Annotated in this window: 39 protein-coding genes (2 of these 39 running past the window's edge); 21 read left to right on the plus strand and 18 right to left on the minus strand. The window is 64.7% G+C overall.

The genetic code is table 11. The annotated features are described in order from the left end of the window. Together ASD42_RS14645 and ASD42_RS14650 are read left to right on the plus strand one after the other, a co-directional pair. Positions 1–371: the 3' portion of a MarR family winged helix-turn-helix transcriptional regulator gene (locus ASD42_RS14645; RefSeq protein WP_056816650.1), read on the plus strand. Its footprint begins 97 nt before the window's first position; only the last 371 of its 468 coding nucleotides appear in the window; its start codon lies off the left edge, out of view; its stop codon occupies positions 369–371. Between the two features lie 128 nt (positions 372–499). Further along, the gene (locus ASD42_RS14650) at positions 500–1963 is read left to right on the plus strand and encodes an MFS transporter (protein WP_056816651.1); all 1464 of its coding nucleotides are present in this window, start codon (positions 500–502) and stop codon (positions 1961–1963) included. On the opposite strand, the gene ASD42_RS14655 is transcribed toward ASD42_RS14650, so the two are convergent. The 6 genes from ASD42_RS14655 to ASD42_RS14680 all read right to left on the minus strand — a co-directional run bounded on the left by ASD42_RS14655 (position 1960) and on the right by ASD42_RS14680 (position 9179). Beyond that, positions 1960–2334, minus strand: a complete 375-nt coding sequence (locus ASD42_RS14655; protein ID WP_056816654.1) for a DUF742 domain-containing protein — start codon at positions 2332–2334, stop codon at positions 1960–1962. The two genes, ASD42_RS14650 and ASD42_RS14655, sit on opposite strands and share 4 nt — an antisense overlap. Continuing rightward, on the minus strand, positions 2331–4310 hold the full coding sequence (locus ASD42_RS14660; RefSeq protein ID WP_235569532.1) for a sensor histidine kinase: 1980 nt from the start codon (positions 4308–4310) through the stop codon (positions 2331–2333). Before ASD42_RS14660 ends, ASD42_RS14655 begins: the two co-directional genes overlap by 4 nt. Positions 4311–4529: 219 nt before the next feature. Beyond that, a complete protein-coding gene (locus ASD42_RS14665) occupies positions 4530–5837 on the minus strand; it encodes an AAA domain-containing protein (RefSeq protein ID WP_131817244.1) in 1308 nt (435 codons plus the stop codon). Further along, a complete protein-coding gene (locus tag ASD42_RS14670) occupies positions 5834–7315 on the minus strand; it encodes a hypothetical protein (RefSeq protein ID WP_056816664.1) in 1482 nt (493 codons plus the stop codon). Before ASD42_RS14670 ends, ASD42_RS14665 begins: the two co-directional genes overlap by 4 nt. Then, positions 7312–8397, minus strand: coding sequence for a hypothetical protein (locus ASD42_RS14675; protein ID WP_056816666.1), 1086 nt, complete (start codon positions 8395–8397; stop codon positions 7312–7314). The genes ASD42_RS14670 and ASD42_RS14675 overlap by 4 nt, the downstream gene beginning before the upstream one ends. Then, on the minus strand, positions 8394–9179 hold the full coding sequence (locus ASD42_RS14680; protein WP_056816669.1) for a hypothetical protein: 786 nt from the start codon (positions 9177–9179) through the stop codon (positions 8394–8396). Before ASD42_RS14680 ends, ASD42_RS14675 begins: the two co-directional genes overlap by 4 nt. Positions 9180–9316: 137 nt before the next feature. Here ASD42_RS14680 and ASD42_RS14685 point away from each other — a divergent pair, with 137 nt between their 5' ends. Further along, entirely contained in the window at positions 9317–10825 is a 1509-nt protein-coding gene (locus ASD42_RS14685; protein ID WP_056816672.1) for a leucyl aminopeptidase, read from the plus strand. Here ASD42_RS14685 and ASD42_RS14690 read toward each other — a convergent pair whose 3' ends face one another. Then, a complete protein-coding gene (locus ASD42_RS14690; RefSeq protein WP_056816674.1) occupies positions 10826–11176 on the minus strand; it encodes a hypothetical protein in 351 nt (116 codons plus the stop codon). A 232-nt stretch (positions 11177–11408) separates the two neighbouring features. On the opposite strand from ASD42_RS14690, the gene sucB reads away from it, so the two are divergent. Genes sucB through ppnP form a run of 6 tightly spaced genes read left to right on the plus strand, consistent with a single transcriptional unit; the run spans position 11409 to position 16729 of the window. Next, entirely contained in the window at positions 11409–13148 is a 1740-nt protein-coding gene (gene sucB, locus ASD42_RS14695) for a 2-oxoglutarate dehydrogenase, E2 component, dihydrolipoamide succinyltransferase (RefSeq protein ID WP_056816677.1), read from the plus strand. Between the two features lie 12 nt (positions 13149–13160). Next, entirely contained in the window at positions 13161–14054 is an 894-nt protein-coding gene (locus ASD42_RS14700) for a TIGR01777 family oxidoreductase (protein WP_056816678.1), read from the plus strand. A gap of 8 nt (positions 14055–14062) precedes the next feature. After that, positions 14063–14566 carry a GNAT family N-acetyltransferase gene (locus tag ASD42_RS14705; RefSeq protein WP_056816681.1) on the plus strand — a complete coding sequence of 168 codons (504 nt, stop codon included), beginning with the start codon at positions 14063–14065 and terminating at the stop codon, positions 14564–14566. A gap of 44 nt (positions 14567–14610) precedes the next feature. Next, a complete protein-coding gene (gene lipB / locus ASD42_RS14710; RefSeq protein WP_056816878.1) occupies positions 14611–15360 on the plus strand; it encodes a lipoyl(octanoyl) transferase LipB in 750 nt (249 codons plus the stop codon). Beyond that, complete coding sequence (gene lipA, locus ASD42_RS14715; protein WP_056816683.1) at positions 15357–16379, plus strand: lipoyl synthase; 1023 nt, start codon at positions 15357–15359, stop codon at positions 16377–16379. The genes lipB and lipA overlap by 4 nt, the downstream gene beginning before the upstream one ends. Positions 16380–16417: 38 nt before the next feature. After that, positions 16418–16729 carry a pyrimidine/purine nucleoside phosphorylase gene (gene ppnP / locus ASD42_RS14720; protein ID WP_056816685.1) on the plus strand — a complete coding sequence of 104 codons (312 nt, stop codon included), beginning with the start codon at positions 16418–16420 and terminating at the stop codon, positions 16727–16729. 48 nt (positions 16730–16777) lie between these two features. On the opposite strand, the gene ASD42_RS14725 is transcribed toward ppnP, so the two are convergent. The 3 genes from ASD42_RS14725 to ASD42_RS35705 all read right to left on the minus strand — a co-directional run bounded on the left by ASD42_RS14725 (position 16778) and on the right by ASD42_RS35705 (position 18898). After that, positions 16778–17311 carry a hypothetical protein gene (locus tag ASD42_RS14725; RefSeq protein ID WP_062991977.1) on the minus strand — a complete coding sequence of 178 codons (534 nt, stop codon included), beginning with the start codon at positions 17309–17311 and terminating at the stop codon, positions 16778–16780. Positions 17312–17391: 80 nt separating this feature from the next. Next, entirely contained in the window at positions 17392–18132 is a 741-nt protein-coding gene (locus ASD42_RS14730; RefSeq protein WP_056816690.1) for a glucose 1-dehydrogenase, read from the minus strand. A 136-nt stretch (positions 18133–18268) separates the two neighbouring features. Next, positions 18269–18898 carry a hypothetical protein gene (locus ASD42_RS35705; protein WP_327152902.1) on the minus strand — a complete coding sequence of 210 codons (630 nt, stop codon included), beginning with the start codon at positions 18896–18898 and terminating at the stop codon, positions 18269–18271. Positions 18899–19376: 478 nt separating this feature from the next. On the opposite strand from ASD42_RS35705, the gene ASD42_RS14740 reads away from it, so the two are divergent. Beyond that, positions 19377–20795, plus strand: coding sequence for a WGR domain-containing protein (locus ASD42_RS14740; protein ID WP_056816693.1), 1419 nt, complete (start codon positions 19377–19379; stop codon positions 20793–20795). Between the two features lie 295 nt (positions 20796–21090). Here the strand turns inward: ASD42_RS14740 and ASD42_RS14750 are convergent, their stop codons facing one another. Then, the gene (locus ASD42_RS14750; protein WP_063893641.1) at positions 21091–21762 is read right to left on the minus strand and encodes a TetR/AcrR family transcriptional regulator; all 672 of its coding nucleotides are present in this window, start codon (positions 21760–21762) and stop codon (positions 21091–21093) included. Positions 21763–21912: 150 nt separating this feature from the next. Here ASD42_RS14750 and ASD42_RS14755 point away from each other — a divergent pair, with 150 nt between their 5' ends. The 3 genes from ASD42_RS14755 to ASD42_RS14765 all read left to right on the plus strand — a co-directional run bounded on the left by ASD42_RS14755 (position 21913) and on the right by ASD42_RS14765 (position 25103). After that, complete coding sequence (locus ASD42_RS14755; RefSeq protein ID WP_056816701.1) at positions 21913–22128, plus strand: hypothetical protein; 216 nt, start codon at positions 21913–21915, stop codon at positions 22126–22128. After that, complete coding sequence (locus ASD42_RS14760; RefSeq protein WP_056816705.1) at positions 22125–23636, plus strand: hypothetical protein; 1512 nt, start codon at positions 22125–22127, stop codon at positions 23634–23636. Before ASD42_RS14755 ends, ASD42_RS14760 begins: the two co-directional genes overlap by 4 nt. A gap of 105 nt (positions 23637–23741) precedes the next feature. After that, on the plus strand, positions 23742–25103 hold the full coding sequence (locus ASD42_RS14765; RefSeq protein ID WP_156677470.1) for a hypothetical protein: 1362 nt from the start codon (positions 23742–23744) through the stop codon (positions 25101–25103). A 52-nt stretch (positions 25104–25155) separates the two neighbouring features. Here the strand turns inward: ASD42_RS14765 and ASD42_RS33470 are convergent, their stop codons facing one another. Further along, on the minus strand, positions 25156–26415 hold the full coding sequence (locus ASD42_RS33470) for a RelA/SpoT domain-containing protein (protein WP_063893642.1): 1260 nt from the start codon (positions 26413–26415) through the stop codon (positions 25156–25158). A gap of 221 nt (positions 26416–26636) precedes the next feature. After that, entirely contained in the window at positions 26637–28037 is a 1401-nt protein-coding gene (locus ASD42_RS14780) for a serine/threonine-protein kinase (protein ID WP_056816717.1), read from the minus strand. Between the two features lie 406 nt (positions 28038–28443). Here ASD42_RS14780 and pglW point away from each other — a divergent pair, with 406 nt between their 5' ends. The 8 genes from pglW (at position 28444) to ASD42_RS14825 (ending at position 50149) form a co-directional block, all read left to right on the plus strand. Beyond that, positions 28444–32919, plus strand: a complete 4476-nt coding sequence (gene pglW / locus ASD42_RS14785; RefSeq protein WP_056816720.1) for a BREX system serine/threonine kinase PglW — start codon at positions 28444–28446, stop codon at positions 32917–32919. Further along, positions 32916–36548 (plus strand): BREX-2 system adenine-specific DNA-methyltransferase PglX, encoded by a 3633-nt coding sequence (gene pglX / locus ASD42_RS14790; protein WP_056816722.1) that lies wholly within the window; start codon positions 32916–32918, stop codon positions 36546–36548. Before pglW ends, pglX begins: the two co-directional genes overlap by 4 nt. Further along, positions 36548–40429, plus strand: coding sequence for a BREX-2 system ATPase PglY (gene pglY, locus ASD42_RS14795; protein ID WP_056816725.1), 3882 nt, complete (start codon positions 36548–36550; stop codon positions 40427–40429). The genes pglX and pglY overlap by 1 nt, the downstream gene beginning before the upstream one ends. Further along, on the plus strand, positions 40426–43245 hold the full coding sequence (pglZ, locus tag ASD42_RS14800; protein ID WP_056816728.1) for a BREX-2 system phosphatase PglZ: 2820 nt from the start codon (positions 40426–40428) through the stop codon (positions 43243–43245). Before pglY ends, pglZ begins: the two co-directional genes overlap by 4 nt. 429 nt (positions 43246–43674) lie before the next feature. Then, complete coding sequence (brxD, locus tag ASD42_RS14810; protein ID WP_200950452.1) at positions 43675–44988, plus strand: BREX system ATP-binding protein BrxD; 1314 nt, start codon at positions 43675–43677, stop codon at positions 44986–44988. Between the two features lie 125 nt (positions 44989–45113). Then, entirely contained in the window at positions 45114–46922 is a 1809-nt protein-coding gene (locus ASD42_RS14815) for a DUF262 domain-containing protein (RefSeq protein WP_056816737.1), read from the plus strand. Between the two features lie 52 nt (positions 46923–46974). Next, the gene (locus ASD42_RS14820; RefSeq protein WP_162256207.1) at positions 46975–47970 is read left to right on the plus strand and encodes a CBS domain-containing protein; all 996 of its coding nucleotides are present in this window, start codon (positions 46975–46977) and stop codon (positions 47968–47970) included. 46 nt (positions 47971–48016) lie between these two features. Then, positions 48017–50149 (plus strand): DEAD/DEAH box helicase, encoded by a 2133-nt coding sequence (locus ASD42_RS14825; RefSeq protein WP_235569538.1) that lies wholly within the window; start codon positions 48017–48019, stop codon positions 50147–50149. On the opposite strand, the gene ASD42_RS14830 is transcribed toward ASD42_RS14825, so the two are convergent. From ASD42_RS14830 to ASD42_RS14850, 5 genes are all read right to left on the minus strand, one after another. Next, positions 50150–52009: a DUF2075 domain-containing protein gene (locus ASD42_RS14830; RefSeq protein WP_056816885.1), complete on the minus strand. Its 1860-nt coding sequence runs from the start codon at positions 52007–52009 to the stop codon at positions 50150–50152. It lies immediately after the preceding gene. A 1055-nt stretch (positions 52010–53064) separates the two neighbouring features. After that, positions 53065–54831, minus strand: a complete 1767-nt coding sequence (argS, locus tag ASD42_RS14835; protein WP_056816744.1) for an arginine--tRNA ligase — start codon at positions 54829–54831, stop codon at positions 53065–53067. A gap of 47 nt (positions 54832–54878) precedes the next feature. Further along, the gene (locus ASD42_RS14840; RefSeq protein WP_056816746.1) at positions 54879–55604 is read right to left on the minus strand and encodes a hypothetical protein; all 726 of its coding nucleotides are present in this window, start codon (positions 55602–55604) and stop codon (positions 54879–54881) included. After that, entirely contained in the window at positions 55601–56518 is a 918-nt protein-coding gene (locus ASD42_RS14845; RefSeq protein ID WP_056816749.1) for a class I SAM-dependent methyltransferase, read from the minus strand. The genes ASD42_RS14840 and ASD42_RS14845 overlap by 4 nt, the downstream gene beginning before the upstream one ends. Then, positions 56515–57671 carry the 3' portion of a pyridoxal phosphate-dependent decarboxylase family protein gene (locus ASD42_RS14850; protein ID WP_063893643.1) on the minus strand. The gene runs 337 nt beyond the window's last position, so the window shows 1157 of its 1494 coding nt (coding positions 338–1494); its start codon lies beyond the right edge, outside the window; it ends in the stop codon at positions 56515–56517. The genes ASD42_RS14845 and ASD42_RS14850 overlap by 4 nt, the downstream gene beginning before the upstream one ends.

Genomic DNA, 57671 nt, shown 5'->3' on the forward strand with positions numbered 1-57671 from the left:
CCTATATCTTGCTGAGTCGGCTGCGGATGGGTGGACTGATGTCCATCGGACAGCTCAGTGACGCACTGGGTTTGGACGCCTCGACCCTCAATCGGCAGACCGCCGCCATGATGCGGGCCGGAGTGCTCGAGCGGATTCCGGATCCCGAGGGCGGGATGGCGCGGAAATTTCGGGTCACCTCGAAGGGCGAGCGCCGGTTGAACGCCGAACGGGCCTTGATCGTCGACGCTCTGGATTCGATCCTCGCCGACTGGCCCTCCGAGGATATCGCCGCGTTCGTCGGCTACCTGCGACGATTCAACACCGACATCGAACGCCGGTCGGGCGAGTACTGGCCACGGCCGCTCACGACCCTGCCCGCGGAGCACTAGCGGAACTGCGACCGACATCTCGATTCCTCGATCGAGTCCGCGCGCCCAGAGATGTGTAATATACACAACCAATGCAGTATGCATGCCTTGTGCTCTATACATAAATTGCTGGTCGACAGGAGCGGTACGTGGGGATTTCGGAGAAGACGGCCCGGCCCGGAGTGGTCGTGGGCGTGCTCGCCTTCGGCGGCACCGTCGCCGCGATTACGCAGACGGCGGTGGTGCCGATCATCGGGCAACTTCCGGGGCTGCTCCACACCAGCGCGGCGAACGCGTCCTGGGTGATCACGGTGACGCTGCTCGTCGGAGCGGTGTTCACCCCGGTCGCGGGCAAGCTCGGCGACCTGTACGGAAAACACCGCATGCTGCTGGTCTCCGGTGGATTCCTGATCGTGGGCGCCGCGGTCGCCGCCATGTCCTCCTCGCTGGTCCCCATGTTGATCGGACGCGGAATCCAGGGCATGGGGGTCGGCTTGATCCCGTTGGGCATCAGCCTGATGCGCGATGTGCTTCCTGCCGAGCGGCTCGGTTCCTCGATCGCGCTCATGAGCGCCTCGCTCGGCGTCGGCGGCGCGCTGGGTCTGCCGGTGTCGGCCGCGATCGCGCAGTACGCGAGCTGGCGGGTCCTGTTCTGGGCCGCGGCGGCACTGAGCGCCCTGATCGTGGTGCTCATCGCGACCCTGGTTCCGGCCGAGGCGAAGCGCGGTGACGCCGGTGGACGGTTCGACTTCGTCGGCGCGGTGGGACTCGGCGCGGGACTGGTATTCCTGCTCCTTCCGGTGTCGAAGGGCGCCGGATGGGGCTGGACCAGCGCCACGACGCTCGGACTGTTCGCCGCCTCGGTGGTGACCCTGGCCGCGTGGGGGTGGTGGGAACTGCGGACCTCCGACCCGCTCGTCGATCTACGCACCACGGCGCGACCGCAGGTGCTGCTGACCAATGCCGCATCCGTGCTGGTCGGCTTCGCCATGTACGGCCAGGCGCTGATCGTGCCGCAGTTGATGCAGTTGCCCTCGGCCACCGGCCACGGCATGGGACAAACCATGCTGGGTATGGGTCTGTGGATGGCGCCGGGCGGCTTGATGATGATGGCGCTGTCACCGGCGGGCGCGAAACTGTCGGCCGCGCGCGGACCCAAGGTCACCCTCGCGGTCGGGGCGCTGATCATCGCCCTCGGCTATGGCTCGTCGGCCGTGCTGATGGGGTCGACCTGGGGCCTGATGACGATGGTCTGCATCACCAATATCGGTGTCGGCCTGGCCTACGGCGCCATGCCCGCCCTGATCATGGGCGCGGTCCCGCTGTCGGAAACAGCCTCCGCCAACAGCATCAATACGCTGATGCGCTCGCTCGGTACGTCGGTCTCGGCCGCCGTCGTCGGTGTGGTGCTGGCCAATATGACGACCGACTTCGCCGGGCATGCGGTACCTTCGGCGGCCGGTTTCCATGTCGGCCTGCTGATCGGCGCCGCGGTAGCGCTCGGGGCGGCGGGTATCGCCCTGACCATTCCGCGCCGAGCGGGCGAGCCCACCGATCTCGATACCGAACTCGCGACACTGTCGACGCAGCCGGTGTCGGTGGCGAAAGCCTAGGACCGTTTGATCCCGGCGAGCACCGCCCGTAGGACGTCCATGTCCGGGGCGGTGTTCGGCTGGTTTCGGGGTGCCCGGGCGCGGAGTCGGCCCTCATCGATCAGGTCGCCGATGAGGATCTTCGTCGTGGTCAGCGGCAGATGCAGGTGAGCGGAGACCTCCGCGACCGACAGCGCGGTGCGGCACAACTCGACGATCGCGTCGTATTCGGGCGCGAGCAAGCGTGAGCGCACGCCCGAGCGGGCGTCGACGAGCAGGGTGGTGAGCTCGAGGTCCAGGCGCTGCGCCTTCGCGCGCCCGCCGGTGACGGCGTAGAGGCGAACCAGCGGGCTCGCCTCGTCCTCGTACCAGTGTTCGCGCTCGTCGCTCATGGTCTCGGCGAGACTGCGGGGAACTGACCCGAGATCGCCGACTCGGGATCGCTCGCTTCGGCCAGCGCCGTCGGGATCAGCACCACCACTCGCACGCCGCCGTACACCGATTCCGACATCCGCACCGAGATGCCGTGTCTGCCCGCCAGCGTGGCGACGACGAACAAGCCCAGCCGTGAAGTGCCGGCCAGCGTGCCGACACTGAAGGCGGGCGGATCGGCCAGCATCGCGTTGCGTTGCGCCAGATCGGCTTCCGGCATGCCGAGACCCTGATCGACGATCTCCACCGCGACACCGCGACCGACCACGATCCCCGACACCGAGACTTGGCTCTCGGGTGGGGAGAAGGCCGTCGCGTTGTCCATCAGCTCGGCGAGCAGGTGGATCACGTCGGCGACGGCATGCCCGGAGATCTTCACCTGCGGCATCTGCTTGGCCGCGATCCTGGTGTAGTCCAAGCTTTCCGCGATCGCGCCACGCACCAGATCGATCAGCGGGACCGGGTTGCGCCACCGACGACCCGGCTGTTCGCCGCCGAGGATGATGAGGTTCTCGGCGTTGCGCCGGGCGCGGGTGGCGAGATGATCGAGCTGGAACAGCAGATCGAGCTGATCGGCGTTGTTCTCGTCGCGCTCGGCACGGTCGAGCAGGGAGAGCTGTCGGTGCACCACCACCTGGCTGCGGTGCGCGATATCGAGGAAGACCGTGCTGATCCCCGCCTTGGTCTGGGCCTCGGCGACAGCGGCCGACATCGCGGCGACGTGGGCGCGGTTGAACGCAGCGGCGACCTGGCCGAGCTCGTCGGTGCCGAAGTCCAGCTGCGAGCCCTCGGTCGAGGTGTCGACTGTCTCACCGGCCTCGACCTTGCGCATCACCTCGGGCAGCCGCTCATCGGCGAGCTCGAGGGTGTCGTGGCGCAGGCGGTGCATCCGTGCGATGAATCGGTTCGCCATCACCAACGCGATGAGGAATGCGGCCACCGCGGCCAACGCGATCAGCGCACCGCCGAGCAGCGCGCTGTCGGAGTCGCGTTCACCCTGCTGCCTGGCGATCACGTGGGCGTCCCCGCTCTGGTCCTCCCACAGTTTCTGCAGCGCCAGTCCGACGAACTTCGACGCGTCCTGCCATTCCGCCAAACTGCTCGGAAGTTCCGTCTCCGGGTCCTTGGCGGACACCGGTCCGCGCAACAACAGCGCGTCCTGCATCGCGATCACCCGCTGCCATTGCGGACTCGCGGTGATCTCCGACAGTTGCGCCAGGCGGCGGCCTTTCAGCACCGCCGCGGAGTAGGCGGCCTCACCACGGAATTCGCCGACCCGACGGCCGAAATCGACCACCTCGGCACTGCTCATCTTCCCCGTGGTCAACGCAACAGAACCGAGAGTGTCGGCCTGCGACAGTGCCTCGGCCGCACGCAGCTGGTCGACGGCGTAGCCCAGTTCGATACCGACCTTCGCCTCCGGAGCGACCCGGGCGGCCAGCATCGAGGCGGCGATGATCGTACTGATCACCCCGGTGTACAACGCGAACACTTCCTCGGGGGGAATCCGCGTGGCTTCGACGCCATTGCGCACGACCGGCACCATGGCGAAGAGTTTGTTGTAGCCCTCGATATCCTCGCGGGAACCGTCGGGGTTCAGCGCGCGAGCGGCGTCGCCTTTCGCCATCACCGCGGCGAGCGCCTCATCGGAGCGCTGCTTGGCCGTGACCAACGCGGGAGCCGACGACGTGTCACCGGCCAGCCGCAACAGCGAAAGTCTGCGCTCTTCCTGGAATGCCGACACCATGAGGATCGCGGGAGCGGTGGTACTGCTCGCCAATTCGGCCCATTCGGTGGAATCCCTGGCCGAATTCACCAGATAGACGGCGCCGCCACCACCGACCACCAGCAGCATCACGCTGGAGATGAGCACCATCGACAGCAATCGGATACGCACACTGACCCGGCCACGAACGCCGGTACGCCTGATATTCAAATCTGAAATCTTTCCACTCCCGGAACGCCCCCGGCGCGCCGCTACGAGCTGGTGCCGTTGGTGGGCCACCCGCCACGCGTGTCTCGCCGTGAGACTAACCGACTCCCCGACCGTGCGCGTGATGTAGCCGGATGTCGAAACATACGGTTTATCAGGCAAACCTGTAGCTTCCGACACAATTCCCCCTCCACTCTTCGGAGAAGGACACCCGCCACGTCGCTAGTGTGCCGCCGCCGCACGGACGCGGTGGCTCGACAAGTGGCTCAACACCGCCTGATTCGCCTCCCAGCCGTCAGGAAACTTCACCGGGACCCCGAGATGGACCGGGTCGGCGGAGGGGTGCGCGTCGAGGAGTTCGGGGATTCCCGCGCGGCCGACGAGGATGCAAGCGTGGCGGTGCCGGGAGGCCAGCACGCAGAGCCTGCCCGCCTCCAGATGGAAGGCACTGGCGTCGCGTCGGCCCGAAAGCGGGTGCAGCACAAGGGTGACGTCGTATTCACGGCCCTGGAGGCGGTTGGCGGTGTCGACGGTGACGGGTTCGGCGCAGGTGCCGCGCAGGGCGGTGCGGATCGCGTCGGCCTGGTCGCGGTGCGCGGTGCCGATCGCGACCCGTTCGGTGGTCACGGGGTGGCTGCCGGATTCGGAGTGGGCGTTCGCGCCGCGTTCGATCAACCGGGCCGCGATCGCGGCGATCGCGGCAACGGCTTCACGGTCGGTGCGCAGGGTGTGCCGGGCGGGCAATTCGTACCAGCCCCAACCTGATTCGGCCGCCTCCTCCAGCACCGCGTCGATCGGGCCGCCCATGCCGCGGGTCGTGAAATCCATGCGCCGGTCGCCGAATCCGGTGCCCGACTGGAATTCGGTGAAGGGGTAGAACGCCTTCGACACCACCGGCGCCGCGGTAGCGGGCAGTCGCCACGACACCGGCAGCCGGTGGGTGGGGATGTTGTCGTTGTTGGCCAGCATCACGCTCACGGCGCTCATCGTCGGATCCCAGGTGAGCCCGGCCCAGCGCGCGGTCTCGACGGTCGCGAACGGATCGAGCTGTCCCGGGTCGCCCACGAACAGCCCACGATCGAAGCGATTCGCGATGCGCAACAGCATGTCCGAGCGCATCTGGTACGCCTCGTCGATGATCGCGTGCGACCAACTGCCCTCGGTGATGGTGGCCCACTTGGCCGCGGTACCGATGACGATGGTGCGGTCCTCGAGATCGCCCGGCTGCTTGGCGACCCGGACATTGCCGTGCCGGTCGACCCGGTCGCTCACCACGTAGGCGGCGCTGGAGAGCCGTCCGATCCGCAGCGCGGGGTCGGCGACGGCCAAGCGGTCGATGAGGTCGTCGACCTGTTCGTTGGTCTGGGCGACGATCATCCGCTGATCGCCGTCCTCGGCGAGCTGGCGGGCCGCGCGCACCACCAGCGTCGATTTGCCCGCTCCCGGCGGGGAGTCGACCACGATCGCGCGATGGCTCTCGTCGCGCAGGTCGGTGAGAATTCCCGCGACGGCCTGGTCCGGCGTAGTCACTGGATTTCCTCCCCTTCGTCGTCGGTAGGCGGCGTCCATTCCGGTGGCGGACCACCGTGAGTCCACGGAGTCTCTTCGCGCGCGGGCAGATTCAGCATCCCGTTGAACGGCGTCGGTTTGAAGCGGGCGAAACCGAGGTCCTCGCCCTCCTCCGGCACGCTTCCCGGTTCGGCGACGAGTTTGCGCCCCATCCCACCGGACAGTTCGAGAACCATGCTGTCACCGTCGATGTCGACAACCAGCCCGGTCTGCTTCGGCCGTTCGACGCATGTCAGTTCCTCGCCGACCACCGCGATGAACGGATCGGTGGTGCGAATATGAATGTGCGGGCGCAGTTTCGGACGCGACCCCGAACGATCGAGACGCTCCGGTTCACTGTGCACGACGGTGCCGCGGAAGGCAGCGCCGCTCACCCGATGTTCGAGCATGCGCAGCGGATCGTCGAAAGCGCACTGGGCCTGCAGCGCTTCCGAGGCCCGTTCACGCTCCAGCAGCCTGCGCACCGCGGGAACGGCGGAATCGCGGCGGGCCTGCGGAACACCTTCCGCGACATCGGCGGCGAAGCGGGAGAACGCACCGCGATCATCGGTCCACCGATTCTCGACGCTGGCGCCTTCCGGCAGGGCGCTCAGCAGCTCGATCGAGCGCCACATCAGCCGCCAGGTGGGTTCGAGCTGTCCGCGCAGGGAGCGCTCGAGCCGTTCGGCCGCGACAGCTCTGGCCGAGTCGTCGAGCGCGGCGTTGTAGGCGGCGATCAACGGCGCGAGTTCTTCGTTGTCGAATCCGGGATCGGTGGCCGGGCCCGCGGGCGGCGACAGCAGCGGATCTTCCGCCAGGGCAGCGGCTTCCGCGCCGCTGAGCCCGGCAGGCGGATCGATCCAACCGAGCAGCGCCGCGAGATTGCCGTCTTCGAGGGTGGACTGCCCCGACGCCCAGTGCGACGACAGCGCGGCCGTCATCGCGGGCAACACCGCCGAACCGGGATGCTCGGCCCGATCACCGAACCAGGTCAGCCACCGTCCGAGCAGCGGAATGGACTCCGGCACCGGGTTGTCCCCGTCGACCCGGTGAAAACGTACCGAACGTCCCAGCAGCTTCAGGAAATTCACGCCGCCGGGGTTGGGCGTCCACATCTGCGGTGCGTCCAGACACCGGGTGTAGGTCTCCCCGGCCTTGCTGGTGAGCTCCTCGGTCTCGATGAGAAAGGTCGACAGATAGGGCAGCACCACATCGGCCAACTGCTCGATGAACCGCAATCGCAGCACCCGGTCGCGGGGCTGCGGCACCGTCAACACGTTCTGGTCTCCGGGCGAGGTGCCGATCATGATCGCCACCGGCGCCGCCGCCTCCCCCGCCAGCCGCAACGGCACCGCGACCAGTGGTCGCTCGGCGAGATGGATGTGGCGCACCGCGGCGGTCGCCTGCGCGCGGCCCGCCCGCACGGCCTCGGCCTTGGCCAGGGCCGCCAGCACGCTCATCCGGCGATCTCCCACCGCAGCCGATGGGCGGTCCGCAGCATGGCGGTGATGTCGGCGTGCTCGGGGCCGGGTTCCAGGGTGCCGTCGGCCAGGCCGAGGACGGTGTGGATGTTGTCGATGCCACCGACCACATCACACACCCCACGACCGAGCGCGTCCACCGAACCGCAGGTGCGCGCCTCGTCGCGGCAGGCGAACGCGAGCTCGCAACTCGACATGCACTCGGGCGCGTAGCGAGCGGGGATGGCGGCGATCGTCTTCTCGAGGTTCTCCCCCGGCGCGAAGGTGGCCTCCGGCGGCAACAGGTCGAGCAGATCGGGAATCGCGGTGAGCCTGGTCAATTGACGCGAGACCACCGCGAGCTGCTTACGCAGATCGACGAGTTCGGCGGTAGGACGATTCGAGAAGTCTTTCGCGCACACCAGAATCACATTGTGCGACACGAGCTCCGGTGACTCGCCGATCTCGGCCATCAACTCGCGCAAGGCGATCACATACACCGCGGACTGACGCGCGGCCGCCGCCACCTGCGCCGGATCGGCCTGCCCGTCGATAACGGGGAAGGCCTTGACCTCCACCACATGGAACTTGCCGTCCAACTGCACGGCCACCACATCGGGTTCGAGATAGGCGGTGGCGCCGGCGATATCGAGCCGCAGCATGGGGTGATCGAACAGGGTGCCGTCGCCCGTCGCGATCGTGCTCTTCAACAATTGCCTCGTGCGTTGATAGCGCACCGCGTTACCGGTGTTCTCCCCCACCGAATTCAGGTCGTGGTAGGCGACTTCGGGAATCGTGAAACCCAGTTTGTCGCGCAACAACGCGAGCAGTTCCGCGCAACCGTTCGCCTTGACCATCGCCTCGAAAGCATTGCCGCGCGTGATGGCGAACTGGGACTGACCGAATTGTGGTGGGAATCCCAGCGATTGGGCGATCACGGTCTTGTCCACCGCGGCCGCGTCGAGCAGGGCGCGGCGGGCACATCCGGGGTTGGCCGTCAGCGCGGCGATGGTGCGGGCATTGTGCCTGGTCGCGGGGGCTTCACCGCGCAACTGGTCCAACTGTGTTGCGAGAGTGTTCATTCCACCTCGATTCGTCGCCGATCGGCTACGCCGAGCCGAACACCGAATAGTTGTGCGGCCGGATCCGCCAGCTGATCCGCCGCCCGTCGCGCGGCCGCGGAACGTTGCCGCGCGTCCTCGTCCTCGTGCACCGCGAGCTCACGCCGTGCGGCCTCGATCACCTTCGCCGGGTCGAGCGAATCCGGGGCGCTGGAGATGCCAGGAATCGATACGGCGAGCCGCCACAGTACGCGCAATCCGGACGATTCCCCCGCAGGCTGCGCCGAAAGGTGTTCAGCCAGACGAATAGCCGACACCAGCAGCCCCACCCGCGGACTCAACGGACCGACCATCCGCCGTTCCAGTGGCCACGAACTCACCGCCATCAATCCACGGGCGGGTGCGAGCAGATCGGTGGTGAGCGCCGCGCACAGGTAGTACGGGCGCGCGTACGGCGCCGACCGGAAGGAACGTTCCTCGTCGCGCCGCAGGCTGGTCAGCCGGGCGGGCAGCAGCTCGCCGGAAAAGAACGCGTCATGCGTGGCGAGCACCAATTTCGGCGAAGACGGCACCGACAGCAAGGTCAACGCGCGATGCACGTGTTCACGCACCGGTACCCCCGGCGCCTCCGACGGCTCTTCCGGAATCGACCCGAGAACCGCCGCGTCCCACGCCGATTCGGCCCGACGCAATTCCGCGCGCAATTGCCGAGCCCCGGCCCGATCCCCACCGGCAGCGGCCCGCCGCACCTCGGCCCGCAAACCGGAGATGCGCACCTCCAGCTCTTCGGCCGAGTCCGTCACGAGTCGGAGCGTATCCACAGCTACCAGTATTGTCCAGTAAATCCCAGTATTTACGTGACGGCCGAACGAACGCACCGCACACCCGCACACCCGGACTCGTGATGCGAGCACCGATAGCGACCGAATAACCTGGGGCAATGACCGCAGTCGCAGATCGTTCACTCGGACCAGAATTGGCGCGCACCGAAACCATCGCCCCCGACACCGATGTGCTGGTGATCGGGTTGACGTCGTCGGAGAACGGCCCCGCCATCGTCCCCGCCGACCTGTTCGGCGACGTACTCACCGCCGAGGTCCGCGCGGAACTGCTGGACGCACTCGGCTCGGTCGGCGCCAAGGGCAAGCCGGAGGAACTCACCCGGGTGCCCGCGCCGTCGGCGCTGGCCGACGTCACCAGCGTGCTCGCCGTGGGACTCGGCGCGGCCGACAAGGTCGACGCCGAACAGGTGCGCCGCAGCGCCGGTGTCGCCGGGCGCGCGCTCAGCGGCACCGAACTCGTCGCCACCACCCTGTCCGGCATCGATCTCGGCGCCGCGGCCGAAGGTTTCTACCTCGGCGCCTACACCTTCTCCACCTTCAAGGCCAAGAGCGCGCCCAAGCCGGACGAGCGGCCGGTGGTCCGCGTCGAGTTGCTGGTTCCCGAACCGGAATTCGGCACCCTCGAACTGCTGCGCGCCCAGCTGGTCGCCGAGGCCATCGCCACCGCGCGCGATTTCGTGAACACCCCGCCGAGCGCGCTGTACCCCGCCGAGTTCGCCGACCGGGCCCGGGTGCTCGCCGAAGCGGCGGGCCTCGAGGTCGAGGTGCTCGACGAGAACGCCCTCGCCGCAGCCGGTTACGGCGGGATCATCGGCGTCGGCCAGGGTTCCTCGCGCCCGCCGCGACTGGTGCGCATCACCTACGCGGGCGGCCCGAAGAAGGTCGCGCTCGTCGGCAAGGGCATCACCTTCGACACCGGCGGCATCTCGATCAAGCCCGCCGCCAACATGGAGAACATGACCTCCGACATGGCGGGCGCCGCGGCGGTCGTCGCGACCGTGCTGCTGGCCGGGCGCCTCGGCCTGCCGGTCACCGTCACCGCGACCGTCCCGATGGCTGAGAACATGCCGTCGGCTACCGCGCAGCGCCCCGGCGATGTGCTCACCCAGTACGGCGGCACCACCGTCGAGGTCATCAACACCGACGCCGAAGGCCGCCTCATCCTGGCCGACGCCATCGTGCGCGCGGTCGAGGACGAGCCCGACTACCTGATCGACGTCGCCACCCTCACCGGCGCGCAGATGGTCGCGCTCGGCACCCGCACCCCCGGCGTGATGGGCACCGACGAATTCCGCGACCGCGTCGCCGCGATCTCGCGCTCGGTCGGCGAGAACGGCTGGGCCATGCCCCTTCCGGCCGAGCTGCGCGCCGACCTCAACTCCAAGGTCGCCGACCTGGCCAATGTCGCGCCGCACCGCTGGGGCGGCATGCTCTCGGCCGCGCTGTTCCTCAAGGACTTCGTGCCCGAGGGCGTGCAGTGGGCCCACCTCGACGTCGCGGGTCCGGCCTACAACACCGGCGGCCCGTTCGGCTACATCGGCAAGGGCGGCACCGGTGTCCCGGTGCGCACGCTCATCACCGTGATCGAGGCGATCGGCGCGGAGTAGTCACTCCTCCAGTTCGGCTTCGCGAGCCCGCCGCTCTTCGATGCGGCGGCGGGCATCGAAGTCGCGCATGCGTTGCGGGTAGCCGGTGCGGTTGACGTCGTAGACCGGAATCTTCAACGCACCGGCCAACCGGCGCGCGCCTTTTTCGCCGACGATGCGACGGGTCCATTCACCGTCCGCGGCCACCAATACGGCTGTGACATCGGTCACAGTCGTTTTCGGTTCGACGAAGGCTTCGACGCCACGCCGCGTGCGCGCCCAGTCCGCCAGGGCGCTCACCTCCGACGCGCGCTCGCGAGCGCCTGACCTGCTCGCACCGCGCCCACCACGGAAACGATCCAGCAAACCCATCCCGCTCGACCTCCTACATTCCGGCGGAATTCTGCTCACCGCCGTACATTCCATGGTGCCAGCTTCGCCCGGATCGCCGCCCTGCGCTACACCCGCGACGGACGAGTGCAAGGATGGTTGCCGGAACAAGAACCAACGTTTCCCGGGTGCTCCGCCGAGACCGGCGGGGTGGACGAAAGCCGCGACCCGCGACGGATGTCCGCCGGGTACACACTCAGAGGAGTCAGAGGACATGGCCTTCTCCGTCCAGATGCCAGCCCTTGGTGAGAGCGTCACCGAGGGCACGGTGACCAGGTGGCTGAAGCAGGAAGGAGACACGGTCGAGGTCGACGAACCGCTGCTCGAAGTCTCCACCGACAAGGTCGACACCGAGATCCCTTCGCCGACCGCGGGCGTGCTCTCCAAGATCGTCGCCCAGGAAGACGACATCGTCGAGGTCGGCGGTGAACTCGGCGTGATCAGCGATGCCGGCGAAACCCCCGCCACCGCTCCTGCGCCTGCTTCCGCGCCCGCCGCCCCCGAGCCCGCGCCCGCCGCGCAGGCCCCCGCCGCCGAGGCTCCGGCCCCGGCTGCCGCGCCTGCCGCGTCCGCCGGATCCGGTACGCCCGTGAAGATGCCCGAACTGGGCGAGTCGGTCACCGAGGGCACCGTGACCCGCTGGCTCAAGGCCGTGGGTGACACCGTCGCCGTCGACGAGCCGCTGCTCGAGGTGTCCACCGACAAGGTCGACACCGAGATCCCTTCGCCGGTCGCGGGCACGCTGCTCGAGATCACGGCGCAGGAGGACGACGTCGTCGATGTGGGTGGCCAGTTGGGTGTGATCGGTAGCGGTCAGCCCGCGGCCGCAGCTCCTGCCCCCGAGCCCGCTCCCGCTCCCGAGCCCGAACCGGCTCCCGAGCCCAAGGCGGCACCGGCTCCCGAGCCCGCCGCCGCGGCGCCGGCGCCGAAGCCTGCACCGGCTCCCAAGCCCGCTGCGGCTCCGGCTGCCAAGCCCGCGTCCGCTCCTGCCCCGGCTTCGGCCAACGGCAGCACCCCGTACGTGACGCCGCTGGTCCGCAAGCTGGCCGACGAGAACAACGTCGACCTGTCGAGCATCACCGGTTCCGGTGTCGGCGGCCGCATCCGCAAGCAGGATGTACTCGCCGCCGCCGAGGCCAAGAAGGCGCCCGCCGAGGCACCGGCTCCGGCCGCTGCCCCCGCGGCACCCGCGGCCCCGGCCAAGCAGTCCGCCGCCCCGAAGCTGGCTGCCCTCGTCGGCACCACGCAGAAGGCGAGCCGGATCCGTCAGATCACCGCGACCAAGACGCGCGAATCGCTGCAGAGCACCGCGCAGCTGACCCAGGTCCACGAGGCCGACGTCACCAAGATCGCGCATCTGCGTCAGCTCGCGAAGGCTTCGTTCAAGGCACGGGAGGGCGTCAACCTGACGTACCTGCCGTTCTTCGCGAAGGCCGTCGTCGAGGCGCTCGGTGTGCACCCGAACGTGAACGCGTCCTACAACGAGGACACCAAGGAAATCACCTACCACGCGTCGGTGCACCTGGGGATCGCGGTCGACACCGAGCAGGGTCTGCTCTCGCCGGTCATCCACAACGCCAGCGACCTGTCGCTGGCCGGTCTGGCCCGCGCGATCGCCGACATCGCCAACCGCGCGCGCACCGGTGGGCTCAAGCCCGACGAGCTGTCCGGTGGCACCTTCACCATCACCAATATCGGTAGCGAGGGCGCGCTCTTCGACACCCCGATCCTGGTTCCGCCGCAGGCGGGCATGCTCGGCACCGGCGCGATCGTGAAGCGTCCGGTAGTGGTGACCGACGAGGCCGGTGGCGAGTCCATCGGCGTGCGCTCGATGGTGTACCTGCCGCTCACCTACGATCACCGTCTCATCGACGGTGCCGACGCGGGCCGGTTCGTCTCCACCATCAAGCACCGCTTGGAAGATTCGGCGTTCGAGGCCGATCTCGGCCTGTAGCCGAGGAATTCGATGAAGGTGGTCATCGCCGGTTCCTCCGGCCTGATCGGGACGGCGCTCGTCGCGGCACTACGCCGCGACGGGCACCAGGTCTCCCGCTTGGTGCGCCGCACTGCGGCCGCACCGGACGAATTCGCGTGGGATCCCGCGCGCGCCCAGCTCGACGAGCGGGCGTTGCGCGGGGCCGACGCGGTCGTGAACCTGTGTGGTGTTGGCATCGGTGATCGCCGCTGGAACGGCACCTACAAGCAGTTGCTTCGTGACAGCCGCATCACCCCCACCGACGTGCTGGCCACCGCGGTCGCCGCCGCCGGCGTGCCGACATTGATCAACGCCAGCGGCGCGCACTACTACGGCAGCGAGACCGGTGACGCCGTCGTCGACGAGACATCACCCGCCGGAACAGATTTCCTGGCCGTGCTGTGCCGGGACTGGGAAGCCGCCACCGAACCGGCAGCCGAAGCGGGTGTGCGCACCGTGCTGATCCGCAGCGCCGTGGTGCTCGCCCGCAACGGCGGCCTGCTCAGCAAGCTGCAACCGCTGTACTTCGTCGGCCTGGGCGGACGACTCGGCAGCGGGCGCCAATACTTCCCGTGGATCTCCCTCGACGACGAGGTCGGCGCCATCGTCTTCGCGCTCACCCACCCCGAGATCTCCGGCCCGATCAACGCCACGGGCCCCGCCCCCGTCACCAACGCGGAATTCAACCGCGCCCTCGGCCGCGCACTGCACCGGCCGACCCCGTTCATCGTCCCCGGTTTCGCCGTGCAAGCCCTGGTCGGCGAGCTGGCCGACTCGATCCTGCACGGCCCACGCGCCATCCCCGCGGTGCTGGAGGAGGCCGGGTACACCTACCAGCACCCGACCCTCGGCGCCGCCCTGTCCGCCGCCGTCGGCAGACAGTGAGCCCATCGATGCTGATCCGCGACGCCGACAAGGCCGATCTCCCCGCCGTGCTGGCCATCCACAACACCAACATCGCCGAGTCGACCGCGATCTGGGACACCGACGAAGTCGACCTGGACGACCGCCTCACCTGGTTCGCCACCCGCACCGCCGCCGCCATGCCGATCCTCGTCGCCGAGATCGACGGCGAGGTCGCCGGCTACGCCTCCTACGGCCAGTGGCGCCCCAAATCCGGCTACCGCTTCACCGTCGAGAACTCCGTCTACGTGGACAACCAGTTCCAGCGCCGCGGCGTAGCCACCACCCTGCTCACCGAATTGATCGCACGCGCAACAGATTCCGGCCGCGTCCACGCCATGATCGCCGCTATCGAAACCGGCAACAGCGCGTCGATCGTCCTACACGAACGCTTCGGCTTCCACACCGTCGGCGAACTCCCCGAGGTAGGCCACAAATTCGGCCGCTGGATGGACCTGACCCTGATGCAGCGCAACTTCCCGATCGAACCCTGACACCCTCTTTGGCCTCCTCGGTCCTCCGGCGTAACGTCAGAACGGTGAACGACACGCGCCCCACCGCGTCCGCTCGATTCGATTCGACCCCGATCGTGGTCGAGGATCTCGGACTCATCGACTATCACGCCGCCTGGGAGCTGCAACGGCAGACCGCCGATCAGCGCGCCGCAGGCGAAGGAGCCGATCGGCTGTTCGTGCTCGAGCACCCGTCGGTCTACACCGCGGGCCGCCGCACCGAGGCCGAGGATCTGCCGATCGACGGCAGCCCGGTGGTGCAGGTCGACCGCGGCGGCAAGATCACCTGGCACGGCCCCGGCCAGCTGGTCGGCTACCCGATCATCCGCCTCGCCGAGCCCGTCGACGTCGTCCACTACGTCCGGCGCCTGGAAGAGGCACTGATCCAGGTCGTCACCGGGCTGGGGATCACCTGCGGCCGCATCGACGGCCGCTCCGGCGTGTGGCTGCCCGCCACCGAACTGCTCGCCGAGCGCAAGATCGCCGCGATCGGGGTGCGCGTGCAGCGCGGTGTCGCCCTGCACGGCATCTCCCTGAACTGCAATTCCGCCCTCGACGGCTTCCAGGCGATAGTGCCCTGCGGCATCAAGGACGCCGGCGTCACCACCCTGACCCGCGAACTCGGCCGCGAAGTCACCGTCGCCGAGCTCAAGCCTCTCGTCGCCGCCGCGATTGTTGCCGCGCTCGACGGCGAAATTCCCGTCTCGCCGCATGACATTGATCGCACCACCGCACCGGCGAAGGCGCAGGCCCCGAGCGTAGAGTCGGTCCGGTGAGTTCCGTAGACGCCTCTGCCCCCGCCGGACGCAAGCTGCTGCGCATCGAAGCGCGCAATGCGGAGACCCCGATCGAGCGCAAACCCAAGTGGATTCGCACCCGCGCCACCATGGGCCCCGAATACACCGAGCTCAAGAGCCTGGTCAAATCCGAGGGCTTGCACACGGTCTGCGAAGAAGCTGGCTGCCCCAACATCTTCGAGTGCTGGGAAGACCGCGAAGCCACCTTCCTCATCGGCGGTGAACAGTGCACCCGCCGCTGCGATTTCTGCCAGATCGACACCGGCAAGCCCGCCGCCCTCGACCGCGACGAGCCCCGCCGCGTCGCCGAGAGCGTCCAGTCGATGGGCCTGCGCTACTCCACCATCACCGGCGTCGCCCGCGACGACCTCGACGACGGCGGCGCCTGGCTCTACGCCGAGACCGTGCGCGCCATCAAGGCGAGCAACCCCGCCACCGGCGTCGAACTGCTCATCCCCGACTTCAACGCCGACCCCGCCCAGCTCGCCGAGGTCTTCTCGTCGCGCCCCGAGGTCCTCGCGCACAACCTGGAAACGGTGCCGCGCATCTTCAAGCGCATCCGCCCCGCCTTCCGCTACGAGCGCTCCCTCGCCGTGCTCACCGCCGCCCGCGAGGCAGGTCTGGTCACCAAGTCCAACCTCATCCTCGGTATGGGCGAAACCCCCGACGAGGTCACCGAGGCGATGCGCGACCTCCACGAAGCCGGCTGCGACATCCTCACCATCACCCAGTACCTGCGCCCCAGCCCGCGCCACCACCCGGTCGACCGCTGGGTGAAGCCGGAGGAATTCGTCGAGCATTCCCGGGTCGCCGAAGAACTCGGCTTCGCGGGCGTCATGGCAGGCCCCCTGGTCCGCTCCTCCTACCGGGCGGGCCGCCTCTACGCCCAGGCGATGACCCACCACGGCCGCGAGATCCCCGAAGCCATGGCCCACCTCGCCAAGGAAGGCACCGCCTCCCAGGAAGCCAGCTCGGTCCTGGCCCGCTTCGGCAGCTGACTTAGACTAAGGGTCCCCTCACCCCCTCGGAAGGACCCATGTCGAAGTTCGAGAACGTCTCCGTCAGCAAGAAGGCCAACGTCTACTTCGACGGCAAGTGCGTCAGCTACAGCCTCGAGTTGCCCGATGGCGCCTCGGTGTCGGTCGGCGTGATCCAGCCGTCGTCGCTCACCTTCTCCACCAACGCTCCGGAGATCATGGAGCTGGTCGCGGGTGAGGCCAACGTGACGTTGGCCGGTACGACCGAGGCCATCACCTACCGTGCGGGCGAGTCGTTCAAGGTCCCCGGCGACAGCTCGTTCGACATCGAGGTCGTCGACACCATGCACTACGTCTGCTACTACGGCTGACAGACCCGGAGCCGGGGCGACCATCTCGGTCGCCCCGGATCGCCGGATCTACTTCACAAGGAACTCGTCCTTGTACAGCCGGTTGGGCCGCGGGGCGGTAGCCTCGCTCAATTCCACCTGAAAGTCACTCTCGCGCTTGGTCCTCGGTCGGTAACTGCCACCGAAGGTGACCATCACCGACCCGCCGACACCGGTCGTTCCGCGAGCCGACGTCGTTTCCCGGCCGGCGTTGAACACCGTCGCCACATCGCGTCCGTCGTTGCCGACAGCGATCTTGCCGTCATGGAAGAACTGCACGAAGGTCCCGTTGTCCGCGCCGACGGTGGCAGCCACCGTGTGGCCCTTCTCCGGGTCGAGCTCGAACTCCGCATCACACTGCTGACGCCGATCCACGGGACCGGGCTCACCGAGCGTGCGCCCGATTCCGAGCAGCACAGTCTCGCCGAGAGCGTTGTGCCGCTCGCGACCTTCTTCGGTCCACAGGTGGGTGGTCGACCAAACCTTCACGCGCCCGTCATCGAAAAGCGACACCCGGTCGTCGGTGCCGTTGCTGATCAGATATTTCGCACTGTTGGGGGCCATACCACCCATCTTCCTCGCTTTCGCGCGCCGAGATCACCCGTTCGGGTGAGTCGATCGCCCAAAACGCGCTACATGCCAGGTCAGAAGCTTTTGTGCGGTACACCAACGGTAAGACCACCGTCCACAACGAACTCCGCGCCGGTCGAATACGAGGACTCGTCGGACGCCAGATACGCCACCAGCGCCGACACCTCATCCGGCTCGGCCGCCCGCGCGAGCGGAATCTGCAGGAAGTCCGCGGGAATCCCCTCGGTCATCGGCGTGGAAATAAGCCCCGGATGCACCGAATTCACCCGAATCCCCTGCGGCGCGAGCTCGAGTGCCGCCGACTTGGTGAGCCCACGCACCGCGAATTTCGTCGCCGTGTATCCGTGCAGACCCGGACTACCCCGCATCCCCTCCACCGAGGAGATGTTCACAATCGACCCGCCACCAGCGGCTTTCATCGCCGGAACAGCCGCCTGCATCCCGAGAAACGTCCCGGTCAGATTGATATCGATAATCCGCTGCCACTCGTCCAACGCGAAGTCCACCAACAGATTCCCATTGACGATCCCCGCGTTGTTCACCAGCACATGCAGCCCACCGAACTCCTCGACCGCCGCCGCCACAGCCCCCGCCCACTGCTCCGGCTCACGAACATCGAGATGCCGATACACCACCGCATCCCCGAGTTCCTTTGCCACCGCGGCGCCTTCGTCATCGAGAACGTCCCCGATCACCACGGACGCCCCCTCGGCGACAAACCGCCGAGCATGCGCCGCCCCCATCCCCCGAGCCCCACCACTGATCACCGCAACCTTGCCGGCCAACCGTCCCATGTCCGCATACTCCTTCGTCGAATCGAATCCCTCACACCGTATGAGGAGGCTCGCTCGAATGGGCAGTATTGCTAGAACACGTTCCACTTTTGCTCAGCGGGCGGCGGCTCGCTCCCAGGCCGACCGCGAGCTGAAATCAGCAGGCGATGTTGGCCGCGCCCGACGACTTGAACGAAATATGCACGTGGTCATAGTGATTCTGCGTCGGGCTGCCGCGATCCTCCATGTAGGACCAGCCGTTCCCGTCGTTGTAGCGCTGCTGCCAGATCACATAGGTGACACCGAAGCGCGCCTTGTTGGCCAGGACGAAATCGGCGATCGTATTGCCCAACGCGGCGTTCGATGTCATGACGTCGAGCGCTTGCCCCGCGCCGTGGTCACCGTCGTAGCGACCGTGCGCACCACCGATGTCGGCGACCCCGAACATCTTCTGCAGCAGATTGCCGACCTGAGCCACATGCGGCAACGTCCCGTTGAACTCCGTCCCGCACAGAACCTTGACCTTCAGCGCCGACAAGGCGGCCAGCTCGTCATCGGCCCTGACAATCGGCCCTGGCTGCGGCTCATCGTGCATCGGCGCGGCGGCGATCGGGTCGAGTTCGATGGCCGAAGTCGACAGCGGTTCGACCGAAGCCACTGCCTCGACCTCCCCCGCACCCGGCCGCATCACCATCATCAACATGCCGGGAATGGTTGCCGCGAGACTGCATACGGCCAGCGGCATGCGGCTCTTGGGAGCCGACGGTTTGCGATGCGAAGCAGTCACGATGTAGATCACCAGTCGTTGTCGAGAACAGGTCACTGTAAGATTACGAAACGGTCGCGGAAATGTCACGCCCAGACGCACACTACACAGTCGGACCAGCATCTATCACCCGAAGCGATCTCGCAATCCTTTCGCCGCGTGTCGTTATCAAGACGGCCTGTCGCGACGCCTGGCACGTCAGCTGTCGCTCACGTCACTGGTTCGCCCCGTCGACATAACAAGGATCGGGATCCCGCGCCTCGCACGAACCCATCGCTCCTCGCTGCGATCCCACTATCTGAGCGGCTTGTGCGCAGTCGGTGTCGAGCTGCCGACGCGCCCGATCACCTTGTTCACCGCGCAGGCGGTCCAGTGCGGTCGGTCCGCATTCGCCTACCCTCCGTCGGCCGGATTTCCCACCGCTGACGAGCGCCGCGCCAATGTCGGTGCCCCTTGCTACTTTTCGTGCATTCGATCTCCACGAGCTCAGCGAGGACGCATGACCGCCGAAACCACCTATCTCGAACTGTCCGACGACGCGGGCTCCTCGCACAAGTTCTACGAGGTAGTCGTCACCGGAACGAACGTCAATATCCGCTACGGCCGCATCGGCGAGCAGGGAACGTCCAAAGCGAGCTCCTTCGCCACCGAGGACAAGGCGAAGTCGGCCGCGCAGAAGAAGATCGGCGAAAAGGTGCGCAAGGGCTACGCCCCCGCAGTCATGGGCGCGCGCGAACGCCGCACCGTCACCCGCCGCAGCATCACCAGCCAGCGCTCCACCGCCAAGTCGGCCCCCGTGCTGTGGCGTTTCGACTCCGGCGCCGCCGCCTTCGGCATCTTCGTCGACGAGCAGCGCTGCTGGGTCGGCAACGAGGACGGCGAGGTCTTCACACTCTCCCCCGCCGGCGTCGTCACCAACAGCTACAGACTTCCCGACGCGGTCAAATGCATCGTCGCCGACGACTTCTGGATCTACGCGGGCTGCGACGACGGCCGCGTCTACGACCTGTCCGGCAAAGTCCCCCGCGCCGCCTACGACGTCTCCGCCGACGATGTCTACTGGCTCGACATCCACGACGGCATCCTCGCCGCCTCCGACTCCGCGGGCGGCCTGACCGTCATCGACCACGAAGAGGAATCCCTCTGGTCCGCGCGCAGCAAGGGCAACTCCGGCTGGATGGTCCGCGTCGACCCCACCGGCGTCTACCACGGCCACAGCGCCGGCGTCACCAAGTACCACCTGGAAACCGGTCGCTCCCAGTGGAATTCGTCCACCCGCGGCGCGGTCCTGTTCGGCTGGCAGGAATCCGACACCGTCTACGCGGGCACCTCCCACAACCAGGTCGAGGAAATCACCAAGCAGGGCACCGCCACCCGCACCTACCAGTGCGACGCCGCCGTCTTCTCCTGCGCCGCCTCCCCCGACGGCCGCTACGTCTTCGCAGGCGACTCCCACTCCTCGGTCTACTGCTTCGACGCCACCGGCACCCGCCTGTGGAAACTCGCCACCGGCTGCGGCTCCGCCTACTCCATGCAGTACCACGACGAAAAGCTCTACCTGGTCACCACCTCCGGCGCCCTGGCCTGCCTGGACGTCAGCGAATCCGCCATCCGCGACGCCGACCAGGGCGTCCTCCCCACCACCCGCTCGGTGAAAGCCCCCGAATTCTCCGCCGTAGCCCCCAGCACCACCCTCGAACTCACCACCGACGTCGGCACCGGCGTCATCGTCGAATGCCTCCAACACGGCGACTCCCTCCGCGTCCACGTCATCTCCCCCGGCTACGACCCCGGCTGGAACGTCCAATTCCCCCGCGACATCCGCCTCGCCGGCGCCCGCTATGTCGTCGACGCCGTCTCCGAATCCGCCCGCGGCGGCTTCTACCGAGTCCGCGGCGACATCCGCCGCCTGGGTTGAGTCGGTGAACTGACCACGGAAACATGCTCGAGCTGGCCTATTTCAGGAACAGCAAGCCCACGCAACATTCGCACTCCGATACCGACCTCACGACTGACAGGATGACCGTCCTGCGCTCGAAGTCTGGCGCGGGTGAGTTTCGCCAGCGAACCTCACCCGCGGCAGTCCACCCGATAGTCGAGCCCGAGTCGTGGTCGATCCGTTTCGGATGAAACCGCAATCCATGAGATGTTGGCTGCGGCGGGCTGCGTCCCCTGACAGGGTCCGATACAGCTCAGCTTTGGTCGCCGATTCCTCAGATTTCGCCCGTATCCGGGTTCAACGCCGCCAAGGTGACAAAGATCGGCACCTTTGGATCCGCCGCGATCCCCCGCCCGCGCAGAAACGCATCGATCATCCCCCACACCAATTCATGCACCCTACTCACGAATTCACCGGAATCCGGCTCCGTGTCACTCAACCACAGGTCGGTCAGCACGATCATCACACCGACGATCGCCCGCGCCAGATATTCGATCCCCTCGGCATCCAGGGGAATCGAATCCGCCACCGCCCGAGCCCTTTCCGCGAAGCGACCCGCCACCGCGCCGGCGAGGTCGTACTGACCCGTCACCCCCTCCCGATTGGCGCTCGTCTGCGTCAGGAACCGGAAAACGTTGGGGTGGGCAAGAATTCCGACGGCATAGTCGGTGAGCGCACGATCGATGGCGGCGCTGGGCGGCTGCAACAGCAGGGTCAGGTCGGTTCCTGTCGCGGCGAACGCCGAGTCGGCGAATCGTGTACCGATGGCTGCGTAGAGGTCACCCTTGTCGGTGAACTGCCGATACAGCCGCGGCTTCGTGATCCCAGCCTCGACCGCGAAAGCATCCATACTCGGATAAGGCCCGTCCCGATCGAGCACCCGAATCGCTGCCTCGACGATCACATCCCGGCTCACCGGCGGAGGTCGTCGGTTGGCGCGGGTCACGTAAGGCACGATACACGTACCAGCAGTACTGTCAGATTTTTCCACAAAGCACGTCCCAAAGGCTCTTTACAGAAGGCATCGCGTACCGGCAGTATCGTTGCTCGTACCGGCAGTACGAACTTCCGGACAACGTATCGAAGGAGACGGTCCGTGTCGGATGCCCTGCGCCAACTCACCACAACACTCGGCGCCCCACCACCACCCGACTTCGCCACCCTCACCCCCGACGAGCTGGCACTCCTCGACAACTACGTCCGCGCCGCCCTCGACCACCGCAAGGCCGCCCTAGACGACGCCCTCGACTCCGGCATGCGCCTCATCCCCCGCCTGGCCCGCCCCGCCGTGAAGAAGGTGCTCGGACTGTGACCGCGACCCACCACACCACCGTCGAACTCACCAAACTGGCCCGCGTCCTCAACCGCGACCCCGCCGACCTGGCCTTCCTCGCCACCCTCCCACCCACGGCCCTCCGCGAATTCCGCGACCAGATCACCGATCTCACCGCCCGTCGCGAAGCCCGCCGCATGCAGCGAGTCGGCGCCGCCGCCAAACTGGTCCCCGCCCCCATCGCCGCCAAGATCACCGAAGCCGCCTTCGGCCCCGTCCTTGCCGCCGCGCTCGCCGGCTCCGTCGACCCAGCCCGCGCCGTAGCCATCGCCAGCGCCCTCTCCCCCAGTTTCCTAGCCGACGGCACCCTCACCCTCGACCCCCGCCGAGCAGTCGAACTGATTGCCCAGGTCCCCGGCCCGATGGCAGCAGCCGTCGCCAGCGAATTGATCAGCCGCGGCGACTATCTGACAATGGGCAACCTCGCAGGCTCGGTCCCCGACTCGGTCCTCCGCGCAGCCCTCCCCCACGCCTCCGACCTAGACATCCTCCAGGTCGGCTACTACCTCGAGGAAACCTCAGCAGCCGACCGCCTCCTCACCATCGTCACTGACCGAGTCCCCGGCGTCATCCGCGCAACCCACGACGCCGACGAATGGCCCAAAGCAATCACCCTGCTAGCCCTCCTCGGCCCCACCGAACGCTCCAAACTGGCCAACGTCGTAGCCGCCCAAGACGACGAAGTCATCGACGGCCTACTCGCCGCAGTAGAAGAAGTAGACGCCTGGGACACCCTCCTCCCCGTAGCAGCAGGCATGGCCCCCCAACCCCTACAACGCCTGGCCCAACGCCCAGCCATGCAAAACCCCACCCTCCTCACCAAAATCGCCGACCTAGCCCTAACCCAAAACCTCTGGCTCTCCCTACTCCCCCTAGCCACCCACCTCTCCCCCACCCAACTCCACACCGTCGCCGCCCGAGTAGCCACAGAACCCGACGACTCCCTCACCACCCTCATAGAACAAGCCCACACCGAAAGCCACTGGCCCACCCTCCTCCCCGTGGCCCTCGCCCTCTCCACCCCAGACCGCGAACGCCTAGCCGCACTCCCGGTAATGCACCGCCCCGCCTACCTCACCGCCGCCATCGAAGCCACCGCCACCCACAACCTCTGGCCCGAAGCCCTCCCCCTCCTCAACGACCTCCCCACCACCACCCACGGCACCCTCGCCACCACCATAAACGCCCTCACCGACAACGAATTCCTAGCCGCAGTCCAAGCCGCCCCCGTAGCCGATTGCAGCGCAACCCTGGTACAAATCCTTCTCCGCCAAGACTTCTCCGCTCGATCCCGCTCTCTGACCCTCATCAACAAAGCCGACAACCTGGGAACCCTTATCGACGCCATCACCACGCGAGATCCCGCCATCTGGCAAGGCTTGTCCGACATCCGCACAGAAATCCCCGAACAACTCCGCGGCCTGCTCGCCGCGCAGGCGACTCGATGCGGTCAACCAGAACTCGCGGACACCCTGACTGCCACCTGATCGTCCAGGGACCCGCCACCATCCTCACAACGTATAGTCGTGACGGACGCTCGTTCGGGGCATACATTGCGGGACAGCATGTTCCGCAGCGAAGCAGGGGGCCGGATGTCTACAGTCGACGACAGGATTGTGCTAGCAGCAGGCTGGTTGCACGCCAACCTTGTCCGCGTCGACGATGCGCACGCAGGGTGGGGTTGGTCGCCCGATGTGTCCCCCAACCCCCAGGACACAGCCGAAGCCGTCTGCGCGTTGACTGCCGCGCGAGCACACACACCGGTCCATCTCCTAGCCCCGGCCTATGACGTGCCGGAGCCGTCCAGCGTGACGTCCCTGCTACGCCTGGGCACCGTCACCCACGCCACCCAGGGCGAGTGGACGTTCGACTCGCCTGTCGACGCGGCCTGGCGCTTGCGCGCACTCGTCGCGCTGAGCGCGGGTGGAGTCTTCCCCGACGTGCACCCCTATCGCCAAGCCCTCCTCACCGCACAGGACCCGCATTCGGGCGGTTGGACCATGTCCGACGGGCTTGCCCCCGTTTCGGTCACGTCTACTACGGCAGCGATCCGAGCACTGCTGGAACTCCCGGACACTGACGCCGAAGCAACCATCGCAATCCGCCGCGGCTGCGACTACCTCATCAACGCGCTCCTACATGACGATCCGCAAGCGACCACCAACTTCGCGACCGCAAAAATTGCGTGCCTTCTCGGTACCGGGCCACTCGCGGAAATGGGCAATCCCCGCATCGCACGAGCGCATGCGCGGGCGGTCGACCATGTACTGCACTATTTGGAATCCGCCCCAGGCACCCTCGAAGAAGAGCCGATCCGTCGCGGCAACGTCACCCAGACGTGGTATCACGCAACACTTCCACAATCGATCATGGCGCTGTCGACTTCACGAAAGCAGTTGATCTTCCACCCGGCATTCCGCAGCGGCTTCACCGAACTGCTGGATTACCAGCAACTTTCGCCGACCCACCGCGACCACGGCGGATTCAAGACCTCACGTGGCGGCATCATCACGTCCTACGCAACCGCCCAATCAATCCACGCCTTGATCCAGGTGAACGCCGAAGTACGTCAGCGAGTCAACCCCGGCACCGTTTTCGACATGCTCTGCGACGCCAGCAGCAGCCACCACACCGACCCACAGAACATCTCTCCTTCGAAGTTGCCTCCGATCCGGATGAACAGCTCAGCAGGAGCGGCCATCTTCGGCATGGGTCTCGCAGCAGGACTTACCATCATTTTTCTGGCGTTGATGTTCGATGACGGCACCCTGGTCCCGCTGGGAAAGCCAAGCAGCCGTGCCCTCATTTACTGGGGCACGGCCTTCATCTCGGTCGGGCTCTACTGCTGGGCAGCAACCCGATTCCACCGCCTCGCAAGGGGAAAGATGGTTTCTCTTGTCGCCGCGATCTTCACCGCCGGAATCTTTCCCTTTTTAGCCTTCTTGTTGACGTAGAGCCGCTTGCCGGGCGGCGTCCAAGCTTTAAAACGCACCAAGTTTCACAGCACTAGCATTCCTGGTCCTCGGGGAGCGCTTCAATTACATCTTCCAATTTCTGAAGGTCCGAACGAAGGTCAGACTCCACAGGCAGGACGGCCAGATGCACGTACCGGTTTCGACGTTCTCTCAATTCCATGATCTTGCTATACAGCAGCTCGCCGATAACTCCCCTGTCAATAAGACTGCGGGCGAGGACCTGAAGCACTGACGAACCATCCAAATCTGGCGCCAGATTGCGGAGTCTGTTCTCGAGATCATTCCACTCGACAATGAATCGGAAGAATAGATCCCCAATAGCCTCGGGTTCCGAATTAGATCCAGAGCCAGCCTGTGCCGAACGCAGGATGCGAATGCGCGAAGCATCCTCGTTCACCAGGGATTCCAGCACTTGATCTGCCAAGGTTTGTTTTACTAGGCCAGTACTCAATCCAGACAGGTACGGCGCGATGCGGCTCGGCGAATTCAGATCCAGCCGTATCAGGAAGCGATGCAAAATCTCGACAGCACCGACCTCCGGCGCCAACGCCGTGCGTCGACCCCCATCACGCACATGTCCGAGAAGGTGCGCTGCCAAATCGTAATGCGTATCAAACCTCTGTCCGGCAACGTCAGTTCGACGTTGCCCAGCAAATTGCATGCGCTCCAACGCCATTTCACCTGCATGAACCAATCCATTAAGCTGATCGAGTAGTGAATATTCCTCAACCGAGAGTTCGCCTTGGAGCGGCTTGTAGGCGAGATCGTGTTCGACCTCCGACCACGCGTGCATGAGAACCGACGCGACCTGTACCTCGACCCGAACGCCAACACATCGAGATTCCTCTTCCGTTAGATCCCCCGGAGCCAGACTGACACGATAATGCGTGGCCGAATATCCTGGAAACCGTGCCTGATAGCTATCGTGTCCAACTGATCGCTTACCTTCGTCCTGCGGAAAGGTTCGCCTCGGTTCGAGTATGCTGAACTTCCTGGTGAGAACACGGTCGACGCGGTCCCGTTCGGCAGGAAAGTACACCGCAACTCGCACTCCTGCCAGGTCAGCGATGTCTGCGATAATTTCATCGACAGTTTTGTAGTTCTTTGATTCATTTCGTTGAACGCATTTTTCACGAAGACGATCTGATGCCTTTGCCCGGTGAGTAACGATGCAGCGCACTCCAACTTCCTGTAAATCACGCCGCAATCGTTCGGCCACAGAACGCGCAGCTGTGTCATATAGGAAATACTCTCGGTCATAACGTGCGATGAATTCGTCAATTATCGCCACACCCACCACCAATCAGCCATCGATGCTCACTCAGATATGTGCCGAACGCCCGACCAGGCTACTACAATCTACCTGGTCCCGTTGGTCAACGACGGAAGATGAGATACCGAGAGGTCTTGCAAGACAATAGATTACACACTCTAACCGCAGCAGTGACCTCCACAGCAGAGTACCGGATCCAAGCCCTCAGCTGGTCCCAGGGCGCAACGCTATGCGAACGGTCAGCCGGTCGCGACCGCTCTGATCTGAGCGGCCAGTGCGATTACGCGTCGATCCTGCTCACCATATCGAATCGCCATCTGGCTGTGGAGCTTCTGCAGTCGCCGCACAGCACCACGCGCGTCACCGGTGCGAGAATCACAGCGCGCCAGTTGCTGCTGGCAGTACAACACCCTGTCGTTATAGGGTCCCCGATCATCGGTCAGGTGAACAATCAGAGTGGTGTACAGGTCGGCCGCGGCCACGTGGTCGCCAGTCTCGAAATAGAGGTCAGCGAGGCGCGTTCGGGCATCGACAACCTCGGGGTCTTGCGATCCGAGAACGGGGGCGACGGCGTCAACCACCGTCGCCAGTTCGTTGACCGCGTCTGGACCAGTGAGCACGCGAGTACGTTCTATCGCCTGCCGAAGACCGTCCCTGCCATGACCTTCCGCGACAGTAGCCAATGTGTCCTGCCGATCCGGCCATCCGGACTTTGCCGTCGACTCTTGTTCATCCCCCTCGGCCGCACCGACTGCTATCGCGTACATGAGTGCAGGCTCGTTCAGTCTGTTCACTTCCGGCAGCGACCCGAGTCCGGCAGCGTGCCGCACAAGACCACCGTGTACCACCGACGCGTCCGGCGGTCGTTGAGCGGGAGACTTGGCGAGCATGCACATCAGCAGCTCTGCCATATCGGACGGAACGTCGTCGCAGAGAGACTCAATCTCAGGCGCAGGCCGATGAATTTGGTTCTGCCAGACGACAAAGGGCGTGCCACCGGTCATCACGCGCTTGCCGGTGAGCAGTTCGTGCAACACCAGCCCGAGTGAGTACAGATCAGTTTGTGGGACAACAACTTTGCCCTCGACCTGCTCGGGCGCCATATACGCCGGGGTGCCGAGCGTGGTCCCCGTGGTGGTGTAGCGGGTCACGTCGGTGTCCAGGACCACGGCAAGCCCGAAATCCAGGACCTTCACCGTCCCGTCGGGACACAGCATGAGGTTCGACGGCTTCAGATCACGATGGTAGATCCGGTGCCGGTGAGTGGCAGCGAGCACTGCGGACGTTTGCGCTCCCAGCGCGGCCACGACACCGAACGGCAGCGACCCGTGGTTGCTGAGCAAAGCGTCGAAGGTGATGCCTTCGACAAATTCCATCACCAGATAGGGCCGTTCGGGACTGCCTGGAACGACGCCCGCGTCGTAGATGGTCGGCAGTCCGGGATGACTCGAGCGCGCCATCGCCTCGGCCTCCCGGAAGAAGCGCTTGGTCCAACCAGGGTCACTAAGGCTCGGTTGCGTGAACTTCACGGCAATCCGACGTTTGAGGGTGCGGTCGAATCCTTCGTAGACCAGCCCCATCCCGCCGGACCCGATCTGCGCGAGGAGCTCATACCGGTCCCCGACTACATGCGGTTGCACGGCAACGCCCCCCGTCAGCCCGACCTCGATGCCGGCCGAGCAGCCAGCGCATCGAGTTCATCTTCGCATCTCATGCGCCGAGCTGCCCGCCTGTACACAGCCACGGTGTCGCCCGTCAGTCAAAACGCCGCTGGCTCGACGCCCACAGCAACTCGGCAGCCACCGCATCGAACTCGCCGGGAGCACGAGCGACACCCTGGACTACCCCTATATCTTCCTACACGCCGCGATCCAGGCGTACTGCCCGCCGTACAGGGACTGACAACCCGCGCAGAGCCGCGGCGATCACGATCTAACGGTTCGTCGGCGATGCTTCGGCCCGCCACACTGACGACTAGTGTGGTCTTCGCGGCGCCGGGGGCCGGGGGCCGGGCGATATCGGACGACGAGAACAGGACGCGCACATATGGACGAGGGTCGGTGGACAACAGTCACCGAGTCGAGTTTCGAGCATGAGCGCCGGGGGCTGGAAGCGATCCGGACGCAGTTGCCGAATGTCGATCCGTGGTTTGCCTGGTCGAACTTCACTTTCACGGCCAATACCGGGCATGTGCGTGAGGTCGATCTGCTGGTGATCGCCCCCAACGGGGTGCACATGATCGAACTCAAGGATTTCAGTGGCCGACTCTCCGCGGAGAGCGGCGACTGGGTCCAGACGAACAAGCGCGGCGACCGCAGGAAGTTCCGCAGTCCGCTGCATCTGGTGAACCAGAAGAGCAAGGAACTGGCCGGTCTGCTGGGTACCAGCGGCGCTCGGGTGTTCGTGAGCTCTGCTGTCTGCCTCACCAATCAGGGCCTGCGGTTCGACCTGCCCCCAGGTGACCGCACAAACACGCACACCATCAAAGAGCTGATGGACCGACTCAATGCCCCGGCACAGGATGCCAGGCGCATGGTCGACGCCCGCCTCGCCAAGAAGATCAAGAAAGCATTCGAAGACGCAGGCGTGCGGCGCAGCGATGCCGAGTTCAACGTCGGCCCCTACGTGCTGCAGCGCAAACCGATTGACGCCGGCCAGACCTGGCAGGACTATCTCGCTGTCCACACCGAGCTGCGCGAACCGGTCCGCGTGCGCATCTATCTGCGTGAACGCGGCGCTGACGAGGAAGCACGCAAATCAGTCGACGCCGCCGCGCGCCGAGAAGCAGCGGTATTGCGCAGGTTCCGCCATCCGGGTGCAGTGCAACTGGAGCATTTCGACTCCTCCGGCCACTCCGCGGGACCAGCCCTCATCTTCCGCTACCACCCCGACACCCTGCACCTGGACGAATTCCTCGCCCAGCACGGCGAATCTCTGGATATCGGCGACCGCATCAGCTTGGTCCGGCAACTCGCCGAGACATTGCGCTCAGCGCACTCCTCACGCTTGTACCACCGCGCGCTGGCCGCTCGGTCGATTCACGTGGTACCCCAACGCAGTTCGACCGAAACCCAACGGTGGCGTGCGCCTCTGTTGCAGATCTCCGACTGGCAAGTGGCTACGCAACGTTCGGCCGGTTCAGTTCTGTCGATGACGCGGCACGCCCCGACTCTGCTGTCGGCGCAACATCTTTCGGCCGGTTCCGACGCCTACCTCGCCCCCGAGGTCGCGGCGACGTCGCCCGACCCCATCGCCATGGACGTCTACGGCCTGGGCATGCTCACCTACCTGCTGGTCACCGGCAAGGCACCCGCCACCGCGCAAGCAGAACTCTTGGCCCGATTCGAGGCCGGCGAGGATTTGCGCCCCAGCGCCCTGGTCGATGATCTACCCCAGGATGTCGATCTACTGGTGGCGGCGGCGACAGACTATCGCCCTACGCGACGGCTCACCTCGATCGCCGAGTTCATCGAGCTTCTCGAAGATGTCGAGAACGCACTGACCACACCCGATGAGGAAGAACCGACCGCGCCCGACAAGGATCCCCTCGAAGCGGTCCGCGATGACGTGTTGGCCGGCCGCTGGCAGGTACGTCGCCGTCTGGGCACCGGATCGACGAGCCGCGCGTTGCTCGTCCGCGACCTGCAGGCCGACCCTGACAACCGCAAGCCCTACGTAGTGCTCAAGGTCGCGCTCTCCGACGACCGCCGCGAGGTACTCACCCGCGAGGCCGGTGTACTGCGCGGACTGCGCCGCCATTCGGGCATCATCGACCTGGTCGATCCCGGCATTCTCACCCTCGCCGACCGCACCGCCCTTGTCCTCGAATACGTCGGCGACGAACAGGGATTGGAGCAGGAGTCCAAGCATCGCACCGAGGAGACCGTCGCCCGCGAACTCCGCGACAACGGTCGCCTTCAGGTGGGCCGGCTGGAAACCTACAGCGACTACTTGTTCGCAGCCCTCGATTTCCTTGAGGGCGAAGGTGTCTGGCATCGCGACCTGAAGCCGGACAACATCGCGATTCGCGTGCGTCCCAACAGAACTCGCGAACTGGTCCTCATCGACTTCTCGTTGGCCGGCTATCCGGTGCAGAACACCGACGCGGGCACCGACGGCTACCTCGACCCGTTCATCACCACCTTGACCCGTGGAGTCTACGACGCCCACGCCGAACGCTATGCGCTGGCAGTGACGCTGCACGAGATGGCCTCGGGCGAAATCCCACGGTGGGGCGACGGCAGCGTGCTGCCCCGCCAGCTCGACGCTGCCGAGTTCCCGTACCCCGAGGTCGCCGCAGATGCATTCGACGCTTCGGTGCGCGATGGCCTGGTCGAGTTCTTCCGCAAGGCACTGCACCGCGATGTAGCCCAACGCTTTTCGGACCTCAAACCGATGCGCGACGCGTGGCGCAAGATCTTCCTGGACATGACGCTTGCGGTGCCGTCGCGGCCATTGAGCGTGCACCCAGCGCCGCCTGTCGATGTAGACGAGGTGGCACCGGAAGACCAGCGTCGTCAGATCGCCGAACAGGCGACTGTGGAAACCCACCTGTCGCAGTCCGGCATGACGGCGGCGACCGAACAGTTCCTCTACGGCCTCGGTGTGAACACTGTCGGTGAGTTCCTCGACTACGGCCGCGGCAAGCTGATCAACGCCCCCGGTCTGGGTGCCCGCTCGCGGCGCGAGATCCAGGACCGCCTCAAAGAGTGGGGCAAACGGCTCGGCAAGGACGAACCCGCGCCGCTCACCACCGAGGCCAGAAAGGAGGCGAAGGCCGAACTCGCCGCGGCGGGTGCCGACCTCAGCGCCGGACTGCTGCGCACTCTCAGCCTGGACACCCTCGCTGTCGGCTTCGTACCCAACAAGACCGCCACGAACGCCAACAAGGTCGACGCGGTTGCACGCCTGCTACGTATCCCGGGTGCGGGCGACTTGCCCGATCTAGATGCGTGGCCTACCCAATCAGCAGTAGCCGACACCCTCGGCCTGACTTCGGGCCGCGTCGCCCAGCTACTGAAAGCCCAACGCACGCAGTGGAAGAAAGACCCTGCCGTTCAAGCCTTGCGGGCGCAGGTACTGGAACTGTTGGAGGAGTTCGGCAGAGTCGCGGCAGCGACCGAACTCGCCGACGCACTGATCGCTAGGCGAGGTACCCGTCTGCACGAGCGCGCGCAGCGGAGAGCTTTGGGCTTGGCCGCGGTGCGAGTCGTCGTCGAGGTCGAGCAGCTCGCACCCGAGGATGCGGCGATTTATGTTGCCCTGAAACGAGATTCGGGCTCGAATCCAGTGGTCGTGCTGGCGCTCGAAGCTGCCGACACGGATCTCGACAAGCCGGCCGGGCCTGCGATGGCACATTTCGCCCTACGTCTGGGCAAGACTGCTGACGCGCTCGCAGATCAGGAAACCTTGCCGACTGCCGCGACAGTGCTCGACCGGCTCGGCGCAGTAGAACCTCCTGAGGGCACGTTCACCTTGGACGAGCGTCGCCTGGTGCAGGTATCGGTCAGTGCCTCGCGCAATGCCGCGGTCACCCCGCGCCTGGAGATCTATCCGCGCGACCTGCCGCTGGTGCGAGCCGTCCGTTTGACTCAAGCAGGCCTGGTCACCCTCACTCCGGGCATGCCGCTACAGCAGCAACCCGGACTACTGGCACGCACTGTCTTCGACCGTATTCTGGCCCGTTTCCCGGAACTGACGATCGCCGGCAGCGATGACGAATTGCCTACCCCGGAGCTGACAAAAGCGCTGAAGGATGCCGGCTTCGGCCTGATTGTCGCGACCCACCCCGGTTCTCGGGTACAGCGTTACATCCCCGAACACGCCGACCAGAACTCCAGCTACACCGAACACGCGCCCCGCTGGACGACCGCAGTCAACTCCCATGCGGCGGGCCGCTATTCCGACGATCCGAGTCTGGCCAAGGCCGCCCGAACCGAGGAACTCCTCGTCGGCGCGGCACTGCGCGACGGATTCCGGGTGCTCACCGCACCGATCATGCGCAACGACGACAGAGACAGGCCCAACGCCGCCGCGGAATTGCGGGACCGCTTCTCCGCACGCCCGATGTCGGCAACGGCGCTGTTCCTGGCCACCATGCACGACCTGGTTCCCCCTGATACGAAACCCACCTGGGAAACCATCCTGCGCGCCGACGTCGCCCCGGCCGGTTCCCGTCCCGCACTGAAGTTCTCGGAGTACGCGCGCACCGCATGGAGCCGCATCGAAGCCGAGATCGCCGACAACATCGCAGGTAACGGCCCGCTACTGCTAACCGACACCCTGGTGTTCGCCCGCTACGACGCGATGGGTGTGCTCGGCCGCCTGGCCGAGCAGGCCCGCCGAGGAAAGGGCGGTCTGTGGTTGTTGTGCCCACAGTCCGACCCGATGCGTCCGCCGCACCTCGGTGCCGTCACCGTGCCGTACCAGTCCGCTCTCAACGAGTGGATCCAATTGCCTGCCTCGTGGATCAACAACCTCCACCGCGCCAGCCCCTCGACCGACACAGGAGTCAACGCATGATCGACCGCGCCGCACTGCTCGCCGACCTGAAGAAGCAGGTCACTGCGGTCGAGGCCGACCTGAACCAACAGCTGCGCGCCCTTCCCGAGGTGAAAGCCCGCCTACACGACGAGTGGGCCCACGCCCGCAAACTAAACCGCACCGCGGCCACCGAAACCTCCTGGCTCGACGAACGCATCACCCAGGTAGCCGTCGCCTGGGTCCTCGGCACCGTCTTCGTCCGCTTCTGCGAAGACAACCGCCTCATCCCCGAGCCCTACCTCACCGGCCCCACCGACGACCGGCGCGAACTGGCCCAAGCCCGCTACGACGCCTACGTCGAATCCGACGCCGACCCCACCTACCGAGGCTGGCTCGAACAGTCTTTCGCCGAACTCGGCGCAGGCCAAGCAGGCAAACTCCTCTTCGACCGCGCCCACAACGCCCTCTACCAAATCCCCGTCTCCCACGACGGCGCCCGCGACCTCATCGAATTCTGGCGCACCCGAGACGAACACGGCACCCTCGTCCACAACTTCACCGACCCCCTCGACGAAGACGGCATCAACGGCTGGGACACCCGCTTCCTCGGCGACCTCTACCAAGATCTTTCCGAAGATATCCGCAAAAAATACGCCCTCCTCCAAACCCCCGAATTCGTCGAAGAATTCATCCTCGACCGCACCCTTGAGCCTGCGATCGGCGAGTTTGGTTATGCGGAAATCAAACTCATAGACCCGACATGTGGGTCGGGGCACTTCGTGCTTGGTGCATTCAAGCGGCTGAACGAACGCTGGGCAAAAAATCAGCCGACCAAAGACCGACACGAACGAGTCCAAGCCGCACTGAACTCAGTCCACGGCGTCGACCTCAACCCCTTCGCGATCGCCATCGCACGCTTTCGCCTCCTCGTAGCTGCGATGGCCGCAGCGGACGTCCGCAATCTCGCGGAAGCTTCGCGCTACGATTGGCCAATCAAGCTTGCGGTTGGTGACTCGCTGATCAAAGCCCGGCAGCTGGAATTAAGCTTTGATGGCGATATTGGGGATCCTCTCGCCGAGTTCTCCTACGCTACGGAGGACGTGCAGGACTACCCCGGAATTCTTGAGCAGGGCAACTACCACGTGGTAGTGGGCAACCCGCCATATATCACCGTGAAGGATGAGAACCTCAACAAAATCTATCGCGGGCTGTACAAAGCATGCGCAGGAACCTATGCATTGTCAGTACCTTTCGCGCAGCGCTTCTTTGAACTTGCCAAGATCGGCAACCCAGACGGCTACGGATTCGGACGGGTCGGACAGATTACCTCAAACTCGTTTATGAAGCGGGAGTTCGGCACAAAGCTTATTGAAGAGTTCTTCGCCCACTCCGTCGAACTTACTGAAGTGATCGATACATCCGGCGCGTACATCCCGGGGCACGGGACACCTACAGTAATCTTGGTCGGGACACGAAAGTCCGGGAAGAGCCGCCGACCAAGGCTTCTCACCGTGCGAAGCGTGCAAGGCGAACCGAGAGCACCCGAAAACCCCGAGCAAGGCCTCGTCTGGCAAGCAATCGTCAAGCAGGTCGCAGGGCCCGGAGCCAGCGTGAGCCAGTGGGTTTCAGTTGATGACCTAGATCGTGACCGTTTCGCCAACCAACCCTGGATCCTGGCAGACGGTGGCCATGAAATGGTCGAACAGCTCAATGCCGCTGCAAACACCAAATTGTCTGCCATTATCGACGCAGTTGGGAGAACAACTCACACCGGGCTGGATGACGCCTATTATATTCCACCGAGCGCTGCCAAATCACATGGAATCTCATCTTCTTGCGTGCCGGTCGTATTGGGTGATGCTGTCAGAGACTTCACTATTGAGCCTTCAACCGCCACATATTTCCCCTACGACGATACTGGCAAACATCGAACAATCTCCGTCTCCGAAGCACGATTTCTATGGCCAAATCGAACGGTCCTTCGTCAACGAGTTGACTTCGGGCAAACGCCAGAACAGCGTGGGCTCCGATGGTTCGACCACAGCATGTTCTTCCCTAAGCGGTACCGATCACCACTGTCCATCTCCTTCGCAGAAGTGGCTACACACAACCACTTCGTGCTAGACCGAGGCGGTAAGGTGTTCAAACAGACGGCACCAGTCATCAAGTTGCCGGAAGGATCGAGCGAGGAAAAGCACCTGCAGCTACTAGGGCTTCTTAATAGCTCCACAGCCTGCTTCTGGCTCAAAATGAGCTGCTACCCAAAGGGCGGCGATCCGATGGGCGACGACGGCGCCCGCGTCAGCGCAGAACCCTGGTCAGATAGGTACCAATTCAATAGTAAGAATGTTGGGCGATTCCCTGTGCCGACTAGGTTGCCTACATCAATTATCGAGAAGCTTGACATGCTTGCTAATCAAATTAGCTCAGCGAGCCCAACAGCGATGTGCCACAGAGGCGTGCCAACAGGCCAAGCCCTGCGAGATAGTGAAATGAATTGGCACAAGATACGGGCACAGATGATCGCAATGCAGGAGGAACTGGACTGGACAATCTACTCCGTATTCAACCTAACAAGCGAAGATTTTATCTCCCCGCCTAATGAAGTCCCTGAAATTCAACCTGGGGAACGGGCCTTTGAGATCGTACTTGCACGTCGAGCTGCGCGGGGAGAATCGTCCGACGAATGGTTTAAGCGACACAAATCCACCCCCACCCTGGCGATTCCAGCACACTGGCCAGAACCTTACAGGCAGGTTGTTCAACGCCGGATGATGGCGATCGAGTCGTCGCGAGCGATCGGCATGATTGAACGGCCCGACTATAAGCGCCGGTGGGCGACCGATGGCTGGGAAGCACTCCAGGAGAGGGCACTCCGCTCCTGGCTACTCGACCAAATGAGCTCTCGCAGGTTGTGGTTCGACAACAGCGACCAGCCTCAGATGCTTACGCTGACCAGACTTGCCGATCGCTTAGCCGAGGATGTCGACTTCGTATCCGTCGCCGCCCTGTATGCACCTCGCACCAACCTGGCCAAGGTGGTTGGCGAGCTAATCAGCGACCACCATATCCCGTTCATATCAGCCCTGCGCTATAAGCCCTCAGGCCTGAAGAAGCGCCAGAGTTGGGACCACGTCTGGGACATGCAGCGCCAAGAGGACGCCATGCCCGACGGACCTGCCAAGAACGATTACCGCAAGACCATCCCGGTCCCGCCCAAATACACATCTGCCGACTTCCTACGCACGCCGTTCTGGCAAGCCCGTGGCAAGCTCGACGTACCCAAGGAACGCTTCATCTCCTACGGCTCCACCAACGCCGCTACCCCCGACCTATTCGGCTGGGCAGGCTGGGACCACCGCGAACAAGCGATGGCCATCGCCATCTATCTCGCTGACCACAGCCTCTCGACAGAGGAGATCACTCCATTCCTCGCGGGTCTGCTCGAACTGCAGCCATGGCTTGACCAGTGGCACAACGAGATCGACCCAAATTTCGGCATCGCCCCCTCGACCTTCCTCGCAGGCGACCGCCACGACAGGCAGAGCGAACACGGCCTGACCGACGACGACCTCCGCAACTGGCGCCCACAACCCGCCACCCGCGGCCGTCGCGCACCGGCAAAACGCACCACCAAGAAAACCGAAGCAGCACAGGGGGATAACTGATGGACCAGCGCCCACTTCTGCGCGACCTCATCGATATCAAGGAACACATCGCCGGTTCGGACTATGTGCTCACCCTTGCCGACGCGGTCACCGACGCAGGCTCGACCAAAGCGGTCGAAGACTACGTGCTCACCGAGCGCCTGCTCGGCAACTTTGACGAAGCCCTCGCGCTGATCAAGTCCGCGCTCGACGGCAACACTTCGAAGCCCGCCTTCCTGCACGGCTCATTCGGTGCCGGTAAATCGCACTTCATGTCGGTTCTCTACGCCCTGCTCTCAGGTAACCCAGTTGCCCGCTCCCGCACCGAGTTCGACCCGCTGCTCACCAAACACGAGTGGCTCCTGTCGGACGGCAAGAAGTTCCTTATGGTGCCGTACCACATGATCGACGCCAAGGCGATGGAGCAGCGGGTGCTCGGCGGCTACGTCGACTTCGTCCGCAAGCTGCATCCCGACGCGATGATTCCGCCGGTGTATCGCACCGACGCGCTGTTCACCAACCTGCGCTCACTGCGCGACACGATGGGCGAGGAACCGTTCCTCAATGCCCTCAACCGCGACCACGCTGCCGAAGGCGACGATGAATGGGGTGACCCGAAAGCCTTCTGGACCACGCAGAAACTCGACACCGCCCTGGCCGCGTCGGAGGTCCACGACGGCAGCGTCATCAACCTGGTGAACCCGACCACCCCGCAGGAGCTGCGCGCCAAGCTGGTCAGCGATGCCAGCAACACCCTGCTGCCCGGGTTCACCGAGCAGGCCGCCGAGGACGAGACCGGCTTCATCTCCCTCGACAAGGGTCTCAGCGTCATTGCCTCGCATGCGAAGTCGCTCGGCTACGACGGCATCATCCTTTTTCTGGACGAATTGATCCTGTGGCTGGCCAGCCTCATCCACGATGAGAAGCGGGTGGCCCGCGAAGCCAGCAAGATCACCAACTTCCGTGAGGGCGGCGATGCCCGGCGCGCCATCCCGATCATCTCGTTCATCGCCCGCCAGCGCGACCTCCGCGAGCTCGTCGGTGAAGAGCTCGCTGGCGCAGCGGAATCCGCGATCCAGGACGCCCTCAATCACGCATCGGGCCGCTTCGATCTGATCAGCCTCGAAGACCGCAACCTCCCGCAGATCGCACACGCCCGCCTGCTCAAGCCGCGTGACGAAGCCGCCGTCGCCCAGTTCGACGCAGCCTTCGAGCGGACGAGAAAGCTCAGCCCCAAGGTGTGGGACACCCTGCTCGGCTCCGACGAGTCCACCACCGGCGCCGACGAGGCGTCGTTCCGGTTGAGCTACCCGTTCTCCCCCGCCTTCCTCGACACCCTCGTCCACATCTCGGCCGCCCTACAGCGCTCCCGTACCGGCCTGAAGCTGATGGGTCAGCTCCTCGCCGACCACCGCAACGAACTGCGTCTCGGCGACCTGGTCCCCCTCGGCGACCTCTACGAGCAGCTCACCCGAGGTGGCGACCGCCCGTTCGTCGCCGACAAGAAGGTCCTCTTCGACGCCGCCGACAAGCTGTATAAAACGCGACTGCGCCCGTACCTGCTCAGCACATGCGAGGTCACCGAGGACGACATCGATGCCTACCTCAACCGGCGCGACACCATCACCGACGCCAAACTCCTCGGCAACTGCAAGAAGTTCGTCGGCCAGAACCGTCTCGCCTGCACGGTCCTGCTCGCGGCACTCGCACCGAGCGTTCCAGCCCTGCGCGACTTGACAATTCGCCGACTCGGCGCACTCAATTACGGCTCGATCACCACCATGATCCCGGGCCGGGAAGAGGGCGTGATCAAGGACATGATCAGCGAATGGGCTGGTCGTTTTCCCGAAATCAAGCTCACCGGCACCGATGTCAATCCCGGCGTGCAGCTGGCATTGTCCGGCGTCGACGTGGAATCGGTGATCGCCAACGCCCAGGTCAACGACAACCCGTCCAACCGGCTCGCCCTTGCCCGTGACCTCCTGGCGGAGGAGTTCGGCCTCGACCGTGCCAACGGCCGATTCGACGCCGACGAACTGCGCTTCGTCTGGCGCGGCTCCAACCGCATCGTGGAAGTGGTGTTCGGCAACGTCAGCGATGACGACGCACTCCCCAACCACGACCTCCAACCCGCCTACGAAGGCCGCTGGCGCATCGTCATCGACCTGCCCTACGACGAAGGCGCCCACACCCCGATCGAAGACGCCGACCGGATTCGCCGACTCAAGGAAGAGCAGGGCGGCAACCACCCCAACACCGTCGCTTGGCTGCCCACCCACCTGACCAAGCCCCGCTGGGAAGACTTCCGGCGCCTACTGGTCATTACGAAGGCACTCGCCGACCCGTACCGCTTCGACACCCAGTACGCCCAGCATCTCAACCCCGACAACCGGGCCAGCGCCAAGCAGCTCCTGGAGTCGCAGCGGGAGGTCCTTCGTCAACGCGTGCTCGCGACTTTCAAGCAGGCCTACGGCCTCGCCGAGCGCAAGCCCGAGGACGTCACCAACGACCTGGGCGAACTGTTCCACCCCCTGCCCGATATCGACGGCCTGACCGTCTCGATCGGCCAACCACTGCACGACGCCATCCGCAACCTCGCGGGCAAGCTCCTGGCCCACCAGTTCCCCGAGCACCCGAACCTCGACCCGGACGGCACCGGCGTAGCCGTCAAGCCGATCGACGCGAAAGCTGTTCTTGCACAGGTGAAGGGCGCAGCCGAAGCGCGCGACGGCCGGTTCGAAGTGCCCGCCAAGGAGCGCGCCCTTATGCGACGGATCGCCGTACCTCTCGGCCTCGGCCAGCAGAAAGAGGCCTACTTCGAGCTGTCTAAGCGGTGGGCCGACCACTTCCGTCGCGAGGCCCAGAACGCAGGCAGCACCGGCGACCTCTCGGTCATCTCCCTCGGCGACTGGATCGACCGCCCCCAGCCCCGCGGCCTGGAAACCCACATTGCAAACCTGGTGATCGCCTCGTTCGCCGAGATGGATGACCGGATCTGGGTACGCGGCGGCGTCCCGATCGACACCCCGGAACTCACCAAGATCCAACCGGGTGATGCGTTGCGCACGCAGCCACTACCCAGCGAGGCGGACTTCGCCGCTGCGCGTAGTCGGTTCGAGGTCATCTTCGGCGTCAAGGTGCCTACGCTGTTGCGTGGTGGGCCGGTCCAGCAGTTCGCTCGTCAAATCAGCGCTGCGGCAAGCAAATACCAGGACACAGCTGCTCGCCTCGTCGAACAGCTGGAAAAGCACGCGGACTTCCTTCAGCTCAACGACACCGTCGCCGGTGAGCGACTCGCGCTTGCTCGACGCTCGCTCGCGTTGTTGTCCACCCTCGCCACTGTTGGCACCGGTGGGTCCGCCGGTGCGAAGAAGGCGGTCGAGGCGCTCGCTCACTTCGATCTCGCCGACGTCAACGCGGACCGGTACGCGACATCGATCAAGTCCGCCGACCAAGTCACCTCGGCCCTCGCGCACGCGCCGTGGCGCAATCTCAACCACGCCACCGGGCTCGGCGCCCCGGGCGCGTCGCTACTGGACTCGCTCCGTACTGCCGCACAAGCCGACCAACGCTCAGCTGACCTGGCCGCCGCTTTGCGCAAGGCCGACACGCAAGTGACCGAACTGATCGCGCTCCAGCTGAAAAACAACACCGAACCGCGACCCCCATCACCCGTACCCCCCGTCTATCCCGCTCCGGTCGTACCCGGCCCCGGGCCTAGCGATATCACCCTGACGAACCCGGTGATCGACCCAACAAAGCAGCGCCCCGCGCAGCGGTCGGGCATCTACACAACAACAGCGAGTGACGCGGCTGCCAGCTTCGCTGACCGGCTAGCGGAGCTGGCAGCACAGGAACCGACCGCACGCATCGAAATCTCGTGGAAGGTCATCAACGAATGACCACCGCCACGGAAACCACCGCACTACGCATGTCGAGAGCGACGGTTACCCAGTATCTTTCGTCGCAAAAGAAGCTACAGGCCGAGCTTGCCAACCCGGGCGCGCCCGTCATCCTGTTGTTGCGCGGCGAACCGGAGTGGGACAGCGACCCCGTCCTTGCCCTCGCCGAGGACCGGCACGCTCGAGTGTCGATCGCCGCGTCCCCACTCGCCGTGCATGAAGCCGTCCTAGCCCACGCCCGCGAGATCGCTCCCGACCCGCGAGTCCTGGTGATCATCACCAACATCGAGGAACACGACCTCGACCCAGCAATCCTCGCCCGCACCCACCGCGGACGCGTCTACGCGGTAGACCGCTGGGACATCGTCCGAGAGTCCTTCGGCGCCAAAGCCATCGACCCTCGGCTCCGACGTGACGGCTGGGCCTGCGAAGCGCTGCTCGACGCCGCAGGCGCCCAGGACTGGCCGACCGCGATGGCAGGCCGCGTCCTCTCCCGCGTCTCGGCGCTGGCTGCCCTCACCGGCCGCCGACTCCGCATCCACTCGGGATCCGACCGCATCGACCCCATCACCCTGCTCGAGTGGACACAACGCCCGGGCGCCGACCGACAACTACTGGACCTGCGAGCCCCCGAGCGCGACGGACTCATCGAATTCCTCTGCGAATCAGAACAATCCGGCGCTACAGGCACAGCGGTTGCCGCGCTCACGACGGCCGGCCACGGACCGGAAGCACTCGCATACGGCCTCGTGTGCGCCGCTCTCTGGCAGCACGCCACCCCCGGCAACGCGGTCTACCAGGCACGCGGACGGGTCGAACGCTGGCTCGGCGACCGCCCCCCGGTCCAGGGCGAAGCACTGGACCACCTCCTCAGGACCTACGGCCGCACGTGCGAGGACTACGTCCGCGACCTGCTGGTGAAGGCACGCGTCGCCACCGACCTCCACGACGAAGCCGACGACGCCACCCTGACTGCCCACAAAGCAGCGAAAACTGTACTGGCCCAAGCGGACCTGCTCGTTCGCCAGTTCGGCGCAGGTGAGGCGGCAACCCACAGCCCGCTCCTCGCCGCGGGCCTCGAAGCCCGGATGACCGCCGCCGGAAAGGCACTCGGCCGCGGCAACCCCGACGAGATCGACCGAACAGTCGCCGCCCTGCGCGCCCACGACCTCGCCGCCGATCACCGTGTGCGCATCACGCGAGTTCGGATGGCCCAGCGACTCTCCCGGTGGTTGAACACCGACCCCGACCCCAAAGTCGACAGCAGCGTCGCCGCCGCACTGCACCGCCAAATGCACAGCACCGCCTGGGCCGACCGCGCCCTCGACTACCTCGATGCAGGCGGCGACGACGACCCCGACTTGCGCGTCGCCTACGACACCATCGCCACCCGCGCCCGCGACGTCCGCCGCGAATTCGACCGCGAGTTCGCGAAAAATCTTGCGGTATGGACCGAATCGGGCACCTCGCCGGGATCCATGCTGACCGTGGAGAGCTTCCTCCATCGTGTCGTCCGCCCACTGGCCTCCGCACACCGCGTGCTGTTGATAGTCGTCGACGGGATGAGCGCTTCCATCGCCACCGAACTGGCGGGCGAACTGCGCGCCACCTTCGCCGAACACGACCCCTTACCCGACGGCGACGCCCACCGCCGCTGCATGGCCGCAGCGCTGCCGAGCCTGACCGCGGTCTCGCGCACCTCACTGTTCGCCGGAAAACTCATGAAGGGCGACCAGAAAACCGAGCAACGCCTCTTCCCCACACACTCGTTCTGGGGTTCGAAGCGCGCAGCCGTCTTCCACAAGGCCGACCTGCGAAGCAAGCCCGGCGAACGCTTCGGGGCCGACCTCAACGCCGCGCTCAACGACCCCGATTGTCATGTCGCAGTCGTCCTCAACACGATCGACGACCGCCTCGCCAAGGAAGCCAAACTCGACGACTCAGGCTGGGAAGCCCGCGAGGTCGGCGACCTGCGGGCGCTCGCCTCCGCGGCGACGGCCCAGGGCATGGTCGTCCTGATCACCAGCGACCACGGCCATGTCATCGACCGCCACGGCGAAACTGTCCCAGCTGCAGGCATCGAATCAGCCCGCCACCGGCTCCCCGCCGCCGAATTCGACCGCAGAGCCGAAAACGAGATCCTGCTCCACGGCCCTCGCGTCGTCTGGCCCGAACCCGGCGCCGCCATCGTCGCGTTGTGGGACAACGACTCTCGCTACACCGCCCAAAAGGCCGGCTACCACGGCGGCGCCGCACTCGCGGAGATCACCATCCCGGTGCTCGCGTTTCTTCCGTACGGTGCCGAGCGCCCCACCGGCTGGCGCGAACTGGGCGACCAACGCCCGACCTGGTGGCGCGACGACACCGACACGCTGTCCGAACCGGAAACCACGGCAGCCGTCAAAAAGGCGACCAAACGCATCGCCAGCCGAATCACCGAGCAGGCCGCCGCACAGATCACCCTGGATATCCCGCTGCCCAGCGCGGAGCCGCTCCTTCGATCGCCGAATCCGGTCAACGACCTCGTCACCGATCTGCTCGCCTCAGAGGTGTTCGCCGCTCAGCTGGAACAACTGGCCCGCAAACCAACACCAGCTAAGCTGGAAAAGGCCATCCGAGCGCTACTCGACGGTCCGCAGTCCACCACGGCCCTCGCTCAACGCGTAGGCGATCCACCATCACGAGCCAACGGCTTCGCGGCCATCCTCGGGCAGTTGCTCAACGTGGACGGCGTGCAGGTGCTGGAGGTCCTCGCCGACGGTCGAACACTGCGCCTCCATGTGGCCCTGCTTCGCGCACAGTTCGGCCTCCGATGACCGGCCGGGCGGCACTCTCGCCCAGTGCCGCCCGACCATCCGGCAACCTGAAATCAGCCAAAAACTTCGATCCCATCGCGTCGACTCATTCCATGCTCCTGTCGTATTCCGCTGCGGCCCTTTCGCTCTCGTCGAAGTCGGTCATGCAGGAATCGCATAGAACCGGATACGGACGGCTCTTGGATCGCGTGTGCACCACACCCTGCCGCGGACCGATCACACCGCCGCACATCGCACACGTTGCTTCGTATTCGTTTCTCATCACAACGGTCACCCCTCCCACGGGCTCGAACGGCGCACCTGCGCCGGTCTCCATAGTCGCTCTGCCCACCGACAGGCACGCGGCCTCGACAACCAGTGCCGGGCCCGACGCAACAGCGTCATGTCACGGCCGGTTGAACCAAGTCCACCTCATGGCAAGATTGCCTGGTGAATAGCGTCCCTTCGCCTGTCAGCGCAGTCCGCCGACGCGACGTCATCGATGCGTTGCGGCGCGGTGCCGTGCCCGGCAACGGACTCGACCTGCTAGCGACCGGCCTGGACCGGTTCGAGTCGGCACTCGACATCGAACTCGACACGGTCGCCTCCGGCGGTGCGGTATTCAAGGCAGTGCGTGGTGAGTACGGGTCGGGTAAGACATTCTTCTCCCGGTGGCTCGGCGAGCGCGCCCGCAAGAAGAGCTTCGCCGTTTCCGAAATCCAGATCTCGGAAACCGAGACTCCACTACACAAACTGGAAACCGTGTACCGACGGGTCACAGAGCAGCTCGCCACCTCGAGCTTCCCGCCCAGCGCCATGCGACCCGTCGTCGATGCGTGGTTCTACGCGTTGGAAGAGGACGCGCTGGCCGACGGTGCGGGCGAGGACGACCTGCCCGAAGCAGTCGGCGAATTGATGGCAGCACGCCTGGGCGAGGTCTCACGGCACGCACCCTCCTTCGCAACCGCTCTACGCGGCTATCACCGAGCGCTAGCCGAAAATGACGAGGAAACCGCCGCAGCGATTTTGGCATGGTTGGGTGGCCAGCCGAATGTCGCGGCGGCAGCTCGTCGGGCCGCCGGTGTCCGCGGCGAACTCGACCACTTCGGGGCGCTCGGGTTCCTCCAAGGCCTACTCACCGTGTTGCGCGACAGCGGCCATCGCGGCCTGCTCCTCATTCTGGACGAAGTCGAGACACTGCAGCGCGTGCGATCGGACGCGCGAGACAAGGCGCTCAACGCACTACGCCAGCTCATCGACGAGGTTCATTCCGGCCGATTCCCCGGCCTCTACCTGCTCATCACCGGCACACCGGCGTTCTACGACGGCCAGCAGGGCGTTCAACGACTGGCACCGCTCGCCCAGCGCCTCGCTACCGACTTCACCACCGACCCTCGCTTCGACAACCCGCGCGCCGTGCAACTACGACTTTCCGGGTTCACGATGGAATCCCTCGTTGTACTGGGCATCACTATCCGTGACCTGTATGCCGAAGGCAGCGCGAACCCCGACCGGATTCGCCAAGTCGCTGACGACGCCTACATTGCCGACCTGGCCCGCGCGGTCGGCGGAACCCTTGGCGGCAAAGTCGGCATAGCCCCTCGGCTGTTCCTCAAAAAGCTGGTCGGCGATGTGCTCGACCGCATCGATCAGTTCCCCGACTTCGATCCACGCACCCACTACAAGCTCACCGTCAACACCGCCGAACTGACCGACGCCGAGCGAAATCTCGTCAGCGCCGACGACATCGACCTCGACCTGTGAGCAGTGTTTCACACGATCAATCCGGCCGTCGTACACTCTGTCAGCACCAAAGTTGTTGGCATGTAGTTGATCACAGCGATCGATCGGCACCGCTGCCGTTCGGCGCTGCTGGATGGGGGTAATCGATGGCTTTGGACAACCCGAAGCTGGGCGATGTTCTGGGACGGATCGACTCAGGCGAGCTGCAGCTGCCGGACTTCCAGCGCGATTGGAAATGGGGCGATCAAGGTATCCGCGAGCTGATCGCGACCGTCACCCTGAATTACCCCCTCGGCGTGGTGATGACGCTGCGGACCGGTGGCGAAACCAGTTTTCGCGCACGCCCGTTGGCCGGCGCCGAAGCCGCAGCCAACGTAGAACCGCAGTCCTTGCTCCTCGATGGACAGCAGCGGCTGACCTCGCTCTACCAGTCGCTATTCCTGGACAAGCCGGTCGACACCGAAGACGCGCGAAAGAATCCGGTCAAGGTCTGGTACTACGTCGACATCGCAAAGGCGATCGGTTCGGCGACCGACCGAGACGAAGCGATCATCTCGGTCCGCGATCACAACAAGAAGGTCCGGATTCGACATGGTGTCGACCTCGACCTCTCCGACACCGCAGGCGAAGTGGCTGCCGGATACTTCCCGCTTCACATCGTCTTCGACTTCAAGCGAGTGTACGACTGGCAAAATGCCTTCGACAGGCACGATGCCGAGGCCGCCAGAGCGCTATGGCCAACCTTCGAATCGGAAGTGCTGCACAATATTCGGAGCTTCCAGGTGCCGATGATCAACCTTGACGCCGACACCACTCCCGATGCGGTGTGTTCAGTCTTCGAACGGGTCAACACCGGCGGTGTCCCGTTGAATGTTTTCGAGCTGCTGACCGCGACCTACGCCGGGGATCGCGAGTACGAACACCAGCACAGCGGTTTGCGATACGACCTGCGCCGTACCTGGGCGGAGCTGAAATCAACGTTGGTGGTCGGGCACACAGTCTTTGGCGACCAGGACTCCCGCGTCGACGAAGGTATGACCAGCACCGACCTGCTACAGGCAGTAGCACTAGTACGCACCTGGGAGCTGAAACAGAAGCGCCCGGCTGCAGCGGTGTCGTGTAAGCGCCGCGACCTGCTCAATCTGCCACTGCGGGACTTCGACCGGTTGGCACCGATTGTGCGCGATGCCTTTCTCTGGGTTGGTGATTTCCTGACCGAACAGTGCATCGTCACCGCGGGCGACCTGCCCTACCGTTCCCAACTCGTTCCGCTGGCCGCCGTGCGGACGATTCTCGGCGAAGCCACCGACGAGCCCGGAATGCGAGAGCGCATCACTCGATGGTTCTGGTGCGGTGTTCTCGGTGAGATGTACAGCGGATCGACTGAAACCCGATTCGGACACGATGTCGAGCAGCTGGTCGCATGGAATGATCCCGCAGCACCGACCCCCGATACCATCGAGGAATCTGTTTTTCTCCGTAACCGCCTGGATTCACTGAGTACTCGAAACAGCGCGGCATACAAGGGCATCGTCGCCTTGCTGGTCAAGCAGGCGGCCACAGATTGGTACTTCACCGCAGATCCGTTGACCGCGACGACCCTGGTGCAACACGCAGTCGATATTCGGCAGATATTTCCTAAAAAATGGCTACTGGGCCAGAACAAGGAATGGGTTACGTTCGGAAATTCGATCATCAACAAGTCACCCCTTTCTGAGCGTGCCTCTAAAAACATGATCGGCCCACCGAGCAGCTACCTGCCGATCCTGGCCAGCGAGTCGGGTACGCGCGACGAGTGGTTCGATGATGTTGTTGCCACCCATCAGATCGACCCAGAGCTGCTACGCAGAGATGACTTCGTCGCGTTCTACGCCGACCGCAAAGCCCAGCTACTGGCATTGGTCGAATCCGCTATGGGCAAGGATGCCTTCCAACGCGACCAACGGGAGGACTGACATGCACACTTCTCCTCAGGGGGATCAGCTCCACGCGTTGCGCGGAGCGACCATGCCTGTGAAAGACCTGGTCGGCCGATTCGGCTTCGCGGTGCGCACCCATGAAACAGTTCCACTCATCACGAAGGCCCTCAAGGAGGCTGGGCTCACCACTCGCCCAGACTTCGCTCGATGCCGTCCTGGGGTGACGGTGACGATTGTCGGCCTCGAACACCTCCAACAGGAGCAGAACTTCGAATCACCCGAGGCGGAGGTCGAGGTCAAGCCTTTGCTCGGCCCGCAATACCAACTCTTGATCGGCGACCTGCCCTCGGCACGGTGTGCACTGAAGTCGGTCAGCTCTGACGCGTCCGTCGCCGAAGCCGTCAACCTCATGCGTGCCTATGACTACTCGCAGATGCCGGTCATCGATGGAAAATCGGATCTGCGCGGAGTAGTAACCTGGCAGTCCGTGGCTCGACGGCTCAGCAAATCTCATCAGGGCGAGACTCTGGCCTTGGCGGAGGTAATGAACACCAGCGTGGAGAGCGCGGAAACTCACCATAAGTTGTTTCCCCGTCTCCCGCGCCTCCACGAAAACGGGTTCTTTCTCGTTCGCGAGCGTAATGGGGAGTTCAGTGGAATCGTCACGACCTCCGACGTCTCCGACTGGTTCTATCGCGGTTCTCGTCCATTCTTCTTGGTTGGGGAGATTGAAGAAAAGTTGCGCAGCGCACTGGCGCCCGTTACGCCCGAATCGATCCAACTACTACAAGCGAAAGATCGAAAAACTGGCAAACTAGCCGATCTGACGTTCGGTCAGTATGCAATGTTAGTAAGTCCTTTCGAAGTGCTCGACCGGCAAAAAGAAAAATTCGTCCCGCACGCTGACCATAATTGGAAAGTGCTCGGGTGGTCAACTGTCGACCGGGCCGAATTTGTGCGACTCCTCGAACGAGTCCGCATAATCCGCAACAGCATCGCGCATTATGATTCGACCCCACCGTCGGAAGGCGACCTCGATACCTTGCAACAGTTGGGCCGTATCCTCGACGACCACCAGCCCTAGCCCTTGGATGCCGTCGGGAGCATCCACCTCGTGGCAAGATCTGCCTGTGACTGACGAAATATGGGATCGCCTGGATCCAGTAGTGGTGCACCACATCGTCAACACGCTGGGCTGGCCTGGACTGCGCCCACTGCAAGAACAGGCGATCGCACCGCTTCTAGACGGTGAGGATGTCGTCCTACTCGCCCCGACTGCAGGCGGAAAGACAGAAGCTGCGTGCTTTCCGCTGCTCAGCGAGATGGCACAGCAACAATGGACCGGCGTATCGATCCTCTACCTCTGCCCGCTGAAAGCGCTGCTGAACAACCTGGCTACGCGCGTCGACAGGTACGCGCAGTGGCTCGGCCGCCGGGCGGAACTCTGGCACGGAGACGTGACCAACTCCCGGCGGGACAGGATCCGGCGTGAGCACCCCGACATCCTGCTCACCACGCCGGAGTCGTTGGAAGCCATGCTGATCGGTACCAAAACCGATCACAACCAGCTCCTCGGAAACGTCCGCGCGGTCGTGATCGACGAAGTACACGCCTTCGCCGGCGACGATCGCGGCTGGCATCTGCTGGCTGTGCTGGAACGTCTGCAGCGGGTGACCGGTCGGCCAATCCAGCGAGTCGGCCTGTCGGCGACAGTCGGCAATCCGGACGAACTCCTGACGTGGCTGCAAGGCTCAGGAGCAGGTAGTCGTCCCGGGCGGGTAGTTGCACCGGGAGTCACGCTTCCTGTACCAGGCCGGACGTCCTCTCCCCCGCCTGGCGAGGTCGAGCTCGACTACGTGGGCTCTCTGGAGAACGCCGCGAAAGTCATTGCATCCCTTCATCGCGGCGAGAAGCGGCTCGTATTCTGCGACTCCCGACGCCAGGTCGAGGAACTCGGCGCAGCGCTGCGCACGCGCGAGGTGACGGTATTTCTCTCGCACGCTTCGCTTTCGGTGGATGAACGCGCCCGCGCCGAACTGGCTTTCGCCGAAGCACGCGATTGCGTCATCGTCTCGACCTCGACCCTGGAGCTGGGAATCGATGTCGGCGACCTGGACAGAGTCATCCAGATCGACTCACCCAGCACTGTCGCGTCGTTTCTGCAGCGCATCGGCCGCACCGGGCGACGTGCGGGAAGCGCCCGCAACTGCTTGTTCCTGGCCACGACCGATGACGCGCTCATCCGAGCCGCCGGGCTGTTATTGCTGTGGAGTCGAGGCTGGGTCGAACCGATCATCCCCCCGCCAGAACCCCGCCACCTGGTGGCGCAACAAATCCTGGCCGTGACGCTGCAGCACCACTCCATCGGCGACCGGATCTGGTCCCAAGAGTGGAACGGACTCCACCCGTTCGACACCTCCGCAGGACCGATCCTGCGCCACCTCGTGGAGCAAGGTCACCTCGATGACGACGGCGGCCTCCTCCACATCGGCCCCGAAGCCGAAAAGCGTTTCGGTAAAAGACATTTCCTCGACCTCACCGCCGCCTTCACCGCACCCCCACAATTCACGGTCCTCGCAGGCCGCCAAGAAATAGGCCACACAGATCCCTCGGTCCTGACCGACGACCGCCCCGGCCCCCGCCTGCTGCTCCTGGCAGGCCGAAGCTGGCACGTCACCTACATCGACTGGTCCCGACGCCGCGCCTTCGTCGAACCGGCCGAATCCGGTGGCGTAGCAAAGTGGTCCAACACCGGCCTGCGCGGCCTGTCCTTCGAACTGACCCGCGCAATCCGCGACACCCTCCTCGGCACTGATCCCCCGGTGTCGCTGACCAAACGCGCCCGCGTCCAACTCGACGACATCCGCGCGACCAAAGCCCTGAATATAACCAGAGGCAACGCCACCGTGATCGAACGCGAGGGCGACGCCGTCCGCTGGTGGACCTGGGCAGGCTTCCGCGCCAACGCCACCCTGGCCGCCTCCCTACCCACAGTCGTCGACCCCACCCAACGCCCCAGCGACTTCAGCATCCGCCTCCGCCCCGACCTCACCCCCGCCCTGTGGCGAGACGCAGTGTCCGAGCGACGCGGACCGAACTCGGTCCTTGTCCTTCCGGTTGCCGACGAGCGAGCTATCCGAGGCTTGAAATTCTCGGAGGTACTCCCCAACAACCTCGCCGCCGCAACAGTTTCTGCCCGCCTTGCCGATGTGGACGGTGCCCGCCGAGTGCTCGACGAACGAGCCAGTTTCCACCTGTCGTGATCAAGGAACCAGATCAGTGAGGAACTGCTGAGTCTCTGGATCGGTGGAGTAGATCACCACGCCCCGCATCGCGCGAGTGAGCAGGACCTTGTAGATATTTCGGGTCAGCCGGTTGAAATCGTCGTCGAACAGGTTCTTCGACTTCATCGGCTTGTCCTGGCTGCCGTCGCGCACGCTGACGAAGCTGCCATTGCGAATCACCAGGTCGGGGCCGATTATGACACCGGCCCACTCATATTCGAAGCCCTGCGCGGTGTAGATGCAGCCGACCTGATCGAATCCCGCGGGATCAGTCGCCCAGAACAGCTTGGACGGAACCCCACTGACTGCCCTGTCGGACTTCAGATTCCATGGCATCGACCACGAATCGATGCGAACGTCATCGACGAGGCTGTCGTCCGGTTTCGGATCACTCCATGGCCAGCAGTAGCCGGCGGTAATGCGGGCAACCTCGCCGGAGTCATTCTTTGCACGCAGAAAATCCTGCAACTGTTGCGGTGACTCGGCCACTCGAACCTTGAAGTTCGAGTCCCCGACCCACTTGGTCGGGCCGCCGATCCGCAAACCGAGCAGCCGACGCACCCACTCGTCGTACTCCGCGCTTCCTCCGCAGCGGAAAAGCCCGTCCAGGGCGATGGTGTGTACGGGATACCCGGCCCGGGTGGCATGCGAGTAGATCTCGTCGAAGGTCCCCACTTCACCCGGCCGAACAACCTGATGCTCATCGAGGAGGAAGACCGGGACCTTGGCGGCAGCGATCAGTTCGTCGATCTGCGGCCTACCGGTGCGCTTCTCCTTCTTCGTGAAACGGTTGGTCGAAACCGCCCGGATGCGATGGGCTTCGTCGCAGATCAGCACATCGAGCTGGTTACGCCGGTAGTCAGCGAACGTCCTGTAGTACTGGAACAGGCCCTTCAGCTGGGTGGACCCTTTTGCTGGATACTTCCGAAGGGACTCGGTGAACGACTGCGAACCGGTGGCGTGCCGTACCTGCTTTCCTTCGCGGTGCAGTTCCGACAGCAATGTGACCGCGATCAGGCTCTTCCCGCTGCCTGGACCGCCGGTGATGATCACGACGCTCTTCTGATCTTGCTCGTGCGACAACCGGACCTGGTCGAGCACGCGCTGGTAGGCGATCTGCTGTTGATCGAGCAGCGAATACTCCGTCGCGCTACGCAATGCAGATGCGGCGAAGGTCAGCAGGTTCGACCGCGGACGAATCGGGCTCGCCAACAACCGTTCCGCGGCCATTGCGCCCGACGCCGGGGCGAGCTTGCTGGTCAAGAACCTGAGAAAATCCTCGCGCCCGTCAGCGGTGAACATTCGACCCAACCGATCCGGTTGTCGCGCTCTGAGCGTGCTGATCGAGTTCTCGGTCGCGTTGTGCAGATAGGCGACGCCGTGTACCGCCTCCGGACGGTCGTGGAGAACTTCGACGTACTGTGCGAGGTACTTGCAGTAGCCGCGCACCTGGTCGATCGGATGTGCTTGTTCGTCCGGCAGCCCACTCGCCCGCACGATTCGGTCGCTGTTGTACGCCAGCTCGGCTTGACTCCACTGCTTGAGCTCGACGACCACGTAACTGTCTTCGCCGGTCCGCGGATCGACCCCACTGAGCACTACGTCGGCACGAGCACTCGTCACCGGCAGACGAAACTCCAGCAGCATCTCGACTTGGCCCAACCCGACTTCCTGCAAATCCTTCGCCAGCAGAGGGAGGCTGGCTGTCCAGGACCGGGCTTCTGAGTTCTTTTGCTCCGACTTCCGATTCAGATGCTCGGCCAGCATCGCCACGAGCGTTGCCTCCATCGACCATGTCAGCACCTCCGCTGCGGTCGACCGCAAAGCCCTCTCCACCATGCCGAACACCCCTAGACAGCACGAAACCTCGTGCAGCGGGGGCATATCCGTAGAGCGGAAGCCCGTCGGGCCACAACCTGACGAGCAAGATCATATCCCACGTGTAGCCCGACACGATTGTCCTGCAGCACAGGCTATTCAGCAGACCACCACGACAAAGGCTCGATCAGCACGCCGGGAATCGCGCCAACTCCTTCATGTCGACGGCGACAGTTCCGCCACCCAACCGTGACGTAGATCCGGCCATTAGAGTGGGTGGAGCACTTCGACATCGCCCGCACCTACGTGGAAGCCTCAGACCTTCCTACCCCGACCGTGACAGCAAGTGATCAGCGGTCACCCGCACCGACACGCACCACTCAGCCTGTCCGGTACGACATCGCAGGATGGACACCGTTCCGCGGCCACCACTCTCACCGTATTGTCAGCCGCCCGCAGTCGGGCAACCCGCGCTGGCCGCCCCTTCTGAACATTGGCGGGCATCTGGCGGGCGCGTCTCTTTGCCGCGATCCGTTGGAAGATTGCTCTGACCTCAGCCCTGTCCAACTCCCCGTAACCCGCTGCTCGGACGGCCCGCTGGTACTGCCCGAAGGTTGGCTCTGGGTCATCGCGAAGGACGCCTAGAACGATCGCCTCAACGGCAGTACGCCTCTCGTCACCGCAGGGAACCTTGGCAGATGGCGAAACCTGCCGATCGCCGCCCTGCGTTGCCCGCGCATTCCGCCCTTTCACCGCGGCCTTGCGTCGCTTCGCTCTAGTTCCACGACGGGGTTCACCAGTTGCGCGCTGTTCTTGGACCGCACCGAAATTCGAACGGATCGCGCGGATCGTCGTTTGCCGGATCGAACCGCGGATCTTGATCGCCTCGGTGCGCCCGATTCGCATACCAGTCACGTACCATCACGGCCCCGCTTCGTCCGAACATCAGCTCGCGTACTTCGCGCATTCCCGACATTACAAGTGACCATCGACACATGTATGGCAAAGCATCAAGCGGAGAGGTTACGAACTGCTGACCGGACGCAGCACCGATGCGGCGAGCGTCCGGCCACGGGTCACATCCGTCGTGGTGCCGCCATACCCAATTGGCCCAACCCAAGCTCCAGCGTTCGAGCAGTCAACTGGCACAGCGCGATTCGATTCGAACGAATCGGCCCATCGGCCGCGATAACCGGGCACGTGTCGTAGAAGGTGGTGTAAGCGCGGGCGAGATCGTAGATATAACCGGCCAGGCGGTGCGGTTCCAACACCTCGGCCACCTCGGCCAGGACAGTTCCGTAGTAGTCCAGAGCCAGTGCGAGTCCTCGCTCTGCTGGTTCGAGTGGACCGGCAGTATCGACCATGACCTGCGTCGTGGCGTGAGCCTTGCGCAGGATCGAACAGACACGGGCGTGGGCATATTGCAGGTAGACGCCGGTATTGCCGTTGAGCGTCGTCATCCGGTCCAGGTCGAAGCTGTAATCCTTGACCCGCGACGTCGACAGATCTGCGTACTTGACCGCACCGAGTCCCGCTTGCTCAGCGATGGTGTCGAGCTCGACAGGAGAAAGGTCCGGATTCTTCTCAGCGACGACAGCACGGACACGCGCGGCGGCCTCGTCGAGCAAGCCCATCAACCGAACCGTCCCGCCCGCACGGGTTTTGAACGGTTTGCCATCCGATCCCAAGATGGTGCCGTAAGCGACGTGATCGACCTGGATCGCCTCGGTAAGCCAACCCACCCGCCGAGCCGCTTCGAAGATGAGCTGAAAGTGCAGAGCCTGTCGCGAATCGGTGACATACAGCAGCCGATCCGCGTGCAGCGAGCCGATGCGGTATCGGATAGTCGCCAAGTCGGTGCTGTCGTAGCCGTAGCCGCCGTCGCGTTTTCGGGCCATCAGCACAACAGGCTGATCATCAGGGCCTGTGACCTGCTCGGACAACACAACGATCGCGCCGTCGCTGTCGACTGCTACGCCTTTGTCGATGAGTTCGGTGACGGTATCAGCAAGATGGTCGTTGTAGAACGACTCACCGACGTAGTCATCCGGGGTGAGCAAAACACCGAGCCGGTCGTAGATCGCACCGAACGCTTTCTCGGACTCGGCGACGATCTCGCGCCACCGCGCAACGGTGTCAGGGTCGCCAGCTTGCAGTGCAACCACGCGGTTTCGTGCCCGGTCAGCAAAGGCAGGATCGGAGTCGAACTGGGCGCGGGCGGCTTTGTACAGGCTGTCCAGCGCCGACACCGCACTGGTCTCAGCGTCGAGTTCTTCGGCGTGCCAAGCTGATTCGGGGTGCTCGTCGATGTACTGGATGAGCATCCCGAACTGGGTTCCCCAATCGCCGAGGTGGTTCGCGCGCACGACATCAGCACCGAGAAACCCGAAGACCCGGGCAAGGCTGTCACCGATGATCGTGGTCCGCAGATGCCCGACGTGCATTTCTTTCGCCACGTTCGGCGCGGAGTAGTCGATGACCACTCGATGCCCGCTCTCGGTGGCTGGCACACCGAGGCGTTCATCAGCCAGCCGTGCAGCAACGCTTTCCCAGATCGCCCGATCAGCGAGAGAGATGTTCAAGAATCCTGGGCCCGACACCTGCACGTCGGCAATCACACCATCGGCGAGATCGAGACTGGCTGCGAGCTCGCCACCGAGCTGCGCCGGCGGCATTCCGACCTTCTTCGCCAACGACAGCGCAGCGTTGGATTGGAAGTCGGCCCGATCGGATCGTCGCACCACCGGGTCCGCATCCGCCATTTCCGGGCGGACTCGCACGATCGCCTCCGACACAGCGGCAGCGACACGTCCGAGCAGCGGCACAATACCGGCAGAGCTCACCTTGGATTCCTTTCGATAGGGATGGTGAGCCCATTGTCGCAGGTGCGTCATGCGGCGTGACCAGGACCGACCTGTTCGTCGCGGACATGGCATCGGCGAAACCGCGTACCGCCGATCACCTCGACCAGATTCCGGGCGACCAGCGATGCCAGTCCGGACTGAACGGTCGAGCACAGGCGAGCGCCGGGGGTGTAGCCCAGGAAGTCTTTGCCACGCACTCCTCCGGGCACTTCGGTGAGTGCCCGTACGGCGTCGAGCACGGTCACTTCGGGTACCCCCAGCATCGAAATTGCGAGCACTGCGATCGCCTGCTCCGCCCTCGCCCGGTCAGCGCGATACCGTGCCACGCTTCCGCCGAGGAACACGTGCTCACTGGTCAGAGCGTTGAGAATGAGTCGTTGGGCAAAGGCCGGCGAATTCAACCAGCGTCGGTCGGCAACGACAGGATCCGCGCTGAGCACACCGCTGATTCTCGAGAAGCACCGCAATCCGACTGCGCTGTCGACATCGGCGAAGGTCGCGAAAAGCTTTGTCTCGTAATCGACTTCCGTGTCAGTGCGTAGCCCGAAGTCGTCGTGGATCTTGCATACAGCGGCAACCAGGTCGTTCATGATGTGATAACCGGGGCGATGCCGTCCAACCAACACCAGATCCAGGTCCGAGTCCGAGTAACCAGCGCCGACGGCCTGTGAGCCGTACGCCAATCCGTAGCCGCCGACCGGGGTACTGGTGCGACATAGCTGCGCCGCGGCGGCAAACAGTTCGGGAGTCACGACGCCAACCCGGCCGGAAGCGATGCACGCGGATGCGCGACTGCGTGGAAGTCGATGAAATGGACCCCACTCGGCAGCGCGACACCACCTTCCGGCATTTCGTATCGGTCGATGAACTCTTCCACGTCCCGCTCGAGTTCGAGGTCGTCGAGCAGTCGGGGGTGGTGCTTGAAATGGACGCCGAAGAACCATTCCCGGGCAGATTCCCGTGTGGGAGCCCACGCCACTCCCCCGAGCCGCGTGTGGGTCAGTGTGCCGTCGCCGCGGTTCTCGGCCTCGTGAAGCGCGTCGATCAGGACGTGCCGGGTGTAAGCGCGGCCACCGCCGGGGAATGGCGCGACTGTTTCCCAGGCCTGCGTCACCAACTGCTGTTCGGGGCTTTCAGCGTCGAACAACATCGCCAGCAAGTGCCCACCCGGCGCAGTCAGCCCAACCAGGTCGAGCACGAACTTCCGCGCGTGCTCTGCCGCGTCGGCCTGGTCACCCCGTGGCTGCACGCCCGCCGACGACAGCTCCTCGAAGAACTCGCCGATCGGGTAGCTCAACGACCAGAACGCCGTTACCAGGTCGAAGGTCGCCGCTCGGTCAGCCGCGAGCAGGGAGGTCACGGCGTCGCTGGTGTCCGCGCAGATCGTTTGGGCGTCGGGGAACTTCTGCGCGACCGCGGCCACCATCGTTTCGCTGTAATCGGCCAGCACGAGATTTCGGGCGTAGGGTGCGATCGCGTCAGTGATTCGGCCTGTGCCGCAGCCGAATTCGACAACGTTCAACGCTGCACGTGGTGCCGCATGGTGTTCGGTGAGCCAGTCCGCGACCAGGTCGATGTCTTCGGTGCCGCCGTAGAAATGCTGCAACAGCAGCTTGTCGTAGGTGCCTGCCGTCTCGTACACCGCGCGAAAACTCGAGTTCGTCATGCTACTTGTTCCTCCAGATCCGAGGCGAGATGGTCGAGGTAGGCGAGAACTTCGTGCATATGGGATTCGGTGAGCCCAGGGTTGTTGGCCATGAACCGCAGCGGATACACGACCGATCCTTTCCGTAGGCGACCCAGGTCATCCGGCAACGTGAATTGGTGCAGATGCCAGCGGCCTTCGGCGAGGATCCGCTCATGAAGGGCGATGTTGAGCTGATTGACGCGGTCCAGCACAGGCTCGTCGATACGGCCGAGCATGCTTCCCGCCGGTAGGTAGGCGAAGACAACCGCCGCCAGGTTTGGGTCGTTGAGCCGAACCAGCCGTGGGTGCGCGTCGACCAACTCAGCGAATCGTCGAGTCAGCCTCTGTCGATGGTCGGCAAGTTCCGCGAGTCCCGCTCGGCCGCGGCCGAGCATCATCATCCACAGCTTCAGCGACATCCATCCCTTGGTGCCGACGAACGGAGTGACCTGTCCGAAAGCGAAGTCTTCCTGCATGATCAGATCCGAATAGGTCGAGATCGTCCGCAGCACAGAAGGTTTACGCACCAGCAGTGCGCTCAGCCCGTAGGGCACGGCCAGGATCTTGTGCGGGTCCACGGTGATGCTGTCGAACTCGGCGATGCCGTCGATCTTGTCCCGCAAGTTCGGGCTGAACGCCGCGAGCAGCCCCCAGCACGCGTCCGCGTGCAACCAAATACTCGGGTCAACTGCCCGCACGAGATCGTGCACGGCTCTCAGATCCTCGACCGTCTGAGTTCGGCTGTCACCGGCATAAGCGACCACCGCCATGACGCGATCACCGTCTTCCCGCAAAATTCGGGCGAGTTCGTTTCTGTCGTAACGGAATCCTCGAGTGGGGACTTCGATCACTTGCGCCCCGCACCCGATCCACGTCAACGCCGCCTTCACGCTGTAGTGTCCGATCCCTTTAGGAACCACCACTGCCATCCGGCCTGGGTTGGTGACACCTGTATGCATCGTGCCCGGCGCTTTCGCTTCCCTGGCCAGCATCATCGCGACGGTATTGCTGGTGGTCCCGCCGGGAGTGACCATGCCGCCCACATCCCACACCGTGTGCACCGCATCGACCGGTGGATTCGCGTAACCGAGCAGGTCTCGCAGCCATCGCAACACGGCGATCTCGACAAATG

The organism is Nocardia sp. Root136 (assembly GCF_001427185.1).
GTDB classification, from domain to species: domain Bacteria; phylum Actinomycetota; class Actinomycetes; order Mycobacteriales; family Mycobacteriaceae; genus Nocardia; species Nocardia salmonicida.

Bases quoted from the DNA above. Each gene is read 5' to 3' on its own strand.
- ASD42_RS14685 (WP_056816672.1), top strand. From the start codon at position 9,317: ATGACCGCAGTCGCAGATCGTTCACTCGGACCAGAATTGGCGCGCACC.
- ASD42_RS14765 (WP_156677470.1), top strand. From the start codon at position 23,742: ATGTCTACAGTCGACGACAGGATTGTGCTAGCAGCAGGCTGGTTGCAC.
- pglW (WP_056816720.1), top strand. From the start codon at position 28,444: ATGGACGAGGGTCGGTGGACAACAGTCACCGAGTCGAGTTTCGAGCAT.
- ASD42_RS14730 (WP_056816690.1), bottom strand. From the start codon at position 18,132: ATGGGACGGTTGGCCGGCAAGGTTGCGGTGATCAGTGGTGGGGCTCGG.
- ASD42_RS14725 (WP_062991977.1), bottom strand. From the start codon at position 17,311: ATGGCCCCCAACAGTGCGAAATATCTGATCAGCAACGGCACCGACGAC.
- ASD42_RS14820 (WP_162256207.1), top strand. From the start codon at position 46,975: ATGCCTGTGAAAGACCTGGTCGGCCGATTCGGCTTCGCGGTGCGCACC.
- ASD42_RS14670 (WP_056816664.1), bottom strand. From the start codon at position 7,315: ATGAGCGTGCTGGCGGCCCTGGCCAAGGCCGAGGCCGTGCGGGCGGGC.
- ASD42_RS14845 (WP_056816749.1), bottom strand. From the start codon at position 56,518: ATGACGAACTCGAGTTTTCGCGCGGTGTACGAGACGGCAGGCACCTAC.
- pglY (WP_056816725.1), top strand. From the start codon at position 36,548: ATGGACCAGCGCCCACTTCTGCGCGACCTCATCGATATCAAGGAACAC.
- ASD42_RS14675 (WP_056816666.1), bottom strand. From the start codon at position 8,397: ATGAACACTCTCGCAACACAGTTGGACCAGTTGCGCGGTGAAGCCCCC.
- ASD42_RS14655 (WP_056816654.1), bottom strand. From the start codon at position 2,334: ATGAGCGACGAGCGCGAACACTGGTACGAGGACGAGGCGAGCCCGCTG.
- ASD42_RS14690 (WP_056816674.1), bottom strand. From the start codon at position 11,176: ATGGGTTTGCTGGATCGTTTCCGTGGTGGGCGCGGTGCGAGCAGGTCA.
- pglX (WP_056816722.1), top strand. From the start codon at position 32,916: ATGATCGACCGCGCCGCACTGCTCGCCGACCTGAAGAAGCAGGTCACT.
- ppnP (WP_056816685.1), top strand. From the start codon at position 16,418: ATGTCGAAGTTCGAGAACGTCTCCGTCAGCAAGAAGGCCAACGTCTAC.
- ASD42_RS14830 (WP_056816885.1), bottom strand. From the start codon at position 52,009: ATGGTGGAGAGGGCTTTGCGGTCGACCGCAGCGGAGGTGCTGACATGG.
- ASD42_RS14705 (WP_056816681.1), top strand. From the start codon at position 14,063: ATGCTGATCCGCGACGCCGACAAGGCCGATCTCCCCGCCGTGCTGGCC.
- ASD42_RS14815 (WP_056816737.1), top strand. From the start codon at position 45,114: ATGGCTTTGGACAACCCGAAGCTGGGCGATGTTCTGGGACGGATCGAC.
- pglZ (WP_056816728.1), top strand. From the start codon at position 40,426: ATGACCACCGCCACGGAAACCACCGCACTACGCATGTCGAGAGCGACG.
- ASD42_RS14700 (WP_056816678.1), top strand. From the start codon at position 13,161: ATGAAGGTGGTCATCGCCGGTTCCTCCGGCCTGATCGGGACGGCGCTC.
- ASD42_RS14740 (WP_056816693.1), top strand. From the start codon at position 19,377: ATGACCGCCGAAACCACCTATCTCGAACTGTCCGACGACGCGGGCTCC.
- sucB (WP_056816677.1), top strand. From the start codon at position 11,409: ATGGCCTTCTCCGTCCAGATGCCAGCCCTTGGTGAGAGCGTCACCGAG.